Consider the following 45,299-nt stretch of genomic DNA (forward strand, 5'->3'; position numbering starts at 1 on the left):
AATGCTAAAATATCTACATAGCCCTACAATGGTTGCATGTTTAAGCTCGCTACTAATCGTAGGCTGTGGTGGTAGTTCAAGTTCTTCGGAAGAAAAAACGCCCGCACCACTCTCTGTTAATGCGGGTTCTGATATATCACTTGATGAAAAATTAAGGTTTTCTTTAAATGCTGTCGCCAGCCCTGAAGGGGGAACTTTCACTTGGCGCCAATTAAGTGGCCCTATTATTGAGGGGTTTCCTTTAGAGGGCGCAACGCAAGAAGTAACCGCACCTGACATCAAGCAAGACCAAGTTTTAGAACTTGCCGTTGAGTATGTTGCACCAGATAACCGCACGGTAACAGACTCTGTTTTAGTTACGGTCAAATCAGTTAATTTATTGCCTGTAGTATCAATTAAACAGACTTCACCTACTACATTACCTTCGCAATATGGTGACAGTATTGTGCTGTCGAGCGCGGATTCATTCGACCCTGATGAAAATGGCAAACTCGTAAGTTATCTATGGCAACAAATTGCAGGCACAAACATTTCAATTGCGGATACTTCGTCTGCAAATTTAACATTTACACATCCATTACTTACACAAAATGAAGACGTTACTTTTAAGCTGACTATCACAGATGATGAAGGTGGGGTACAGAGCAACTCTCTTGCGCTGACATTACAGCAAAGTAATCAGCTGTTGTATGCCAATGCGGGTGCAAATCAGAATGCTTTCGAGTTTTCAACCGTGACATTAGATGCGACAAGTTCCATTAGTGTTGAGTCGAGCTTTTCATGTTTATGGGATCAGCAGTCGGGGATTGCCGTAACAATTAATAACCCTGATCTTTGCCAAACTCAATTTATTGTGCCGGATGTTGATGCGCCAGAAGCACTGATATTTGAAGTCACAGTTACTGACAGTGCAAACCGAACAGATAGCGCTCAAATACAAGTACTTGCAGAGCCAAAAGCCCTTGGTTTAATTAATGATACTGGCATGAATCGCTGCTTTGATAACAGTGCAGTACTGAGCAATTGTGTATCGACTGAATTTCCAGCTCAAGATGCGTCAAGGGGGCGAGATGTGCATGCTAGTTTGCTTGACAAAGTAGGTAGTGGTCCTGGAGCATTTGATTTTACCAAGTTGGATCAATTTGCGGGTGAACTTCCTGACAGTAGTACAACATTTAGCTGTGTGAGAGACAATATTTCGGGACTGATTTGGGAAGTCAAACAAGTAAGTAATGGTACCTTACCTAACACTCAGCTACGCGAGGCGCAAAATAGTTACACCTGGTTTTTAAACTCTGTCAATAATGGGGGCGAATCAGGAGTTGAAGCCGCTGCACAAACATCTTGTCCGAGTACTGTGAATTGTGGCTTAGAGCAGTACATTACAGAAGTGAATGAAGCTAATTATTGCGGTGGTAATAATTGGCGAGTGCCATCGCATAGCGAATTAAGCTCTTTGTTGTATTTTGCACAAGAGGGTTCAGGAAGTGTAATAATTAATGACTTTTTCCCAAATACGGCAACTCAGTTAATAAATGATGTGGTGCCTTATTGGACAATGCAAACGAGCGTTGAAGGTGGTGAAAGTGCATTTGCTTGGGCGATTGATATGATTTCTGGTAAAGATGTCGGTTATCCCAAACAAAACTTGGGGTATGTACGTTTGGTACGTGATACCAGCAACAACGATTAAATGGGGGCAACGATGACTACAATTAAACCTTTGCTTTTTTTAGTGGGTGTTTTTGCATTGCCTCTAACTGCGCAAACTTGTTTGACAAGTGTGCCTGAAACAACTCCCACCTCACAATTTACTATTAATACGGATGGCACCGTAACGGATAATCTGACTGGAATTATGTGGATGCGGTGTAGTATTGGTCAAAGTTGGGATACTAATAACCAAACATGTACAGGTGGAGTAGAACAATTAACCTGGCAACAAGCATTAAAATCGGCATCACAATATCAGTATGCAGGGTTTAATGATTGGCAACTACCAAATGTAAAAGAGCTAAGCACAATTGTTGATCGTCAATGTGTTGATGCTGCAATTAATCAAACGCTTTTTCCAGCAACACTTGCACAAAATTATTGGACCAGCACCAGTGGTGTAGGCAGCGCGTCACAAGCATGGGCAGTCGCTTTCTATAGTGGTAAAACTAATTTGAGAAGTAAGACTTCGGATATTCACTTGCGTTTAATGCGTTATGCGAAATGATTTTGTATACCCCCAGTTAGTTTGATAGTCTTATCAAGTTATCTTTGGGGTAGAATTGTTATGAAGTTGGTGCGATTTTGGGTCTTTTTGTTCACAACGTTCACGTTTGCAAACTCAGTAGTTGCGGATGAGTTATGTGATGTTGAGTTAGGTCATGGGTTAATCATTACTAATGACGTTATTCGTATTGTAGATAAAGGGCAAACCAGTGTGCAAATTAACAATGACTCACAGTTATTTATTAAAGGCCGCTGGGTTGAGTTAAACCAAGAAGAAGAGCTAATTCTCAAAGAGTACAGTCAAGGTTTAAGAAATACCGTTCCAGAGCTTGTTAAGCTTGCGACCGATGGTGTTAATCTTGGCCTTTCAGCCATTGAGCAAGTGGTTACTGGTTTTACAGATAAAGAACCTGAAGTGCTGAAAGATCAATTAAAGTATGTCGAAATTGCCCTTAAAGATAAGTTTAAGGTGGGTGACGACTTTTATTACATTGCCCCGCAATCCCTTTCTAAATTAGACGACTTTTTTGAAAAAGAAATTAGTCAAAAAATTCATTCAGCCGTACACGGTTCTCTAGGTGCAATTTTAGTTGCGCTCGGTGATGCTTTTGAATCAAACGAAGGTAATATTGAACAGAAAATCAGTGGAATGGGTGAGCGGATTGATATTATAGCTAGTGAAATTGATAAGTCGTTACAAAAGAAAGTTGTGCAACTTGAAGATAAAGCCAATAAGTATTGCGGCTGTTTACGCACACTAAATGAGACAGAAGATAAGTTGCAGCAAATGGTGCCAGAGCTTGCTGATTTTGACTTAGTACAAGTAAAAGGATTAAGCCTGTAATGGATAAGCATGAATTTAATAACAGTAACTTTCAAGTAGATTGTGATTGGCTAAACGCGCATCTAACTGATGACAACCTATTGGTACTTGATGCCAGTATGGATAATCCGGTTAATAAGTCTGATGTTGAAGTGGCTGGTGTTATTCCAGGGGCTCTGCGATTTGACTTTAGTAACAACGTTGTCGATAAAAGCGCCTTAAGCCCTAATATGATGCCAACTACGGCTTTATTTGAGCAAAAAATCCAGCAGCTAGGGATAAATAAAAATTCATACCTAGTTGTGTATGATAAACAAGGCTTGTTTTCTGCTGCACGGGCTTGGTTCATGTTTAAAACTATGGGTTTTGATAATGTTGCAATTTTGCGTGGTGGCTTGCCAGCATGGCATGCAAAGGGCTGCGCAACCGTTGAGCATCATAAAGAGCCTTTCGGTGGCGGTAATTTTGTTGTAACACATGACCGCCAGTTATTTGTAGATAAACACTATGTACTAAACGCCATTAGTGATGATGATATTCAAATTGTCGATGCGCGTGGTTATGGGCGTTTTAGTGGGCAAGAGCCTGAGCCAAGAGAAGGGATGCGCAGCGGTCATATTCCCAACTCTCTAAACTTACATTATGCCAGTTTGCTAAACCAAGGTGCTTTATTGGACGAGGTTGAATTAAAACGCATTTTTGATGAACTAGTGCCATCACCAAAAGAGTTTATATTTAGCTGTGGTTCAGGTGTAACAGCCTGTATTTTAGCATTAGCGGCAGAAATCGCTGGGTTTGACAATGTCAAAGTATATGACGGAAGCTGGAGCGAATGGGGTAAAGATAAATTACTGCCAATCGATACCGTGCAAAACTAAATCATCTATAAACTGTATTTTTAGATGATTTAGTTCGTTTATTTGCAGTTTAACGTGATTATTTGTCTATTCACCTTTTCGAAATATTTACACACAATTTACAACTAGCAATGATGGTACAAACAACTAGACTACTCCTAGTTATACCCCTGTATTATCATTATGAATATCACGCGAAGTTCCTTAAAAAATCCAGCCAGTGTGCTGGTGATTTTAGTGCTGATCATGCTGTTTGGCACTATCAGTATTTTTAAACTACCTATTCAATTAACCCCTGATATTGAGCAACCTCAAATCACCATAATGTCTGGTTGGCGCCAAGCTGCACCAGAAGAAATTGAGTCGGTTATCATTGAACCACTGGAAAATGCAGTAAAAAACACCCCCGGTGCGCTTGAGGTAAATACGCAAATAAACCAAGGACAAGGTTTTATTAACTTAACCTTTGCCGTTGGCAGTGACATGCAAGAGGCAATGCTAAATGTGCTTAACAGCCTAAACCAAGCGCCGCCATTACCATTAGATGCGATGGATCCAATTGTTACGGCTGGTGGCAATGCAGGGCCTGGTTCAGGCGGTCCAACCGCTGCAACATTGCTGGTTGTACCCACCGAAAGTAGCGGGCATCTTGATATGGCACGTTACCAAAAACAAATCGATGAATTAATTCAACCGCGTTTGGCTAAAATTCCTGGCGTTGCGTTTGTTAACTTAGCAAGTGAACGTCCGCGTGAGCTGCGTGTTACCTTTGACCCTCATAAAGCTGCTGCGCTTGGCGTTAGCTTAAACCAAATTAGCCAAACCTTAGCTTCTTCTACTGACACTTCAGGTGGTATCGCCGATGTTGGCCGTCGCCAATATACTGTTCGTTTCACAGGCCAATATGACGTTGATAACATGGCGCAAATGCGCATTGGCTATTCAGGTGAGCGCGCTATTTTCTTGGGCGATGTGGCACAAATCGAAAACACGGTAACCGATCGCCGAGCTATGACGCTGCGAAATGGTAAACCGGCGTATTACATTACGCTTACGCGGGCTAATGAATCTAATACCGTTGCGGTGCTTGATGAACTTAATGCCACCATAAAAGAACTAAATGAGGGCATATTAGCTCAAGAAGGGCTTGCGATTGAATTAAGTTACGATGCCTCAGTACATATTCGTAATGCGTTACAGCTGGTAAAAAGTAACCTAGGCTTAGGGGTATTGTTAGCCTGTGGTATTTTATGGCTGTTTTTTAGAGGTTGGCGCACAACGTTAATTATTGCATCGACAATTCCTGTATCGTTAATGGTCGCATTTTTAGCACTCAGCATTTTTAATCGCAGTCTAAACGTGGTGTCTCTCGCTGGTCTTGCTTTTGCTGTTGGCTTAGTGCTCGATGCCGCGATTATTGTACAAGAAAATATCACGCGACTAATGCAAGAAGGCATGGCCCGAAAACAAGCTGTTTTAAAAGGTGCAGTACAGGTTAGTGGTGCACTATTTGCCTCAACAGCAACAAGTGTAGCGATTTTCTTGCCGATTTTATTTATGGCTGGCATTGAAGGTCAGCTCTTTTCAGATTTAGCGCTAACGCTTTCTATTGCAGTAATTGCCTCATTAATTAGTGCTATCAGCATTATTCCAATCGCGACTAAATACCTGTTAGGTAATGAAGATAATGATGATAAGTTTCATGCCTATTGGCGCCGCTTAACCAATTTTATTATGCGACTGACCAGTACTCGTGCTAAGCAAGTATCTTGGGTTGTGGGGTTACTTGGTGGTGCTGTGATTGTGACATTTACATTAGTACCGCAAACAGACTTTATGCCGCGTGCGCCAACGGATGGCTTCTTTTATAGTTTAGTAACACCAGCTGGTGCCAATATTGACTATATGGAAGACGAGCTTGCTGAAAAAGTAAAACAGCGTTTAATGCCTTATTACTTAGGTGAAAAAACACCGGCTATTAAAGATTTTAATTTTTATGTGTTTGGCTCAAATGCGGGTGGTTTTATTTACTCTGCAGACGCTCAACGCGTAGAAGAATTGATGCAGGTTGCACGTGAAGAAATCTTCGCAGAATTACCAGATACCCAAGTCTTTTTATTTCGAGGCTCAATGATCCAAGTGGCAAATGGTGGCAATGGTCGTACATTAAGTATTGATTTACAGGGTTCCGATATGGAGCAACTAATGTCGACAGCCCAATTGGCACTGGATGAAGTGAAAAAAGCCATGCCTGAAGCAATGGCACAACCGCAACCTTCTTTAAATATGGCCGAGCCAGAGCTGAGACTGACACCAAATGATAGGCGCATTACACAAGCGGGTTTAACCCGCCGCGAAGTCGCAAGTGCAGTGCAAGCCTTTACCAGCGGCATGTTCATCAGTGAATATTTTGATGGTAATGAACGCATGAATGTTATTTTGCGCTCAACACCCTGGCTAAGCCCTGAAGAATTGGCAAATTTACCAATTACTACGCCTCTTGCTGGCGTACAAACCTTGGGTGAGTTGGCAACAATTGAACGTACCGTGGGGCCATCGCAATTACGTCGCGTTAATGGCTATCGTACGGTGAGTATTCAAATTACACCGCCAAATGATATGAGTTTACAGCAAGCGCAAAAAATACTGACTGAGCAAGTGATGCCAGTTGTGCGCGAAAATTTACCCCGTTCGGCAAATGCAATTTTGGCGGGTAATGCACAAAAAATGAAATCAGCAATAGAAGAGATGGCATATAACTTCGTACTTGCGTTGTTTATTTTATTTTTATTAATGACCGCATTATTTAAATCAGCACGCGATAGCTTGCTGGTATTGTTGGTTATGCCTTTGGCTGTCGCTGGGGGAATTTTGGCCTTGGCAGCGCTTAATTTAGTGAGCTTCCAATCGCTTGATTTACTCACCATGATTGGCTTTATTATTTTGCTGGGCTTAGTCGTCAACAATGCAATTTTGTTGGTTGACCAAACACGTCAAGGTGAGCGTGAGGGGTTAACACGCCGTGAAGCCGTTGAAAATGCGGTGCTCATCCGTGCTCGCCCTGTGTATTTAAGTACCTTAACAAGTTTATTTGGCATGTTGCCACTGATGATTATGCCTGGGGTGGGTTCGGAAATTTACCGCGGACTTGCTACGGTAATTGTTGGCGGTATGGCGATTAGTGCCTTATTTACTTTGATTTTGATGCCAAGTTTATTGTTGCTTGGCAAACAAACGCCACCGAAATTACAACAGGCAAATACTAAAAATAACAAAACATCATTAGATCTGGTTGCAAATAAGTAGGGGACACCAAGATGAATAAACCATTTAATACACTGTTAGTTGCTTCATCGCTTTTTGTTGCGCCTCTTTATGCGGTACCTACGGTTGCTGTTAATGTAGTGGAGCAAGCGCCATTGGTTCAAACCTTAGCGCTAAACGGCACATTACGTGGCAAAGGTGATGTGGATTTAACGATGGGCACTGCAGGTAAATTAGCATTTGTTGCAGAGCCAGGGTCGATAGTTAAACAAGGTGATGCCATTGCACGCATTGAAATGTTGCCACTAGAGCTTGAAGCTGCAGAGCAGCGCATCATGATTAAACGTGCTGAGGTTAACTTAACTTACCAAAGTCAAGAGCTTGAAAGGCTTAAAAAATTAGCTAAAACAAGCAGTGCAGCTGCGAATCAAGTTGATTTAGTACAAAGCCAGCATGACTTAGCGCTGACTGATATTGAACTGGCAAAAGTAAAACTTAAACAAATTGAAGATCGCATGGCACGCGCGACCGTTGTTGCGCCATTTGATGGTATTGTTAGCAAGCGATTTTTACTTGCGGGTAGTGATGCAAGTCGTGCAGATAAACTAGTTCACTTCATAGATATTAATAACTTAGAGGTGCGTTTTTATGTGCCTGTTAAATATTTAGCCTATGCAGAGCTTGGTCAAAAAGTAACGTTAAGTAGTGGCAGTTTTGATAATTTACAGTCAGCTGAGGCGACTGTCACTGCAGTCATTCCAGCCACCGATTCTCGTTCTCAAACGTTTGAAGTAAGAGCAAAGCTGCACAGCGAGAAAAATAAAGGGTGGGCGAGCGGTCAATTAGTTGATGTTGACTTCAATATTGAAAAAACGACCCCGAGTTTGCTGGTGGAGCGCGATGCCTTAATTTTACGTAAAGCGGGCGTACACGTTGTAAAAATTCAAGCGGATAATAAAGCGCTGCAGGTGGCCGTTGCTGTAGGGCAAGGGCAAGGTTCAAAAGTTGAAGTGCGACCTGTTGAGCAAAACATGCTTAAACAGGGTGACAAAGTTGCCACAAGAGGCGCTGAAAGATTAACGTCTGGGCAAGAAGTATTAGTGCAAGAGTAGAGTTAATTTAAATTTTTGGCACACAGTAAGAAAATTTATTGTTACTTTGTGTCTTTATTGATGAAATTAGTTGGCTAATTTAGTTCTATTTGTAAAAAGAAAACTCGAAAAAACAGGCTGTTTTATTTAATTCGCAGAAATAGTGAAAATAAACGCAAGTTTTGCTTTCCCTTAGGGCAAGAGATCTCTATAATTGGCCGCTATCAAATTTACACATGAGCTGAACTAAAGATCGGGTTTCTTGATCTTAGCCTGTATTTGCTGTATAAAGAGCGCCCTTTGATTATTTCCGGGGCAGAAACGTACACAAAACCTCGGAAGAAAAGATTTAGCTCGAGCGAAGTTATTGGAGATATATAGACATGTCTAAAGTCTGTCAAGTTACAGGTAAGCGTCCAGCGGTAGGTAACCACCGTTCACACGCTCGCAATGCGACTAAGCGTCGTTTTTTACCTAACCTACAAACACACCGTTTTTGGGTTGAAAGCGAAAAGCGTTTCGTTACATTACGCACTACTACTAAAGGTATGCGTATTATCGATAAGAAAGGCATCGACGCGGTATTAGTTGATATCCGTGCTCGCGGCGAAAAAGTTTAAGGAGCTTGAGTCATGCGTGATAAGATCCGTTTAGTTTCTACTGCTGGTACTGGTTATTTCTACACTACCGACAAAAACAAGCGTAACATGCCTGAAAAAATGGAAATCAAAAAGTACGATCCAAAAGTACGTAAACACGTGATTTTCAAAGAAGCAAAAATCAAGTAATTGTGATTTGCTGAAAGAATTAAAAAAACCCGAGTTATCTCGGGTTTTTTATTGCCTAAAATTTAGTTCTATTCAATACCATGAATTGTTTTGCTGGCAATCAACTCGTAGTTATTAATTACATTTGCAAGAGGAATTGAGTGTAAGTCTAATAACTCGCCTTGGTTTCGGCCTGCATTTTTCGCTTTATACAACGCCTGATCAGCAAGCTCCAGAGCGATATCTAATGACTTCTCATCATAAATAGACACATTTGAAGCAACACCGACCGACATTGAAATGGTTAAATTGTGTCGTTCAAATTCAAGCGGTTTACTCTTAATCAATAATAGTAATTTTTTAAGTAACATAGCATCGCTTGCAAAACTGCTGTTTTCAATCACTAATAAAAACTCCTCACCCCCCATACGAATTAAATTGTCATGTTGACGAATTGAATTACGAATGCGCTGACAAAATTCTTTAAGTACATAATCACCACAGGCATGACCATAGGTATCATTGATTGATTTAAAGTGATCGATATCGAGGACAAATAAACTAAAACTCACCTCTGAACTGGTTAAGATACGCTCGCGTTGTTGTACTTCAAAAAATCGGCGATTTAAACTTTCGGTAAGCGGGTCAATAAAGCGTTCTTCGTTAAGCTTTGTATTGTATCTTGTCAGGGTTTGATTTGAGCTTTTCAGTTTGCGATAAAAAATCGACAGCATAACAAATGCTAACAATGCTATCACTGCGCTTAATAACCAAATCTTTTGCTCCAATGATTTATTTTCTATTTCGATATTCTTTCGCTGATTCTCAAACGCTAACTTTTCAATTTCTTGGTCTTTTTGGGTTGCTTGAAAAAGCTCTTTAATGCGTAACATGCGACTTTCACGCTCAGTATTAAAAATCTTATCACTTAGCGATTTGTAGCGCAGATGAGCTGTGTATGCAGCTTCATAATGCTTGATACTGGCCATTGCTTCAGACCAAGATTTAAAATTATCAGCTAGTTGGCTAACCATTTTGTACTCTTCAAAATAACTGTTGCCTCGCTCAAAATAGTCTTCGGCAATTTCTAGCTTGTTTAAGTAAACATAATTAATCGCCATAATGGAGTAAGCATGAGCTGCGAGACTGGTGTAATCACTTTCTAAAGCGTAGGCTAAGGTTTTTTCCGCGTAGTCATTTGAGAGTTCAAGTTCGCCTTCGCTAAAGGCTATAGCAGCTAAATTACTGTAAATTTCATGAATGGCATCTTGATGATTTAGTTGTTTTGCTTGTTCAATGGCATCCAGATAAATCGCCTTTGCCTCATTGGTATTACCCTGAGTATTAAGAATAAAGCCTCGGTTTTGATACAAGCGAAGTGTTGCACTGGTATTGTTTATACTATTGTACCAATCTATAGCGAGTTGGTTGTTTGCCAGCGCATCGTCATAAAAGCCAAGCTCAGCTTCTGAAACAGCCATAATTGCCCAACTGGTAGCTGCTCGGTAATTATCTTTATTGGTGCTAGCAATCGCCAGTGCTAATTTAGCTGCTTCAATTGACGCTGAATGTCTTCCGGTATCTTGCGCCATCATGGAAAAGGTTGTGGCAATCCAATATTTTAAAACGGATGATTGGCTATTTAAGATATAGTTAAATGCTTGTTCGATAAAAAAGTCATACTGCTGTGTGTTTTTATCGAAATAATGAAACCACGCCTGACAAAAATTAGCAGCAGCCATTATTGCGGGATTAGATGCCGTGGATAGTGTTAGCTCAGTTAAAGCGTTTTTAGTTTTTTTATAATTGTCTTGGTTGTTTGTTACAAGCTCTAAATAGCAACGGTAACCTAGTAAATAGGCAAGGTCATCATTTGACTTAGGTGGGGTTTCATTTGCAAACGTGTTTAATGCGGATAAGGTTTCTGCATTATCTTGGCTATATTTTACCGATAACGCTTCTATGTTTTGCTCGAACTTTGAAAAAATTAAGCTATTTTGTTTTTCAATTTGCGAACTAATCTTTTGTTGCGTGGCTTGATCTGTTTCAGCTGTCGAAGCAAAAGGCAGCAACGTTGTTAGCAGTAAAAATAAATACCTAATAGATAACATCTTAAGCTTAATAAACATACTTTAGATAAGCATAGAGGGTTATGAGTTGCTTGCAAAGGCTTTGAGCTCTTTGATTATTAAACAGATCAAAAAAGGCGCTAAAAGCGCCTTTTTGATTTCAAGCTTAATTAAGCAAATGCATCTTGTAGAGGTGGTACAACTTGCTTTTTACGGCTTAGTACACCATCTAACCAAACGCGGCTTTGCTCTGGTGCAACACCGTAAGCACGCTCAACAATGCCTTCGTCATCAGACGCGATTAGCATTTGTGAACCTTCTTTCATGATGTCTGTAAGTAGTAAGAATACAGAATGACGGCCGCCTTCTTCTTTAAGCTTTGCAATGTCAGCTTCAAGGTCAGCTTTAATATCATCAAATACAGCTAGGTCGATAACTTCTAACTGACCGATACCTACTAGGTTACCGTTCATATTGAAGTCTTTAAAGTCACGCATAACTAGGTCGCGAGCTGGTGTGCCTTCAACTGCAGACTTAACTTTAAACATTTCCATACCGAATGCTTTGTAGTCTTCGATACCTGCGATTTCAGCAAGTACTTCAACACACTTGATGTCAGCCGTTGTACATGTTGGTGACTTGAAGATAACCGTGTCAGATAGGATTGCACCTAACATAAGACCCGCGATGTTCTTTGGAATTTCAACACCGTAGAAGTCATACATCATCTTGATAATGGTGTTTGAACAGCCTACAGGGCGGATCCAACACTCAAGCGGTGTAGACGTTGTTAAATCGCCCAGTTTGTGGTGGTCAACAACACCAACAACCGTTGCTTCATCAATGTCATCTGGTGCTTGTGTTTTTTCAGTGTGGTCTACAATGTAAACCTCTTCACCTGCATAGCTAAGTTTTAGCTCTGGTGCCTCAAAACCAAATGTATCAAGGATAAACTGTGTTTCAGGTGATATATCGCCTAAACGTGTTGCGATTGCTTCTTCACCAATTTGATTCTTTAAATATGCAAGTGCAATTGCACCGCAGATAGAATCTGAATCAGGGATCTTATGACCCACTACATACATTGCCATGGACGGAACTCCTTAAATTTTGGCGCATAGTTTAGCAAAAAAATAGCCTTTTAACAGCGACAGAAGTTACTCATTTGGTATTACTTATACACTAGAGCGTGTTGAACTTTGTGGTTTAAATTCTGTTCAAATCCAAAGCGTGTTGATCGCGGCGTTGCTTTGTAGGCCTAGTGGGCTAAGTCAAGAAGCAACAACAAAGAACAAAACGCTTTGGGTTGAACCTGTTAGGCAGCGCTTGTTTGGCGTTTATACTGCGTTGCCCTGCATGGACGTAGGGTAAGGTGACTTTGCAGGAGCACAAAGTCTTTATCGTTCATTTATGTAGAGTAACTACACTACAATCACTCTGCCTTGTCTAAATGCCAAACAAACTGCTGCAGAAATATACAACAAAGATCAACACGCTCTAGCTGAACAGGTGCTAAAACTGCTTGTTTCATATAGACTTACTAATACTGTAATACGCGTGTTTTGGATCGAAATGATTAGGCTTGGACGAACTGGTTGGAATAACGTCATTATTTTTGCCATGTTAATCATGATTTTTTTGTTTAATGGATTACATCATAAGATTATTTCGTCTTCTGATGATGAGACTACTCAATCATTGTTGCCAGCTAATAGCGCGGTACTGACCTATCAGTACAGTGATTTTAAAATTGAACGTATTGGCACGAGTTGGCGCACTAATAAGCCGCTAAATCTTGATATTGAATTGCTTGATTTAAATTGGCGACAAGCAATGGGTGATGTGATTCCAGTAGTTGATGAAAAGTCCTCGGCGCTTGCAAGCGTGGAACTTTACATTGCAGGTTATGATCGCAGTTTGGTGTTTGACGTATTTACTACGCCAGACGGTTGTTTTGTTGATGATAATCAAGCGCGTCGTTTAAAATTAGATAAACAAACCTGTAATCAGTTATTTCCTACCACGGAGTTTTAGAGTTTTTTATGCCTGAATTACCAGAAGTTGAAGTGAGCCGTTTAGGCATTACGCCACATATGCTAAAGCAAACGGTTAAACAAGTGCGTGTTCATCAAGCGCAATTGCGTTGGCCGGTGCCAGATGACGTTTATCAACTTGAAGGTAAAACCATTACAGACATTAGCCGCCGTGCGAAATACTTGATGATTAGTGTGGATACCGGCAGTGTTATTTTACATTTAGGCATGTCGGGGAATCTGCGGGTGGTCGATAATTCTGTGCCACTCAAAAAACATGATCACATCGAAATAGAGCTCGAAAATGGCAAAGTGCTACGTCTAAATGATCCGCGTCGCTTTGGTGCCTGTTTGTGGCAAGCCGCGGGGGAAGTTCATAGCAGCTTACTAAATTTGGGCCCTGAGCCTTTAACAGACGAATTTGATGCTGACTATTTGTATGAAAAATCACGACAAAAGCAAACTGCAATAAAACAGTTTTTGATGGATAACAGCGTGGTTGTTGGCGTGGGTAATATTTACGCTAATGAATCTTTATTTAAAGCGGGTATTCACCCTAAACGCGCGGCAGGTAAGATTTCTAAAAAGCGTTACCAACAATTAGTGCCTATCGTAAAGCAAACGTTAGCGGATGCTATTGAACAGGGTGGCACAACACTCAAAGACTTTGCCCAAACCGATGGCAAGCCAGGTTATTTTGCACAGAAGTTACTTGTGTATGGTCGCAAGGGCGAGCCGTGTGTAACCTGTAAAGAGCCGCTGCTCGAAATTCGCCAAGGACAACGCAGTACAGTGTATTGTAAAAATTGTCAGACCTAGTCTCTTTATAGTCAATTTTACAATAAGCGGAACTCACGCGTTATTACCTGTCTCAATAAAAAATACTCACTGTTGATAGGTAAATGCAACAATATAAAAGGATTTAACTTGTTTAAACACATTACTACTTTGTTGATATTTGTATTATCGTTCGCTGCGCATGGTCAGTCGATCATCGCTCTAAAAAAACAGGCATGTGATAAACAGGTTGTCTATTTGGGTGAGGAAGCGTCACATAACAATGCCAAAGCTCTCACTCTAAGAACTGAAATAACACATTATTTAGTTGAAAACTGCGGTTTTAATGGGGTGTTCTTTGAAGCGCAAACATATGATTTCGTTTACCTCAACAAGGAATTAGAGCAAGGGGAGTTGAATAAGCTCGCTTTAGAGGGCGCATTGGGTGGATTTGTCAGTGGTAGTCAAGAAGTTCAGCCTTTAGTTAACCTTATTTATGATAAAGCGCTATCGGGCAGCATTTATTTAGCTGGTCTGGATATGCAAACAGGTGGTAGAACAAATCAGTATACACAACAGTATTTAGCAAAAGATATTGCTAGTTTGTTGGGCGCTGAGCAATCGGTAGCTTGTTACCGCTTGATTAATCGGCATTTGAATTGGTTGTACGATAAGCAAAACCCTTATTCGGAAAAAGTAAAAGACAACATTGCTGAATGTGCTAAACGGGCATTTGAAGCTTCAAAAACGCAGACTGATAGCAGGTTAGCTTACTTAGCTGAGCGCTATTCTACTTTTAATCTCTTTTCTCGTAATAATATGTTCTCTTTGCGTAGTGAAGGTATGTACGATAGTTTTGTGTGGCATATGCAACAACTACCGCAAGATAGTAAGGTTATTGTTTGGGGCGCGAGTATTCATGGTGCTAAACGTTTCAATCTAGTTAACAATAAGCTTTCGACATTGGGAAAGCGTTTATATCAAAATTACGGCAACGAGTATGCAAGCTATGCTTTAGTAGGGCTCAACAAACAACAACCTTCTTCAGAACTACAGGTTATTGTTGAGTCATTAAAGAAACAAGAAAAAGCTCTGTATCTAGCATTAGGTCAATCTATTACCCCTAATAAATTTGCTGCAAATATTATTTCTTACCAGCAGATAATTAATACAGAATGGTTTGAGCAGTTTGATGGTATTTTGATAACTGAGAGAGAGTCGCCGTTTACAAAGCGTTTAGGGCTTTAATTTATTGGATAAAAAGTAAATTCTCAATTTGCTAATTAAATAATTTAAAAGGCGCCGTAGCGCCTTTTTTGTTTAGGTGTATTTAAAGATCAAATGGCGCAACGCCTATGCCTTCGATGCGATAACCAACTTTTGCTAGTTCACCTTCCCAGCTTTCGGTTTTCATTTTACCTGTAACAGAAATGGCATCGTAAAGGCTTTCGATTGGTACACCATCTTTAAAAGTTACGTGCACAATCTGATTTGGTGGCGGAGGTGGTACATGAATACAGGCGCCGAAATACGGTACTAATAAAAATTCGGTGATAACTTCATCATTACCTTCAAGTGGCACTACAAAGCCAGGTAATGTCACCATGGTATTATTTAGCTCTTTTACAATAGGTGCGTTTAAATCGGGTTGTACCCAATTGGCCTCAGAGTTTTCATTGTGCGCGGCTTGTCCTTCAACAGGTGATGATGAATAGCCTTTAGGAATGAGATCTTCCCAGTAAAGCTCTTTTGCTTTTCCATTGGCAAACAGCTGATTACTTAATAGCGTTATTAAGGCGAAAAAAGTAAACAATAGCGAATGTCGTTTCATATAATTCTCAAACTTTTATGGTTAAGCCATCGCTCAATGCGTAACGATATGCTTTGTAAGCAGGTAAACAACCAAATAAGGTACCAAGCAAAATAATACCAGCCAATAAGCTCATTTGATATTGGCTAAGTGCCGTAAGTTGCAAGTGAATACCGCTGATACTGCCAAGCATGTTAGCAAGCAATACAATAACAAGGTAATAAAATGCGATGGCCAGCAGGGTAGCACACACTGTGATTAATAGTGCTTCTAACCCGAGCAAAGTAAATATGGTACGTGGCGAAGCGCCCACTGAGCGTAAAATTGCAAGCTCACGACGGCGCTGGCTTAAACTTGCCAATAAATTAGTCAACATGCCAAGTAAAGCAATAACGACCACAGCACCCGAAATGACCAATAACGCTTTTTCAAATACACCGACCACTTCCCATAACTGGCGTAGGGTGAATTTGGGCATAATCGCCAGCAGTGGCTCTTGCTTATACTGGCTGATATTACGTTGTAGTTGCAGTGCAAAAATTGGACTTTTTAGGCCTAATAAAAATGCACTAATTTGTTTTGGTTGGCCTGTGAGTTCCGCATTTGATAGGGCAGGCAGCTTGATATGTTCATCACTTTGTTCGTTGTGGTGTTGATGGTTTTCATCATCATGATTATGTCCATGATGCTCATCTGCCTGATGTTTCTGGCTAATACTGGGCGTTGCTGAGCCATGAATGTTATCAATTGCAACTAGTGGCACATGCACACTGTTATCTACCGCTGTGCCGGTTGCCGCTAAAATACCGACTACTTTAAATGGGTGATCGTCATGATGGTGAAAACTGGTATTGCCAGCGCCATGTGACAGTACAATCGAGTCACCTAAATGGTAATGCAGCTTTTTAGCGACATTACTGCCAAGCACCACATGATTTACTTGTTCAAAAGCGTGTCCTTTTGTGAATGCAAGGTTTTGCTTATTGGCATAACGGTAATGTGCAAAGTAGTCATTATTGGTGCCAATAACGCTAAAACCTTTGTGGCTATCACCAAGCGAAAGTGGAATAGCCCATTTTACTGAGCGCTTGCTAGTAATATCTTGATAGCTTGCGAAGCTTAAATTGTTAGTTGGGTGACCGATACGAAATACCGAAAAAAGTAATAATTCGGTGCTGCCAGTGCGAGCACCAACAATTAAATCGGTACCTGATACTGTATTATGAAAACTCGCTTTGGCATCAACACGGGCACGTTCAATAAGTAGTAACAAGGTAATACTCAGAGCAATCGCAATGGTCGTTATCGCAATGCTTGAAAAACGGTTAAGTAAGCTTTTGCGAGAGAGGGTTAATAAGCTCATAGTGCTTTCTCCTGCATAAAGCTTGCAAGCGCCACTTGCCTATCAAATAAATTTGCGAGCGTTTGGTCATGGCTGACAAACAAAATACTGGTTTGATTATTGTTAGCTTGCTCAAAAAGTTGGTTAATAAATTCTTCTCGGGCGTCGTTATCAAGAGCAGACGTTGGTTCATCGGCAATGATGAGCTCTGGTTCACCAAGTAATGCTCTGGCAGCGGCAACGCGTTGTTGTTGGCCTATGCTTAGTTGATTGACTGGCTTAGCAATATTTTGTTTGCTTAAACCAAGCGCCATTAATAACTTATTCGCACCTTTTTCAACACTGCCGTATTTGGTTATGGCTTTTTCAGTACGTATTTTTGAGAACTCACACCCCAGCGCAACGTTTTCAGTTGCAGATAAAAAAGGGATTAAATTAAATTGCTGAAAAATATAGCCAATATGATCTGCGCGAAAGCGGTCTTTTTGTTTTTGTGAAAGAGTCGAAAAAGCGGTGTCTAAAATCGAGATTGAACCACTGTTATGTTGCTGCACCCCGGTAATTAGCGAGAGCAAAGTTGATTTACCACTGCCACTTGGACCGTAAATAAATACATGTTCGCCTTTTGCTAAGGCAAAGTCATGCAGCACAAATTGGCTGCGAGCCCCTAGGTAAGAAAAAGTGAGATTATTAATCGCTAACATGAGTGCACAAAATAAATTTAAATTGGTGTGATACTATAACAACAATACCTTGAAACCAATCTTTTGCGATAGCGATTCATGCGCTTGCTTTTTTTGTTCAATTATTGAGTTTAGAGTGACTTTTCACTAAAATTGGCGCACCCCAATTTAGAGTGCATAAAGCACTTTTCTAGTATCAAAAATATCTTTTGGAGTTTCCATGAGTTCATATAAGGTTTTGGACGTAAATGACGATTTACCGATCCGTACCAAAGGTAAGGTTCACAGCGGTAAAGTTCGCAGTGTTTATTGGTTAACCGAGCAAGACAGCGTTCGTTTAATCGAAGAAAAGGGATATAACATTCCAAAAGATACACCACTTGCACTTATGGTTATTTCAGACCGTATTTCAGCGTTTGACTGTATTTGGCAAGGTGAAAACGGCTTGAACGGTGTGCCGGGCAAAGGTATTGCGCTTAATTCAGTGGCGTCTCACTGGTTTAAATTATTTGACGAAGCAGGCCTTGCGGGTAATCACATTGTTGATATTCCACACCCTTATGTATGGATTGTACGTAAAGCTGAAACTGTTCGCGTTGAAGCAATTGCACGCCAATACATTACGGGTAGTATGTGGCGCGATTACGCAAAAGGCGTTCGCAACTTCTGTGGTATTGATTTACCAGAAGGTTTAGAAGCTCACCAAAAATTAGACAATGTATTAATTACACCATCGACTAAAGGTATTATTACTGGCGTAGCAGAAGTGCCAGAAGTAGATGATGTAAACATCACACGTCAAAACATCGAAAACAATTTAGCGGCGTTTAACTTTAAGTCGGCAAGTGATATCGGTTTATACGAAAAGCTATTAACTGAAGGCTTTAAGTTAATTAGCGAACAGCTTGCAGAGCTTGACCAAATTTTTGTCGATACGAAATTTGAGTTTGGTTATGTAGAAGAAGTAGATGGTTCGCATAAGCTTATTTATATCGATGAAGTTGGTACACCAGATTCATCACGTATTTGGGATGGGCCAGCTTACCGCGATGGTAAGATTGTTGAAAACTCAAAAGAGGGTTTCCGTCAGTTATTAATTAATAACGTACCTGATAGCGATGTATTACTTAATAAAGATCGCATGGATGAACGTGAAGAACTTGCCAAAGGTTACAAACTACCGGTCGATGTGATGATGCAAGTGTCAGACACTTATGTTGGTATTGCGAGCAAAATTGTTGGTAAACAACTAGAGATCCCAAGCGATCCGCGTCAAGAAGTGATCGACATTCTTGATAAAGAGTATGGTTTAATCGACTAAGCTTTAATGCGCCTTAGGTAATCTTTATTTAGGGCGCTTTCTTTACTACACCTTTTCTTTATTAGCTCTTATCTATCCATCCCACTATTTCTTATTTTCTATTTATCTTAGCGCTTAAGTCTGAAAATAAGGCTTCTCTCCAGCGTATTTTTGATGTGTTTGTTACGTTTTTATGTGATTTTAACTTTGTTTACAAAGCTAATGTAAACAATTGTAACGAGTGTTTTTTGGTTATGAAAAACGCAATACCAAATGAAACTGATTTGTATTTCATTGGTGGTGGGCAGGTCGGATGAGTTTTAGGGGGTTAATTGGAAATATTATCCCTTTTTTTCGATTAATTAGGTTGTTTATTGCAATAATGCTTTTGGCTGTTTAGCTCTGAAGCTGTTTAGATGTCTGCTTATGTTTTTATTTTAAACAAAATGTTAATAATGGAATATGTGATTTTTGTTGTTGAAATGTTAAAACTTGGTTAACGTTATTCCCGAATACAGATACGGCTTACATTGCATGTGTCTAATTTAATAAAATCTGGGAAAGCTATATGAAATTAAAAACATTAACTACATCAGTACTACTTGCACTAAGCACAGTAGCTACTGCGCAAGCAGCAGATGAAAACCGTTTTATCATCCAAGTTGATAACAACAACAAAGGCGTAGTAAAAGCGCTAGCAAAAAAACTTGGTGGCGATATTAAACTAGATTCAGATGGATTTTTTGCTGCAAGCTTCTCAGGGAAAGATTTATCAGAAGTTAAAGGACTTCTAAACAATCCGCATATCAAACTTATTGAGCAAGATTTTGTACGTAAGCCAATGTCACTTTACAGTGATGATATTGGTGATGCGATGACACAGCAATTAACACCTTATGCTGTATACCAATCACAAGCGGATCAACTGGCGTTTGATGCATCTTCAGATATGAAAGTATGTGTAATCGATTCAGGTCTTGATCAATCTAACCCTGATTTTGTTTGGGGTAACATCACTGGTGATAACGATTCTGGTACAGGTAACTGGAATGAGCACGGCGGTCCGCACGGTACGCACGTAGCTGGTACAATTGGTGCAGCTGATAACGGTGTTGGTGTAGTTGGTATGGCACCTGGTGTACCAATGCACATTATTAAAGTATTTAATGCTGAAGGTTGGGGTTACTCATCAGATTTAGCGCACGCAGCAAACCTTTGTAGCCAAGCAGGTGCAAACATTATTAGCATGAGCTTAGGTGGCGGTGGTTCTAACAGCACTGAATCAAACGCATTTGCTAACTTTACAGCAGCAGGTGGTTTAGTTGTAGCGGCAGCGGGTAACGATGGCAACAATGTTCGTTCATACCCTGCGGGTTACCCATCAGTTATGATGATTGGTGCAAACGACAACAATGATCAAATTGCAGACTTCTCACAATTCCCTAGTTGTACAACAGGTCGTGGTAAGCAAGTAACTGAAGATGAGACTATCTGTGTTGAAGTAACTGCTGGTGGTGTAGACACACTTTCTACTTACCCTGCAGATATGGCAACAAGTGCATCACTTTCTGCAGATGGCGTTGCGATGAATACGTCATCAATGGAAAATGCGGGCGAAGTAACAGCGTCTACTTTCTTTATGGGTACTGCTGAAGCGGTTAACTCTGCAGCTGCAGGTAAAATCTGTGTTATCGACCGTGGTAATATTTCATTCCACGATAAAGTACTTAACTGTGAAAATTCAGGCGGTGTGGGTGCGGTTATCGTAAACAATGAAGCAGGCATGCTTTACGGTACTTTAGGTGATACAAACGCAACATCAATTCCTGCAGTAGGTGCAGCACTTGAAGACCGTGCAACGCTTCTTAACGCAGCATCAATGACAGTTAAAATTGGTACAAGCGATTACGGCTTTATGAGCGGTACATCAATGGCAACACCAGCTGTTTCAGGTATTGCAGCACTAGTTTGGTCTAACCACCCAACATGTACTGGTACTGAAATCCGTAATGCGCTTAAAGCAACAGCGCAAGATGCAGGTGCAGCAGGTAAAGATGTTTACTTCGGTTACGGTATTGTTAAAGCAAAAGCGGCTGATGATTACCTAACAGCTAACGGTTGTGCTGGCGGTGATAATGGTGGCGGTGACAACGGTGGTGGTGAAGGTGATATCACATTATCAGCACAAGGTTACAAAGTGAAAGGTACTAAACGTGTAGACCTAACATGGTCAGGTACAAGTGTATCTTCAATGGACGTTTTCCGTAACGGTTCAATGGTTGCTACAGTATCAAATACAGGTAGCTACACAGATGCAATCGGCGGAAAAGGTGCAGGTAGTTATACTTACCAAGTATGTGAAGCGGGTACTTCAACATGTTCTGCTGAGAAAACAGTTGTTTTCTAACTAAATAATAAATCAACCCAAAAAAATCAAAGCCGCACTAGCGGCTTTTTTTGTGCCTGAAATCATGGTTGTTACTGGCGATCTGCTTAAAATTTACTATTCTAAAGACTGCAACAATTATATTTGGGGCAGTAACCAATGAAACTCTCTTCTCTTACTGTATGCATTGCATTATCTTTTACTGCAAGCGTATACGCCGAAATCGATAATCATCGTTTTATTATTCAAGTCGATAATGGCCAAAAAGGTGTAGTGAAAGCTCTTGCAAAGCAATTAGGGGGCGATATTAAACTTGATAGCGATGGCTTTTTTGCCGCGTCGTTTACTGGAAAGGATCTTCACACCCTAAGAGGGCTATTAAATAGCCCTCATATTAAATTGATTGAACAAGATCATGCTCGCAAAGCATTTAACCTGTTTAGCGATGATATTGGCGATGCAATGTCACAGCAATTAACGCCTTATGCTGTATATCAATCACAAGCAAACCAAGTGTTGTTTGATGGAAATACCGGTATAAAAGTATGCGTGATTGATTCGGGCTTAGATCAATCAAACAATGATTTTGTTTGGGGCAATATAAATGGTACTAACGATTCTGGTACTGGTAACTGGAATGAACAAGGTGGTCCCCATGGCACTCATGTAGCTGGCACTATTGGTGCTGCAGATAACAGTTTTGGTGTTGTGGGTATGGCACCCGGCGTACAAATGCATATTGTAAAAGTATTTAATGCTAATGGTTGGGGGTATTCATCAAGCCTTGCCCATGCCGCTAATGTATGCGCAGCAGCAGGCGCAAATATTATTAATATGAGTTTAGGTGGCGGTGGTGCAAGCTCTACTGAGTCTGCCGCATTTGAAAATTTTGCCAGCGCTGGTGGCCTTTCTGTAGCTGCTGCTGGTAATGATGGTAATAGTGTTCGCAGTTACCCTGCAGGTTATTCGTCGGTGATGATGATTGGCGCCAACGATGCCAATAACCAAATCGCCAGCTTTTCGCAATTTCCAAGTTGTGAATCAGGGCGCGGTAAAAAAAGCAAACAAGATGAAACGATTTGTGTTGAAGTCACCGCTGGCGGTGTAAATACTTTATCAACCTATCCTGATGGAATGGCAAGTAATTCAGCCGTGTTAACAGACGGTAATGGCGTTGCGTCTAGTGCGATGGAAAATACAGGGGATGAAACCGCTTCGCCTTATTTTATGGGGCTTGGGGGTTCTGTAGATAGTGGTGCAAATGGCAAGGTGTGTGTGATTGATAGAGGTAGTATCAGTTTTCATGATAAAGCGCTTAACTGCCAAAACTCTGGCGGTGTTGCTGCGGTTATAGTGAATAATGAGGCCGGGTTATTTAGTGGCACATTGGGTTCGCCTAATAACACCAGTATTCCAACAGTAGGAGTTGCTTTAGAAGACAGAAACCAAGTGCTAAATGCGTTATCTATCCGCGTTAAAGTGGGAGCTAGCGATTATGGCTATATGAGTGGCACATCGATGGCAACTCCAGCCGTTGCAGGTGTAGCAGCGTTGGTTTGGTCAAATCATCCAGATTGTAGCGGCGAAGATATTCGTAATGCATTAAAAGCAAGCGCGCTAGATGGCGGAGCCGCTGGTAAAGATGTGTACTTTGGTTATGGCATAGTGCAAGCAAAAGCCGCAGATGATTACTTAATTGCTAACCCATGTGGTGGTGATGGCGGTGGTGATAACTCCGGTGATACCAGCCTTTCTCTTACAGCCTACAAAGTCAGGGGGCTGCAGCATGTTGATTTAAGCTGGTCTGGTGTTTTGGGCAGTTTGGTCGACATTTACCGTAATGGCAATGTTGTTAACTCAGTAAGTAATAACGGTGAATACACAGATAACATCGGTGTGAAAGGCGCTGGTAGCTACAGCTATAAAGTATGTGAAGCTGGCACCAATCAATGTACCCCAGAGCAATCAGTGGTGTTTTAAATAAGCTGCGATAAGGAAGTCGCATACCAAATACTAGCTGTAGTCCTATGTTTGACTTAAGCCTAAGTTAAAATTCATGTAACATACAACAAAAAATTGTTGGAAATAACATGAAGAAGAAAGTTGCCGCAATTACTAGTTCTCGTGCTGATTACAGCCATTTATATTGGCCGCTAAAGTTACTGGAAGCCGATGCAGAGATTGAATTAACCATAGTTGCAATGGCGGCTCATATGTCGCCAGAGTATGGTAATACTTGGCAAGAAATTGCAGCTGAAAACTTCTCTCATATCGAAACAATAGAATGTCTTTTAAGCTCAGATACAGATCTGGGGATGGCAAAATCTCTAGGTTTAGCTACGTTGAGTCTTGCGGATAAACTCGCCCAATTAAAACCTGACTTAGTATTAATAATTGCAGATCGCTATGAGATGTTAGCGCCTGCCAATGTAGCACTAACATTACGTATTCCAATTTTGCATATTGAAGGTGGTGATATTAGCGAAGGTGCAATTGATGATGCTGTACGTAATGCATTAACTAAAATGAGCCATATTCATTTCACTCCTACAGAAAAAGCAAAGCAACGTGTTTTAGCTATGGGCGAAGAAGGTTGGCGAGTGCATTTTAGCGGTGCCCCATCACTTGATCATATTGCAAAGTCAGCAATAAAAAATAAGCAAGAAGTCATTCAGCAATTAGATCTACAGAATAATTTACCAATAGTTGTTGTTGCACTTCATTCAGTTACTTTACTTAAAGATACAACGATTGAAGTTGATTCGTTATTTTCAGCATTAAGTGAACACGCTGTTCAATATGTTTTTTGTTTTCCTAATGCAGACTCTGGTTCTCATATTATTATGCAAAATGCACAACAATTTTGTGACAGACATGCTAATTCACAGCTATGTGTTAATTTAGATCCTGTGAGTTATTTTAGCCTGTTGGCAAGTGCAGATTGTATGATTGGAAATTCATCAAGCGGCATAATGGAAACCCCAAGTTTTTGTTTACCCACAATTAATATAGGTTTACGCCAAAAAGGACGAGAACAAGCGAAGAATATTATCGATGTAAAAGCGGATAAAAAAGCCATCTCGACTGCGATTACACAAGCGCTTAGCACTGAATTTAGAGAATCAATTAAAGATACAATTAATCCATATGGCAATGGTGATGCCTCTGTAATTATCAGAGATGTGATCAAATCATTACCAGAACGAGATGTCTTGCTCTTTAAGAAAAACCAATTATAGGGAAAGTAATGAGTAAACACTCTAATATTCAAAAAAAGGGCATGAAGCTCACATTATCTATGCTGCTTTTGCCATGTATGGCGATTGCGAGTAATTCTGTATTTGAAGATATCACTCAGAAAAGCGGTGTAAAATTCAATCATTTTAATGGCATGACAGGAAAGTTTTATTTTCCAGAAATGACAGGCTCTGGCGGAGCCTTATTCGATTATGATAATGATGGTGACCTTGATTTATACATAGTGCAAGGTGCTTTGCTTGGTAAAAACGACACCTTAAAAGATACGCTTAATAAACCCCAGCAGCCAATCAGCGATAAGTTGTATCGCAATGATTATATTCTAAATGGCAAAGTACAAGGAAAAATTAGCTTTACAGATGTAACTGAGCAAAGCAAATTAGCGGTTACTGATTACGGTATGGGCGTTGCTGTTGGTGATTATAATAATGACGGATGGCGCGATCTTGTCGTAACAAATTATGGCTTTAATCGTCTTTTAAAAAATAATGGTGACGGCACATTCTCAGATCAAAGTGATGTATTAAAACAATCGCAACATCGTTGGGGTACAAGTGCGAGTTTTTTTGATTATAACAATGATGGCTGGCTTGATTTATATATCACTAACTATGTTGATTATGATGTTAATAATCTTAAAAAGTGCTATGCCCGCAATAGCCGCCTAGATTATTGTGGTCCAGCTGCATTTGCACCTCAAGCTGATACTCTCTACCTAAATAATGGTGATGGCAGCTTTTCTGATGTGACATTTAAAACGCTATCAGACTATCAAGCTGGGCCTGGGCTTGGCGTGATTGCTGATGATTTTAATAATGATGGTTGGCTTGACTTATTTGTTGCCAATGATGGTGCGGCTAACCAACTGTGGTTAAATCAACAAGGTAAAGGGTTTGTTGATGATGCACTTTTTTCTGGTACTGCTTTTAACTTAGATGGTCAAGCTGAAGCTAGTATGGGCGTAGATGCTGCAGATTTTGATAATGATGGTGACAGTGATTTGTTTATGACTCACCTTATGGGTGAAACAAATACATTATATAAAAATGACGGAACCGGCTTATTTACCGATGTGAGTCAAAAAATGGGACTTGGTTTATCAAGCTTGCCATACACTGCTTTTGGAACTGCTTGGTTGGATTTTGATAACGATACTTTTTTGGATTTAGTAGTTTTAAATGGCGCTGTTACCTCTATAGAATCCCAATTGCAGGCAGGTGAAATCTATCCATTAAAGCAACCTAATCAATTATTTAAAAATATTTCAGGTGGAAGTTTTAAAGAGTTAAAGGGAGAAAGTGTTAGTTCTTTAAACCACAGTTATGTATCACGTGGTGCAGCTGTTGGTGATTTGGACAATGATGGTGATACAGATTTAGTTATTTTTAATAACAATGGACCAGTACGCATTTTGCAAAATACCTATACACAAAAACCTAACTGGGTGGGTTTCTCATTGAATTCGAAACAATTTAAACGTACCAGCTATGGTGCGAAAATTGAGATTAAATTGACTTCTGGAAAGTCTATATGGCGCCGCGTTAGGGCCGATGGTAGTTATTGTTCAGCAAACGATGATCGGATCTTGGTGGGTTTAGGAAGTAACACAAAAATTAATCAAGTAGTGATCCATCAGCCTAGTAAAAAACCGCACATATTAAATTCGTTTAAGCTAAAACATTATAATTCGATAACACTATAGCTTGCTAAATAAGAGTTAACTAAATGCATATCTGTATTAAAAAGTTCCTAACGTGTGGGCTATTACTTGTATCAAGCCAAGTATTTTCATCAGAATTATCAGAAAAGCTTAAAACAATGTCGTTTGATAGTTTGGAGCCCTTAGTTACTGAACATATTCAACAGCAAATAATTGAGTTAGATGAGACAAATACAGAAGCGTTGTTTAAGCTTGGTAAAACATTACAGGCTTATGAATTTTTTGAACAAGCCATAAACTGTTATTTAAAGGTTATTGAGTTATCTCCGCAAAAATTTGATGCGCAGTATTTATTAGCAAAAAGTTACCTACAAGCGAATATGCTAGAAAATGCCATTGACGCTTTTGAAACTGCGCTAAAAATAGATTCAACTTACTTACCTGCACATACTAGTCTAATTGAGTCTGCTCTTAATCTTGAACAACTCGGATTTGCTCAAACCAAATTATCAAGCTTACCAGAGAGTTTGCTTAATACTCCTACTGTATTGATGCTGCAAGGTGATATATATCAGTTGCAAAAGCAGCATCAAAAAGCAATTGAGTTTTATTACCAAGCCCTGTCATTACAACCGCAAGCGAGTCGTTTGTACTATAAAATTGCCATGAGCCAGCGAGCGCTTGATTTGAGAAATGAAGCGCGAGAAAGCCTAAAGCTCAGTGGAAAAATAGGTGTAAAACCAATTGACCCCATTTTCAATGAAATTGCTGATTTGGCCAAAGGCGAGCGTATTAACTTACTAAAAGGTAAGTCTGCATTTTCAATGGGGCAGTATCAAAAAGCACAGCAGTATTTCGCCGATGCTATTAAGAGCGAACCTAAAAGTGCAAGAGCGAGAGTAAACTTGAGTGCAACGCTAGTTCAATTAGGTCAAATGGATGAAGCTAAAAATGTGCTTTTAGAGGCATTAACGTTAGACCCAAATAACACAACGGCCCACTATAATCTTGCTGAGTTACTATATTTTAGTCAAAACTTTGAGTTGGCAAAGGCACATTATCTTCTGGTTTTAAAAGATGCCCCAAATGATTTACCCGCAAATTTTGCATTAGCAAAGACTTTCATACAATTAAATGAAATTTCGCAAGGTGAACAATATATTGAAAAGGCCAATATATTTTCTCCGTTAAAAACGTCTCTTTTATTTGAATTAGTTGAGCTGTTTTACACTAAAAGAGCGTATAAACAAGCAGTAGCGTTAATGGAAAGAGCGTTAGTTATCGCTCCTGAAAATGCCATTGTGGCATTAAATTATGCAAATCTTTTACAAGCATTGTCTGGAGGCTTTTATGCCGATGATGATAAGGCAATAATGCTGTATGAGCGCATTATGAAAAGCAATCCTAGTTTTGATATTGCTAGTCGTTTAACTCAAGCTTATCTCAATGGATATTATTGCCAAAAGGCCGCTGATTTGATGATGCAACTTGATAATTTGGCACAGCAACAAAAAGCCGATATTTCACAATATAAACAATCCACGCTAGCACAGCTAAATCAATTGCAGCAATTTGCAGTGTGTAAATAATAGAAGCCAATATGTTTCACAGTATTAAATTTAGTTTACTTATTCTTGCTACTTTTTTGGTTGGTTGCGGACCTAATGTTACTAATCAATTTAAGATAAACGAACAAATGGCCCAGCAAAATAACTTGGGTGTTGGTCAAATGGGGCAATTTGATTATGCACTGGCATATACAACATTTGATGAGCTCGTAACAAAATATCCAGAATGGCAACAAGTAAAAATAAATCGAATTATTGCACTGTTAAATCGCAACCTTGAAGGTGATACAGAGCAAGCTTTAGCCGCTATTGAGCGGGTAATTCAAGCTAACCCCAAAAATATACAAGCACGTTATATTCGAGGTTTACTAAAACAGCACGCTGGTGATATTGCAAGTGCTGCAATTGATTTTAAGTTTGTTCTAGATACACAACAGAGTGATGCATATGCCGCATACTTTTTAGCGCAGGGCTTTGCACAACAGCAGCAATATCAGCAAGCACTAGATTGGTATCAAAAAGCGATCAATTACGACCCATATTTACGCAGTGTTTATTATGGTGCATTTAAAGCTTCACAACAGCTACGTGATAGAGCGAAAGCAAAAGATTATTTGCAGACTTTTCAAAAGTTAAAAACCAATCCGAGAGCGCAACTTGCTGAAATTAAATACACGCGAATGGGCCCACTTGCTGAAGTTAAAACCGTTGATGCTACTCGTACTAATAAAGAAACAATATCTAAATCGCCACTTTTTAAGCAGCCTAGTACTTACCATATTAGTCATAAAAGTGTTGGGTTTGCCGCAAACTATCAAACAAATCAAACCCTATTAGCAACGTTTTCATCTGAACCTAAATTATTGAATTATAAAAGTAGTGGCTTCAATGAATCTTCCGCGCCTTGGTCGACAGTAGATAAAGTAAATGCCATAGCCTGGGCTGATGTGAATAATGATGGCTATACCGACGCATACTTAATGCGCCAGGGCGCAAATCAGCTTTGGCTACAAGATTCGCTTGGCCAATTCACACATTCATTATTTGAAGGCATTGAGGGGGATGGAAGTAATACTTTAAATGGCGCATTTTTTGATGCAGATCACGATGGTGATCTGGACCTGTTGGTGGTAAATAAACAGGGTAATATTTCACTGCTAAACAACAACTTAAACGACTCATTTAGTAATATTTCTGATAAATTCCCTGAAAAAGTTAACTCATTAAATATCAGAGGTTTTATCGCTCAGGATTTTGACAATGACCGTGATACCGATATCTTATTATTAACTGCTAATAACCAGCACCTCTTACTCGATAATTATTTGCTATGGCATTACCAAATAGGCGACCTTGGAGACTCTTTAACCAATTCATCAATCGAGAATGCAATTGCCGCAGACATTAATAGTGATGGGTATATTGAGCTTTATGCTGTCAATGAAAATGGTCAACTATTAAGTTGGCATCGCCTAGCGCAAGGTGGTTATCAACAAACTCAAATAAAATTGCCAATAACGCTAGCGACTGATGCCAACTTACATTTAGCTGTTGCAGATGTTGTTGGTAATGGAGAGTTAGCACTGTTAGTAACGACCTCCCCAGGCTGGGCTGCATTAACGATTAAAGATGATACAGCGACTGTGATATTTGAAGCTAAATCGTTAGCACCTATTGTTAATTTCCAGCCTCTTGCTTTATCAGCTTTCCATGGTCCAACGATTGCTGCGTTAACGTCTCAGAATGATCTTGTACTTTGGCATTCAAATGAAAGTGTCAATCGGTTTGTTACCTTGAGTGTTTCTGGCCTTGAGCAAGATGCAGATGGTATGCGTTCGAATGCATCTGGTATCGGTACCAAGATTGCGCTGCGAACTGGTTCTCGTTGGACCTTAACTAACACTTTCAAACAAAGTTCATCAGCGGGTCAAAGTTTGCAGCCAGTTATAATTGGTATAGGAAATAAAAGTTCTGCTGATTTTGTTGCCTTAGAATGGAGTGATGGTGTTTACCAAACGGAACTTAATTTGCAACCGGGGATTCATCACATTACAGAAACTCAGCGCCAGTTAGCGAGTTGCCCGGTGCTATTTGTATGGAATGGCGAAAAGTTTGAATATGTTAGCGATATTCTTGGTGTTGCTGGTATTGGTTTTGCTATAGGGCCAGGGCAGTATGCAGAGCCTCGCCCTTGGGAAAACTTTATGTTGCCAAATAACTTATTGAAAAGTAAAAATGGCGTATATGAGTTATTGCTAACAGAGCCAATGGAAGAGGTTATGTACCTAGATAATGCCCGTTTAGAGGTCTATGACTTACCTCCAGGATGGCATTTAGCACTCGACGAGAGAATGGGTATCAATGCCCCATTCCCAACGGGTGAAGCATTTGTATATCAAGACTTTATTTCTCCACTAAAAGCATTTAATGGTGAGCACCAAGATGTTACTAACAGCATTTTGCTTAGAGATAATATTGCCGCACCAATACCAGAGGCGGATAAACGTTTCTTAGGTTTAACGAAAGAAGCGCATCAACTAACAGTGACTTTTTCTGAGCCAATTAATGAGACTTATAATCCTCATCTATTAATAGATGGATGGGTGGAATATCCTTATTCTCAAACCAGCTTTTCAGCTTGGCAAGCAGGTGAGGTATATAAGCCTGCAAGTCTTGAAGTAAGAACGCCGGATGGACAATGGCATATGCTCTACAAGGATTTTGGTTACCCAGCAGGTATGCCAAGGCAAATGAGTTTACCCCTAATCAATCTACCAAATGGAGTAGATGCAATTCGCTTATCAGCCAGAATGGAGATTTTTTGGGACCGTATTGGTTTAGTCTACGGTCAGTCGCTAGAGCAACAAAGTAGCACAGCAGATTCGGCTATTAAACGTGAAGCGCCTCTTTTAGCTGCAAGTGCAGAAGACTTTGGTTTTGCTAAACGTTCGACTCTAGCACAGAAAAGACCGCATTATGATTTTGAACAATCTCAACCAATTTGGGACACGAGATACCCAACAGGTTACTACTCTCAACTTGGTGATGTAACTGAGCTGGTTAAAGAACATGACAGTGCACTTGCGATTATTGGTCCAGGTGAAGGGATTCGCCTTCAATTTGCCGCAACACAAGCTCCGCTTAAAGCAGGGTGGCAACGTGTTTATGTTTTATCTTCAAAAGGTTGGGTGAAAGATATGGATATGTATACTGAAGACACCAGCACGGTATGGCCACTCCCAGGTGAGGAAACTAAAGCGCGTAATAAACTTCACAGCAAATATAATACGCGCTTTGAGTAATCGGTTGTAAATTTTACATGTACTTCGTTAGCGGCTTATCACGTGTAACTTATTGAGTGCTAAGTTATTATCAATAGTTTGTTTTACACCGTCAGGCCAAGTAATGGTAATAGCGTCTATTTTTGGCGAAGGCCCTAAACCAAAATAGGCAATTGCTGGCACTTGTGATAAATAACTGCGACTCGGCATGATATCTCTGGTAAGTACCTCACCAGAGGAAAGTGATAGTGTTACTTTGGCTCCAATCGCATCACGGTTAAGCCCTGCTTGAGATAGCTTGATTTGTAACCATTGATGATTGCTATTTTGTTGGTTTATTAACAGTCGAGCAGGGCCTGCAATTTGTGTAATTGCAAGATCGAGATCCCCATCATTATCAATGTCTGCAAAACTAGCACCACGGCCTACCATTGGACTTGCTAAGGGGTTGTCAGCAGCTAATTCCAAGTTAATAAAGGGCTTGTTACAACTTGGACCGCAGTTCCAAAATAACTGACTTGCTTGTTTATATTGCTGGCTTGACTGAACACGATTAATTTCACTTTCTACATGTCCATTAGCTTGAAATAAATCGGTATATCCATCCAGATCAAAATCAAAAAACAGCACCCCAAAGGTCAATGCTTTACGGCTAGCAGGGCCAATACCATCAATAATCGCTTGGTCGCTAAAATAAGATGATTCAGTTTCGCCAACATAAAATGATGTCATCTCGTTTGCAAAGTTACCGATGGCAAAACCTAAGGTTTCATCATTTAAATACCAAGCAGCATCGATTCCCATGGCTCCCGTTGCATGACCATTTCTATCAAAAGCAAGCCCTATTATTTCGGCCACCTCACTAAAGTGACCATTGCCTTTATTTTCAAATACAAAGTTTTGCACAGTGTCATTAGCAACAACTAAATCGATTAACTGATCGTTATTGATATCGATAGGGCGAATGGCTAGTGATTTTCCGATAGCTTTCTTGAGTTCAGGGCTGGTAATCTGAATGCCACTTTGTGCAGAGTAATCGATAAATCTTCCATCGCCTTGGTTCAAATAAAAACGTGCAAACTGCCCTGCAAAGTTGGTTGGTGGTCCGTATGCTCGCCCTATGCCAGTCAGTTGATAATCTACCTCAAAATCAATGTCACGATTCCAGTTTACGTAATTAGCTACAAATAAATCCAAATCACCATCATTATCAGCATCAAAAAATGCCGCACTTGTGCTCCATTCATTTTTTCCACCTTCAACAGCTGCGCTTTTTGTTACATCGGTAAAATAGCTATTGTCGTTTCTCAGTAGTAAATTATGACCTACAGCAGTGATAAAAATGTCACCATCACCATCACCATCGTAATCTGCAATTGCCACCCCCATGCCGTAAAACTGTTGAGTTAATCCAAGCTCGTTAGATACATCGACAAAGTGTTTGCCATTTTGGTTTTTGTATAAGGTGATTGAGGACTTAGGGCTATCTGAGTTTTCGTTCCAGTCGTTGCTATTGATAAGCAATAAGTCTTGAAATCCATCATTATTGTAATCAAAAAATGCAACACCCCCTCCCATAGTTTCTGGTAGAAGTTTATCTCCGGTTGCACCGTTATTATGGATAAACTTAATTCCAGCACCGTCGCTTATATCTTCGAACGTTGCGTTAGGCGGGACGCGCGTCGTATCTATAGAGACAGTTTTTGGGGTTTCAACAGCAATGTTATTTGTCACTGTATTTACTTCGCTCGAGTCGCGAGTAAACAGCCAAATTAGCAGGGCACAGACCCCGATAACTGCAAATGCGATGATGGAGCCTTTAAATGCTTTTGCAATTATTTCATCATCTTGAATGTCGAGTTGCTCGTCTTGTTTCATTTATTTTTCTTCTAAAGGCTTAAGAGTAGTGATTTGCTCGGTGTATATTGTTGGCCTATTTAAATCATAAATAACCACTGGCGCAGCAGCGTGATCTGCAGCTGGATTTTTTACCCGGTGTGCGCTTATTGCAGTATCTTTTGCATTATTATCTGGACGATACTTTTCATGCAAATTACGATACTTTTCAGCACTTTTATGGTCCTGAGTTAATTTGGCAATAACATATAAATTGTAATAAGCCTGATGGTTTTCAACATCATATTTTAATGCTGTATAAAGCGCTTCCTTTGCTTTGGTAAAATCAGCTTGCTTTGCCGTTTCAGCTTGTTGGCTGCGATGTGTTTTAGCTCTTTCAATATAAGTTTGAGCCAATTCTACCCATACGCGATAGTCCTCTGAAAAATCAAAATCACGCGCTTTTGCATCATTAAAATCAGTATTTAATAAGCGTTCGAAATTATTAATTGCTTCATCAAAATAACCATTTTGTTTGTCTATCAGTGCACTAAACCAGGTTACAGTCCAAGGCCAAGCAGGATATTCATTTTTTGCTGCTCTTGCTAATGCATCAGATGCTTGCTCTAGTCGACCTTCTTGATAGTAAATTCGCGCAAGGTTGAGTTCAGCAAGTCCTTTACCTTTACCTGAAACTTGTTTAAATGCATGTTCAGCTTGCTTAAATTGGGACTTTTTAGGTTTGCGCAGTAAACCTATACCGTAATCATTCCAACGCATCCAATTTGGTCGTTTAGTTTGGTTTTGCTTTTCAATGGCTTTGCTTTCAGAGGTAGAAATAACAACAGCATCTTTTGCAAGCTCTACTACGGGTAAATCATTGGTAGTGAATTTGTCATTCATAAATAAGCGCATGTATGGCGTGTTGAATTTGCGGTAATTTAGTCTCGCAGTCAGCTTGAAATCGCCTTCTAGAGACTCAGGAAGCGTTATTTTGTAATTAATTACATCTGCTGCTCCCGGCGGGATCTGGTTGTTATATAAGGGAACGAATATATCTTCTGCATTGCGTCGGTCAATTTTATTACCATTGCGGTCAAGTACATAGGCATTAATAAAATGTGACCAAGGATCAACTGCTTTTTCGTTCCCTTCAATACCACCAGAGCGGCCAATCACTTTATTACCGTTGCTAGCAACTAACTCTAGCCACACTTGATTAGAATCAGCAGTGCCTTGAGTAAATAAGTGCCCCATTTTTAATGTTCTTACCACAACTTGAAACAGATAGGTTTTCCCTGCTTCTAACTTTAAAGTTTGTTTTTCAAGTGGTGCCAAAAGAGGCCCGTCAATTTCACCACCTTCACGTACACCAAAAATATCAACCTCCATTACATCTTGTAAAAACTGGCGGTGTTTTTCGTTAGTTAGTGGGGGTAACCCTTTTAAGTGAGGTAGTGCAGTATTAGCTGATGGGAACATATGATCATGCACTTTTAGTTGATTGCTATCATCTAAAAATTTAGCGCCAAAGTCATTCGATGCAACCGCTGGCATGTGACACCCGTTACAGTTGTTATCCGCTTTCGGTGGATAGTAAAAACTGGTAACACCGTGACCTGATACACCGCTCAAATGGTAGCTATCAAAGTGATTTTGGCCTCTAAGCCATTTATATTTGTTTAACTCTTTTGGTAAATGAACTTTATGACAACCAGCACAAAACTCAGGCGTTTTATGTAACGGTTTAAGAAATGTCTTTTTGTGCATTTCTGGTTTGGCTTTTATGAGTTGCGCATTCACCCAGCGCAGAATTTGATTATTAGAGTAAACAAATGGGTAGTGTATAGGCTCTTCTATGGTGTAATCGGCATTTCCTTTACTGCTATTTACATGCGTAATCGCATGGCAACTAGTGCATGTAATACCTTGTTGTGCCGTTGGGTGGTTTACATCGTCAAAATCAGGGTCATCAAATGCACCGCTAAAAAACGGAACAGGGTCGTGGCAGCCTGCACAAAAACGTGCAGCTTGAACATCGCCATCTCGTTGAATGGCCATCTCACGGGTGTTGCGCACTGAAAATAAGTAAGCTGGATTGTTAAACGAGCTCATTTTATGTGCGCTATTTTGCCATTGCTCATGAATATCGCTATGACATGACAAGCAGTATTGGTCCTGCATCAGTGCTTTTGCTGGAATAAAATCTCCGGTGCTGGTGCGTGATAGGGAAGGGAAAAAGTACTGTTCACCAGATTCAGGGCCGACGCGATTCCATTGACGTGGATCTTGTGTTTGCCAAACAGCTACAATAAAAGAGATAACAATTGCAGCAATAGATACTAACCCACCGATTCGCCATTTGATCTTTGGACCAACTAAACGGTGTAATACAAATAGCCATATACAAACAAAAGGCAGTACCACGTGAAGCCAATAACTAACGCTTCTTACACCAGGGTGCTTAATTGAGAAGAAATCAAAACGAATTAATAATAATCCAGATAAGGCCATTAGTATTAATGCAGCAAAAAGAAATATGCCAACATAAATGGCGCGTTTATTTTTTCGTTGAAAAGTATTTTTAAAATGTAAACTTCCAAATAATAGCAAAGGAATAATGCAAATTAATCCAAGAGTTATGTGCCCTAAAAACATTAATTGATAGAAATAATCTTGGTAGACTGTTTGATTTAGCCATTCAAAAAAAGTCACACTGCCAAGAAAAACAGAGTTAATCATTAGTAGTGAAAACGCAACCAGAAGCGCTATGAGTAACACTTTTAGCTTGGGACCAACAGCATCAATTCTTTTGCGCTTTGGTGGGGATGAGTTCATTTTATTCTTCTTATTATAAGTATTCTGTATTTATTTTTTGATAAATGGCGACACGCTTTGTGCTTTTGCGATAGAACTGCTTAGGCTGTCATAGTTAATATCTTGCGCTGGGCTGTGTTTAGGATAAATAGGTTGTTTTTGTGCTTGGTATAACTCTGTTCTTAGGTGAGTAGGCATACTATGGCCAGCTCTTCGTTTTCTTTCACTTCTCAGAGCCGCGATATTAATTGGCGCAACAACAATACGTTCACCTGGCCCAGGTGATGCCTCCGCTAAAATTCGACCATCATAGTCAACTACCATAGAGCCACCAGGCCACGTAAAGGGAGGGTAATCTTTAGCTCCTTGATTGGCTGCAATGACATAACTCATATTTTCAATTGCTCGACAGCGATTAATAACAGTCCACCAATCCATAGGTTGTGTTGCACCCCAAGGATCCATATAAGCTGAAATGCGAATAAGGACTTCGGCACCTTTGAGTGTTAACTCTCGTGTGACCTCTGGAAACATCCAATCATAGCAAGTCGCTACTGCTAAATTACCTATTTCAGTTTCAACAACAGGTAATGGATCATCGGGGTAATTTTCAATGTCATGAGGACTTGAGTGAACTTCAAATGGGATCCAAGGGTTTACTTTTCGATACTTTGAGAGGATTTCACCTTCAGGACTAATTAAACAAGTAGTATTAAAAACACGGTCAGGCCAGCGCTCATCTACTTCCAGAAAACTACCTGTTTGTACATAAACGCCAAGTGCTTTTGCTTTTTCTGCTATTTTGTCTGTGTGTTCATTGGGAATTGGCACAGCTAACTTATCAAGAATTTCTTCAGCGCTCTCATAGACAGGAACAGCATGAGCAAATTCAGGAAAAACAATCAACTTAATATCATGGAATGGTTTGTATCCGTTTACCGCTTGTTCCATTAGCTCTAGCACGCGTTGCGTATTTCTATGCATTTCATCCCGATTAAGCGGGTTTTTTTGGTCTACTTGGCACGCGGCAACGTAATATAAATCCATTGATTGAAACTCATTCTTTATTGATAGCTTTACATTGTAACGGTAATTGCAATGCGGGTTAAGTTTTAAGGTAGCTTCGTAAAAATTTAATCTAAGTTTCATGGCATGATTAAGCGACCACTCTAAACTTTTATTTAGGGGGTACACCTATTGAAACTCGATCCTACCCGTTGGGCACCTAAGCATTATTACAAGCGCATTTTGATTTGCGAATTTGTATTTTTATTCTTTTGTTTGCCGATATTTTTGTATTTTGTACGCGATGTGATTGCGCCTTACCTACTGTTATTTTTGGTATCGGTAGTAGGGTGGTGCGTTTTACTGTTGTTAAGTGATCCTCGCTTTAAGCGTTTTCGTCTTTGGAATCCAGCACAGCTCAAGCTCTCTCTTGATAGGGTTGTAATAACATTTGTGGTAGCCGCGGTTTTTATGGTGATTGCCAGTTGGTATTTTACCCCGCAGTGGTTTTTTACTTTGCCAACCCAACAAACCAAGTGGTGGTTTCTGTTATTAATACTTTACCCCATTTTTTCAGCGTGGCCGCAGGAAGTTATTTTTCGTACCTTTATGTTTCATCGCTATAAACGCGTATTTAAAAGTAAGCATTTACGCGCATACTTAAGTGCCACAAGTTTTGCCTTAGCGCATTTATTATTTGCAAATTGGATTGCTGTAGTGGGTGCTTTTATTGCGGGTTTAGTATTCTCATTTACCTATATTCATTCGCGCAGCACTCTATTAGTAGCAGTTGAGCACAGTTTGTGGGGGTGTTGGTTATTTACCGCAGGGCTCGGCATGTATTTTGACAGCACAATGCGTTTATACGGCGATTAAATGGCTACATATTAAAGTAATAGCGGTAGCCAATTTGATATTGAGTTTCTTTTTTATCAATTGCTTGGCTTAAATACCAACGCGAAGGGCGGTGAGAGTCGATATAGTTAAACTCGGTTAATAAAAATGATTGCTTAGAGAGCTTATAACGGTAAGCGAATGAAAAGGCATTACCTTGCTCGTTGTTATTATCACCCCAAAGGTCATCTAAATCGTCTACATTAAAATGTTCGAAACGAGCGGCAATATGATGGTTTGACCAAAAATGACGTAACATTACAAATGCGTTGTCGAAATCATTATCGACAACTTTTTCTTTGTATGGTGATGTCATGTAGGTATTGCCTTGCATATATTGCGCAATGACTTCCCATTCTTTTGCAAAGCGATATTTTAAAGCCGAATGAATAAACTCTGTCGTCCATGTGTATTGGCCGTTTTCTACCACACCTTCTTTGGCAAAATTATCATAAAAGCCAAAATTTAATTTAAGTTTATTGTCGTATTTCCAATTAGCTGAAATATGCAAACCAAAGCGGTCATCAAGCTCTAAAAATGGGTCGGATTCGGCTGCTTGAAATTTGAGTTTAGCATTGCGTGCAGGGAAATCTTGTACAATTAACTTTTCGTGTAACAAGGTTTGCCTGCTACCAATAGTCCAGCCATGCCATGCAAGCATTGCTCCTGCGGGGTCATTATTTTTAAACAATGAAACATCAGCTGAAAAGTCATGCTTAGAGTTTGAGAATTTACCTAACTTCTCAAGTGACAGATTAATACCGGTATTTCGTAATTCTTCGCCAACCCAATTGTTTAAACTGCTAGAGGTTAATGAATAGGGTGTTGACCAAGCAGTAGCTACATTTTCAAAACTAATCGTGGGGTAGAAAACACCGAGTTTTGATTTTATTCGCCAACCGCTGCTTGTTGGCAGGCTTTTATAATTCAAATAGCCTTCGGTTATGCCAATGGCACTATTGCCTTTATTGGCAAATGCATTAGCAACTACTGTAGCTGACCAGGTTGAATTAAATTCTAAATCGAGATGGGCACCTAATTGACCTAAAGCTAAACCGCTACCATCGTTAAAGCGATATTTTCCATAGTTGCCAGCTAAATAGCTTTCGCTATCATCACTTGCAACATGGTAGGCTCTCAAATCAACTATTCCCTTAAGGTTGGCGTCTAATGCAAAGCTGTTAGCATGTATGCCAAATAAGGAAAATACTATTAATACGTTAGTTAACCGTTTTTGCATTTGCTGTAATCTGCTGTTGGTAGTCTGACTGTAATAACCATGCTTCAAAGTCATGTGCTGGTAAAGGTTTACTAATAAAATACCCTTGTGCTAACTCGCACCCTTGCGACTTAAGCCAAAGTAATGTTTGTTCATCTTCAATACCTTCGGCAACCAAAGTTAACCCCATATTATGGGCGAGCTCAATTGTTGATTTAACAATGATTTTGTCGTTCTCATTATCAAGCAAGTGCTGCACAAAAGAGCGGTCAATTTTCAGCTCTTGCACTGGTAACTGTTTTAATTGCGCCAGTGACGAATAGCCGGTGCCATAATCGTCAATGGAAAGTTTAAATCCATTTTGGTTTAGGTAATTTAACACTTCAGTTGCTTTGCTTGGGTCGTCTACCACGGCATCTTCAGTTACTTCAAGTGTAATGGCGCAATCCCCAAGTTTATGTTTGTTTTTAAGTGCTATTACAAAATTTGGGTAAGATTTATCTAAAATATTTTCAGCTGAGATATTTATCGCGATATTTATTTTAATTCCTTTATCCAACCATTCTAAATATTGGTTAATTGCGGTTTGAGTTACCCAGCGCGTTAGCGAATCCATTTGCCCTGTTTTTTCGGCAATGCTAATAAAGCTATCTGGTGGAATGAGTCCTTTTTCTGGGTGCTGCCATCTAACTAGCGCCTCAACATGGCTTATTTCCATGGTTTTTAAAGATAGTTTTGGTTGATAAAACAGTATCAGCTGATTTTCTTCAATAGCTGTTCGTAGATTATTAGTTAAGAACAGTCGCTCAATGGCATTTTGGTCAAAAATTGGGTCGTATATTTGAAAAGTGAGCTTATCATTTTTTGCACGTTGAATTGCTACATTAGATTTTTGTAATAACTCTGCAACTGAGCAGTTCGGATGTTGAGAAGAACGCACCACACCAAAGGTAAACTGAAGATGCAATTGTATATTTTGAAAATGGCATTGCATTGTTAATGCTTGTTGTAACTTGCTGATTAAATTTTCAATATTTTGTTCTTCTGCGATTAGTACAAAATATTCTGCACCAAGGTGGTAACTGTCAAAACCGTGCTCTGTTTGTACAAGTTGACTTGCAACTTCATTTATTACGTAGTCACTCGCTTGATAGCCAAGGGTATCGGCGATGTCTTCTGCGCGTAAAATGCATAATTGAATGATTAAAAAATCATTTTGCGATTGTTGGCGTCGTTCAATTGCTGCAATTAATGCATTACGATTGGGCAGATGAGTAAGTTGATCGTGAAATGCTTGAAAGCTGATGGTTTCTTCTCTAGAAATAATCGCTTTTGTCATTACATTAAACTCGCTCGAAAGCTGTTTTAACTCTCGGCTGCCAGTGACATCAACAATGCCATCGTAATTACCTTTGGTAAGAGACTTAACTTGGCTAACTAAGTTTTTTATCGGTCGAGTAATGTCTCTGGCAATCGCAATTGCCCCAAAAGTGGATAACACAACCGTAATTAAAACTAATAAGAACAATTGGCTCCATTGAATATCAATGCTTTTTAGAAGATCAGCGCGTGATTCAAAAAGCACTGCTGATATATAGCCGCTATTCGTGTTACCGAGCTCTAATCGGCTGTATAAATATTGTTGCTCTGTATTTGCGATGATACGTTTAAATACATCGGCTTTTATTGGGTAGTTTTGTTCATCTGAGCTGGCAATTACGCTGTAATTTTTACCATCAAAACTCGCAAAGCCAACATTAACATCTGTCAAAGCAGCTAACTCATTTGCCAGTGCATTATTTATTAAATAACCAAAGCCTATCCAACCAACAATTCTTGCACCGCTTTTTATGGGAGCGAAACTTAACTGGTATAATGCATTATCGATAAATACTAGTTGTGCGGTTTGTTGTTGTAATACGGTGGTAGACAAATTAAACGGTTTGCCTTGTTCATTGCCAATACGTACTTTTTTGTTGCCCTGATTATCAATAAAGGTAACCAGCTGCGCAAAAACAATACCCTCATTGTTTATTGCCATAGCAAGGTCGCTATCAATGCGTTTTCGATGATTATTTAGAGCTACTAAAAAGCTTTTGGTATCTTCTTCTAGTACAGATTTAAGGCCGTAATCTTTAGCGGCTGTTTCGGCAAAAGCCGAAAGGTAATAGCGCCGGTTGTTGAATTGTGTTTGAAAAATATCAGAGGCATTACTTAAGCGATTATTAAGCTGGGTACTCTCTAATTTTATATTTGCGTGATAAGTAAAATAAAAACTTACCAGTTGCACGAGTAGTAGTAAAAATAGAAATAAAATTAGTATTTTACTTTGTAAACTGCGCACTTTGAAAAGTCTCATAATGAATTAGTACTCTTCTAAAAAATCGAATTCTTGTTGTCCAACTTGCTTTGGAATAGGCAGTAGCGGTTTTGCTAAAGTTAATGTGATTGTCTGTTTTTCGTTATTTAGCGAATGAGTCTCAGTAATTTTATGAGACGGTGTATCGAGCTGAGGATGCCAAACTGAAATTTCATATTCACCGCTGTTTTTAAGTGAAATACTCGATAGTCCGTTTGTGTTTGTTTTAGCAAAGTAAGGGGTATCAACCACTAGAATAAAGCCACTCATCCAGTCGTGAATGTTACACCCCATGGCAACTTCTTCTGTCGTACTAATGTTTTCAATTTGTTTGGACGAGCCTGCTTTTAACTTAAATTCAAAGCGGTTTTTACCGGATACCGAGTAAATATGATGCGTAATATCGTCTTTATTTGAGAAAACAATACCTTGTCCTTTTTGCATTATCGTAATGTACGGCGCAAATTTTTTATCTTGCTGATCGATCACAAGAGGCTGGTTATTGGTGGGTAAATCGGATGTGCCAGACTTTGGTGTTAGATAAACGACAATGTCGTTGATTGGGGTGTTATTTTTATCAACTACCTTAATAGCGATGTCTAGCGCATGCGCGTTAGCAATCATTATTAATGTTGAAAGTGAAAAAAGTATATTCTTCAAGCGCATTTCCCCTGCATGCTTAGCTCAATCAATTTAGCTTTCATTATTAAAATGAGTGAGTAGAGCTAAAAATAAGTTTAGACCTGTTTATAGCTAGAGCGAGGTTTTACAGAAAAAATTGCACGATTTATGAAGAATATAAAAAAGCCAATCATTTTTAGATTGGCTTTTTCGATACAGTAAATACAAAAAGAGCTTATTCTATATTCTGAATTTGCTCACGCATTTGCTCAATCAATACTTTAAGTTCAACTGCAGCGTTAGTTACTTCGGTATTAATTGATTTAGATGCTAGCGTATTTGCTTCACGGTTAAACTCTTGCATCATAAAATCTAAACGACGACCACATGCGCCACCTTTTTTAAGAATTTTGCGTGTTTCTTTAACGTGCGACTGAAGGCGGTCAAGCTCTTCTGCTACGTCTTGCTTTTGTGCAAGATAAATCAGTTCTTGCTCAAGGCGATTTTGGTCAATCTCTGCTTTTAACTCTTCTAAACGGTTAGTGAGTTTTTCACGCTGCCATTTCATTACTTCAGGCATTTGTCCGTTTACAATTTCAACTTGATCAATAATTGCGGTTAAGCGGGTATCAATCATAGTTTCTAGGTTTGCACCTTCCGAGCCACGCGCATCAATAAAATCAGAAACAGTTTTATCAAAACCACTTAGTAATTCTGTTTGCACTGAATCCATATCCATTTCTTCAGCTTCCATTACGCCAGGCCAGCGCAGAATGTCCATTGGGTTGATATCGCCTTTTACTTGGTCTTGTAACCAAGTCGCATTATTCATAAGTTGCTTAGCAAGGGTTTCATTAATTTTCATTTCGCCCACATGCGCTGGGTTAGCATTAAATTTTAGTGCCACCTCAACTTTACCGCGTTGCAATTGTTTGCGCAGTTTTTCACGGATAACAGGCTCTAGTGCTCTAAATTGTTCTGGAAGACGAATGAAGGTTTCTAAGTATCTTTGGTTAACAGAGCGAATTTCCCAAACGCCGTTACCCCAGTCACCTTTAACTTCATGGCGAGCGTAGGCTGTCATACTATGGATCATGTGCGGTTTCCTAAGTTTTTAGAAATGATAATTTGTGCTTGGTCGCATTATAGCGGAAGTTGTTTAGCAGCTTACAGTAAATTTTGTTTGATAAAAATATAAAGAGACTGCCTTTTATTACTTTTCCCGTAGCGAATAAAGGAATTACTTCTTATAATATGCCAAATCTTGAATAGTGAGGATATCTAATGCGTCCTAGTGAACGAACGCCTAACCAAATTCGCCCAGTCTCTTTTACCCGTAATTATACAATGCATGCTGAAGGCTCAGTATTAGTTGAGTTTGGCAATACTAAGGTATTGTGTACTGCAACAGTTGAAGCTGGTGTGCCGCGTTTTATGAAAGGGCAAGGTAAAGGTTGGATCACTGCCGAATACGGTATGTTGCCGCGTTCTACTCATAGCCGCTGTGGTCGTGAAGCTGCAAAAGGCAAGCAAGGTGGTCGCACTATGGAAATCCAACGCCTTATTGCACGCTCGTTACGTGCAGCGGTTGATTTAGCCGCACTTGGCGAAAATACAATCACAATTGATTGTGATGTTATTCAAGCTGATGGCGGTACTCGTACTGCTTCAATTAGTGGTGCATGTGTAGCATTAGTAGATGCACTTACCTATATGCGTACTAAAGGTATGATCAACGCAAATCCATTAAAGCATATGATTGCTGCAATCTCGGTGGGAATTTATAACGGTGAAGCGGTAACGGATCTTGAATATTTAGAAGATTCAGAAGCTGAAACGGATATGAATGTGATTATGACTGAGACCGGTAAGTTTATTGAAGTGCAAGGTACAGCAGAAGGCGAACCGTTCTCATATGACGAATTAACCGACTTACTTGAGTTGGCTAAGCATTCAATTCGCGAAATCATCGATATGCAAAAGCAAGCATTAGCGTAATAGGGTACAACATGAAAGATTATCAAAAAGAGTTTATTGAATTTGCACTAGAAAAGCAGGTGCTTAAGTTTGGTGAGTTTACACTAAAATCTGGCCGTACTAGCCCATACTTCTTTAATGCGGGTTTATTTAATACCGGTCGTGACCTTGCGCGCTTAGGTCGTTTTTATGCAGCAGCATTACAAGATTCTGGTATTGATTTCGATGTGTTATTTGGCCCTGCTTATAAAGGTATTCCAATTGCAACAACAACTGCGGTTGCACTAGCAGACCATCACGAGCGTGATGTACCTTATTGCTTTAACCGTAAAGAGAAAAAAGATCACGGTGAAGGTGGTACATTAGTAGGCTCTGCACTTGAAGGTAAAATCATGCTGGTGGATGATGTTATCACGGCTGGCACGGCAATTCGCGAATCAATGGAAATCATCGCTGCAAATGGTGCAGATCTTTCAGGTGTTCTAATTGCGCTTGATCGCCAAGAAAAGGGTAAAGCTGAACTTTCTGCTATCCAAGAAGTAGAACGTGACTTTAATACACGGGTAATTTCAATTGTTAAGTTAGCTGACCTTATTACTTACCTTGAGCAAAAAGGTGATATGTCAGAGCACTTAGCATCAGTTAAAGCGTATCGCGACCAATACGGTGTAGCTTAATTACATAAAAGTTTGATATAAAACCCCGATTATCGGGGTTTTTTTATGGATAAATAAAATGAGCGAAATTAATAAACCAAATGGCGGCGGACTACAGCGTGTATTTAAAGCCAGCTATTGTTCTTATTTAGGTATAAAAGCGGCAATAAAAGAAGAGGCAGCATTTCGCCAAGAATTGTTTCTAGTATTAATTATGTTTCCGGCTTCATTTTGGTTGGCTCAAGATTTGATTCACTGGGCAGTGTTAGTTTCAGTGCTGCTATTAGTACTAATTGTAGAATTATTAAATTCAGCAATTGAAGCGTTAACTGATCGCGTAAGCACAGAAAGACATGTTTTATCTGGTCGCGCAAAAGATATGGGTTCAGCTGCGGTTACTTTTTCTCTATTAATCGTCGGTATCGTTTGGGGTGTAAGTCTTTATATAAAGATCTTTGCTTAATTTACGTTGGTGTAAAAATAGTCACTTCTTAAGTTATCCAGCTTTAAAAGTGACAAATATGTAACGAAAGTTGCAAATTATGGCGGTTTTGTACATATTTCACCCGAACGATCCAAAAAACTAAAAAAAGTTTGAAATAGGGGTTGATCCAAATTCGGATCTCTCTATAATGCGCCTCCACCAACACGGGGAACGACGCAGCATAGCAGCGAATCACGAGTTGGTTGAGTCAAGTAAAACTCAGTTTTGAAAGTTTTTAAAAA

General features: G+C 39.7%; 34 protein-coding genes. 22 read left to right on the forward strand and 12 right to left on the reverse strand.

Annotated elements, in window-relative coordinates; all coding sequences use genetic code 11:
* The first annotated feature begins 1 nt into the window (after position 1).
* The 8 genes from AAEU29_RS18740 (at position 2) to rpmG (ending at position 9,043) form a co-directional block, all read left to right on the forward strand.
* Positions 2-1,693, forward strand: coding sequence for an Lcl C-terminal domain-containing protein (locus AAEU29_RS18740; protein WP_421974740.1), 1,692 nt, complete (start codon positions 2-4; stop codon positions 1,691-1,693).
* A gap of 12 nt (positions 1,694-1,705) precedes the next feature.
* Positions 1,706-2,221 carry an Lcl C-terminal domain-containing protein gene (locus AAEU29_RS18745; RefSeq protein WP_421974741.1) on the forward strand — a complete coding sequence of 172 codons (516 nt, stop codon included), beginning with the start codon at positions 1,706-1,708 and terminating at the stop codon, positions 2,219-2,221.
* A 60-nt stretch (positions 2,222-2,281) separates the two neighbouring features.
* Positions 2,282-3,064, forward strand: coding sequence for a YggN family protein (locus AAEU29_RS18750; protein WP_421974742.1), 783 nt, complete (start codon positions 2,282-2,284; stop codon positions 3,062-3,064).
* Complete coding sequence (locus tag AAEU29_RS18755) at positions 3,064-3,921, forward strand: sulfurtransferase (protein WP_421974743.1); 858 nt, start codon at positions 3,064-3,066, stop codon at positions 3,919-3,921. The genes AAEU29_RS18750 and AAEU29_RS18755 overlap by 1 nt, the downstream gene beginning before the upstream one ends.
* Before the next feature lie 162 nt (positions 3,922-4,083).
* Positions 4,084-7,206: an efflux RND transporter permease subunit gene (locus AAEU29_RS18760; RefSeq protein WP_421974744.1), complete on the forward strand. Its 3,123-nt coding sequence runs from the start codon at positions 4,084-4,086 to the stop codon at positions 7,204-7,206.
* A gap of 11 nt (positions 7,207-7,217) precedes the next feature.
* Complete coding sequence (locus AAEU29_RS18765; RefSeq protein ID WP_421974745.1) at positions 7,218-8,276, forward strand: efflux RND transporter periplasmic adaptor subunit; 1,059 nt, start codon at positions 7,218-7,220, stop codon at positions 8,274-8,276.
* Between the two features lie 362 nt (positions 8,277-8,638).
* Positions 8,639-8,875 carry a 50S ribosomal protein L28 gene (gene rpmB / locus AAEU29_RS18770; protein ID WP_010562023.1) on the forward strand — a complete coding sequence of 79 codons (237 nt, stop codon included), beginning with the start codon at positions 8,639-8,641 and terminating at the stop codon, positions 8,873-8,875.
* Between the two features lie 12 nt (positions 8,876-8,887).
* Entirely contained in the window at positions 8,888-9,043 is a 156-nt protein-coding gene (rpmG, locus tag AAEU29_RS18775) for a 50S ribosomal protein L33 (RefSeq protein WP_005493124.1), read from the forward strand.
* Between the two features lie 68 nt (positions 9,044-9,111).
* Here rpmG and AAEU29_RS18780 read toward each other — a convergent pair whose 3' ends face one another.
* Positions 9,112-11,133 (reverse strand): diguanylate cyclase, encoded by a 2,022-nt coding sequence (locus tag AAEU29_RS18780; RefSeq protein ID WP_421974746.1) that lies wholly within the window; start codon positions 11,131-11,133, stop codon positions 9,112-9,114.
* Between the two features lie 128 nt (positions 11,134-11,261).
* Positions 11,262-12,182 (reverse strand): manganese-dependent inorganic pyrophosphatase, encoded by a 921-nt coding sequence (locus AAEU29_RS18785; RefSeq protein WP_421974747.1) that lies wholly within the window; start codon positions 12,180-12,182, stop codon positions 11,262-11,264.
* Positions 12,183-12,663: 481 nt separating this feature from the next.
* Between AAEU29_RS18785 and AAEU29_RS18790 the strand changes: the two genes are divergently transcribed.
* The 3 genes from AAEU29_RS18790 (at position 12,664) to AAEU29_RS18800 (ending at position 15,149) form a co-directional block, all read left to right on the forward strand.
* A complete protein-coding gene (locus tag AAEU29_RS18790) occupies positions 12,664-13,125 on the forward strand; it encodes a hypothetical protein (protein WP_421974748.1) in 462 nt (153 codons plus the stop codon).
* An 8-nt stretch (positions 13,126-13,133) separates the two neighbouring features.
* Complete coding sequence (gene mutM / locus AAEU29_RS18795; RefSeq protein WP_421974749.1) at positions 13,134-13,943, forward strand: bifunctional DNA-formamidopyrimidine glycosylase/DNA-(apurinic or apyrimidinic site) lyase; 810 nt, start codon at positions 13,134-13,136, stop codon at positions 13,941-13,943.
* Positions 13,944-14,051: 108 nt separating this feature from the next.
* The gene (locus tag AAEU29_RS18800; RefSeq protein ID WP_421974750.1) at positions 14,052-15,149 is read left to right on the forward strand and encodes an erythromycin esterase family protein; all 1,098 of its coding nucleotides are present in this window, start codon (positions 14,052-14,054) and stop codon (positions 15,147-15,149) included.
* Between the two features lie 82 nt (positions 15,150-15,231).
* Here the strand turns inward: AAEU29_RS18800 and AAEU29_RS18805 are convergent, their stop codons facing one another.
* From AAEU29_RS18805 to AAEU29_RS18815, 3 genes are read right to left on the reverse strand one after another with little or no spacing between them, the layout of a single operon-like run.
* Positions 15,232-15,732: a DUF3299 domain-containing protein gene (locus AAEU29_RS18805; RefSeq protein ID WP_421974751.1), complete on the reverse strand. Its 501-nt coding sequence runs from the start codon at positions 15,730-15,732 to the stop codon at positions 15,232-15,234.
* 7 nt (positions 15,733-15,739) lie between these two features.
* Positions 15,740-17,074, reverse strand: coding sequence for an ABC transporter permease (locus AAEU29_RS18810; protein ID WP_421974752.1), 1,335 nt, complete (start codon positions 17,072-17,074; stop codon positions 15,740-15,742).
* Entirely contained in the window at positions 17,071-17,757 is a 687-nt protein-coding gene (locus AAEU29_RS18815; protein ID WP_421974753.1) for an ABC transporter ATP-binding protein, read from the reverse strand. The genes AAEU29_RS18810 and AAEU29_RS18815 overlap by 4 nt, the downstream gene beginning before the upstream one ends.
* 199 nt (positions 17,758-17,956) lie before the next feature.
* On the opposite strand from AAEU29_RS18815, the gene AAEU29_RS18820 reads away from it, so the two are divergent.
* From AAEU29_RS18820 to AAEU29_RS18850, 7 genes are all read left to right on the forward strand, one after another.
* Positions 17,957-19,057: a phosphoribosylaminoimidazolesuccinocarboxamide synthase gene (locus tag AAEU29_RS18820; RefSeq protein ID WP_421974754.1), complete on the forward strand. Its 1,101-nt coding sequence runs from the start codon at positions 17,957-17,959 to the stop codon at positions 19,055-19,057.
* 547 nt (positions 19,058-19,604) lie between these two features.
* Entirely contained in the window at positions 19,605-21,443 is a 1,839-nt protein-coding gene (locus AAEU29_RS18825; RefSeq protein WP_421974755.1) for a S8 family serine peptidase, read from the forward strand.
* A 138-nt stretch (positions 21,444-21,581) separates the two neighbouring features.
* Complete coding sequence (locus AAEU29_RS18830) at positions 21,582-23,402, forward strand: S8 family serine peptidase (RefSeq protein ID WP_421974756.1); 1,821 nt, start codon at positions 21,582-21,584, stop codon at positions 23,400-23,402.
* A gap of 110 nt (positions 23,403-23,512) precedes the next feature.
* Positions 23,513-24,661 carry a UDP-N-acetylglucosamine 2-epimerase gene (neuC, locus tag AAEU29_RS18835; protein WP_421974757.1) on the forward strand — a complete coding sequence of 383 codons (1,149 nt, stop codon included), beginning with the start codon at positions 23,513-23,515 and terminating at the stop codon, positions 24,659-24,661.
* Between the two features lie 8 nt (positions 24,662-24,669).
* Positions 24,670-26,382, forward strand: a complete 1,713-nt coding sequence (locus tag AAEU29_RS18840) for an FG-GAP repeat domain-containing protein (protein WP_421974758.1) — start codon at positions 24,670-24,672, stop codon at positions 26,380-26,382.
* A 23-nt stretch (positions 26,383-26,405) separates the two neighbouring features.
* Complete coding sequence (locus AAEU29_RS18845) at positions 26,406-27,929, forward strand: tetratricopeptide repeat protein (protein ID WP_421974759.1); 1,524 nt, start codon at positions 26,406-26,408, stop codon at positions 27,927-27,929.
* 11 nt (positions 27,930-27,940) lie between these two features.
* Positions 27,941-31,210, forward strand: coding sequence for an FG-GAP-like repeat-containing protein (locus AAEU29_RS18850; protein WP_421974760.1), 3,270 nt, complete (start codon positions 27,941-27,943; stop codon positions 31,208-31,210).
* 27 nt (positions 31,211-31,237) lie between these two features.
* Here AAEU29_RS18850 and AAEU29_RS18855 read toward each other — a convergent pair whose 3' ends face one another.
* Genes AAEU29_RS18855 through AAEU29_RS18865 form a run of 3 tightly spaced genes read right to left on the reverse strand, consistent with a single transcriptional unit; the run spans position 31,238 to position 36,889 of the window.
* Positions 31,238-33,067: a CRTAC1 family protein gene (locus tag AAEU29_RS18855; protein ID WP_421974761.1), complete on the reverse strand. Its 1,830-nt coding sequence runs from the start codon at positions 33,065-33,067 to the stop codon at positions 31,238-31,240.
* Entirely contained in the window at positions 33,068-35,863 is a 2,796-nt protein-coding gene (locus tag AAEU29_RS18860) for a multiheme c-type cytochrome (RefSeq protein WP_421974762.1), read from the reverse strand.
* 30 nt (positions 35,864-35,893) lie between these two features.
* Complete coding sequence (locus AAEU29_RS18865) at positions 35,894-36,889, reverse strand: nitrilase-related carbon-nitrogen hydrolase (RefSeq protein ID WP_421974763.1); 996 nt, start codon at positions 36,887-36,889, stop codon at positions 35,894-35,896.
* Between the two features lie 150 nt (positions 36,890-37,039).
* Between AAEU29_RS18865 and AAEU29_RS18870 the strand changes: the two genes are divergently transcribed.
* Entirely contained in the window at positions 37,040-37,723 is a 684-nt protein-coding gene (locus tag AAEU29_RS18870) for a CPBP family intramembrane glutamic endopeptidase (RefSeq protein WP_421974764.1), read from the forward strand.
* 4 nt (positions 37,724-37,727) lie between these two features.
* Here AAEU29_RS18870 and AAEU29_RS18875 read toward each other — a convergent pair whose 3' ends face one another.
* From AAEU29_RS18875 to AAEU29_RS18890, 4 genes are all read right to left on the reverse strand, one after another.
* The gene (locus AAEU29_RS18875; RefSeq protein ID WP_421974765.1) at positions 37,728-38,981 is read right to left on the reverse strand and encodes a hypothetical protein; all 1,254 of its coding nucleotides are present in this window, start codon (positions 38,979-38,981) and stop codon (positions 37,728-37,730) included.
* Positions 38,962-41,319, reverse strand: a complete 2,358-nt coding sequence (locus tag AAEU29_RS18880) for a bifunctional diguanylate cyclase/phosphodiesterase (protein ID WP_421974766.1) — start codon at positions 41,317-41,319, stop codon at positions 38,962-38,964. Before AAEU29_RS18880 ends, AAEU29_RS18875 begins: the two co-directional genes overlap by 20 nt.
* 6 nt (positions 41,320-41,325) lie before the next feature.
* Positions 41,326-41,979 (reverse strand): cupredoxin domain-containing protein, encoded by a 654-nt coding sequence (locus AAEU29_RS18885; RefSeq protein ID WP_421974767.1) that lies wholly within the window; start codon positions 41,977-41,979, stop codon positions 41,326-41,328.
* Positions 41,980-42,175: 196 nt separating this feature from the next.
* Entirely contained in the window at positions 42,176-43,036 is an 861-nt protein-coding gene (locus AAEU29_RS18890; RefSeq protein WP_421974768.1) for a YicC/YloC family endoribonuclease, read from the reverse strand.
* 188 nt (positions 43,037-43,224) lie between these two features.
* Between AAEU29_RS18890 and rph the strand changes: the two genes are divergently transcribed.
* The 3 genes from rph to AAEU29_RS18905 are packed head-to-tail and all read left to right on the forward strand — an operon-like array spanning position 43,225 to position 45,036.
* Positions 43,225-43,938 (forward strand): ribonuclease PH, encoded by a 714-nt coding sequence (gene rph, locus AAEU29_RS18895; protein WP_010561976.1) that lies wholly within the window; start codon positions 43,225-43,227, stop codon positions 43,936-43,938.
* Between the two features lie 11 nt (positions 43,939-43,949).
* Positions 43,950-44,594, forward strand: a complete 645-nt coding sequence (gene pyrE, locus AAEU29_RS18900; RefSeq protein WP_421974769.1) for an orotate phosphoribosyltransferase — start codon at positions 43,950-43,952, stop codon at positions 44,592-44,594.
* Positions 44,595-44,652: 58 nt separating this feature from the next.
* On the forward strand, positions 44,653-45,036 hold the full coding sequence (locus AAEU29_RS18905; protein ID WP_038637438.1) for a diacylglycerol kinase: 384 nt from the start codon (positions 44,653-44,655) through the stop codon (positions 45,034-45,036).
* The last annotated feature ends 263 nt before the right edge of the window (positions 45,037-45,299 follow it).

It is taken from the genome of Pseudoalteromonas aquimarina (genome assembly GCF_049257255.1).
Taxonomy (GTDB): Bacteria; Pseudomonadota; Gammaproteobacteria; order Enterobacterales; family Alteromonadaceae; genus Pseudoalteromonas.

Bases quoted from the DNA above. Each gene is read 5' to 3' on its own strand.
- AAEU29_RS18810 (WP_421974752.1), bottom strand. From the start codon at position 17,074: ATGAGCTTATTAACCCTCTCTCGCAAAAGCTTACTTAACCGTTTTTCA.
- AAEU29_RS18785 (WP_421974747.1), bottom strand. From the start codon at position 12,182: ATGGCAATGTATGTAGTGGGTCATAAGATCCCTGATTCAGATTCTATC.
- AAEU29_RS18820 (WP_421974754.1), top strand. From the start codon at position 17,957: ATGAGTTCATATAAGGTTTTGGACGTAAATGACGATTTACCGATCCGT.
- AAEU29_RS18815 (WP_421974753.1), bottom strand. From the start codon at position 17,757: ATGTTAGCGATTAATAATCTCACTTTTTCTTACCTAGGGGCTCGCAGC.
- pyrE (WP_421974769.1), top strand. From the start codon at position 43,950: ATGAAAGATTATCAAAAAGAGTTTATTGAATTTGCACTAGAAAAGCAG.
- AAEU29_RS18865 (WP_421974763.1), bottom strand. From the start codon at position 36,889: ATGGATTTATATTACGTTGCCGCGTGCCAAGTAGACCAAAAAAACCCG.
- rpmG (WP_005493124.1), top strand. From the start codon at position 8,888: ATGCGTGATAAGATCCGTTTAGTTTCTACTGCTGGTACTGGTTATTTC.
- AAEU29_RS18780 (WP_421974746.1), bottom strand. From the start codon at position 11,133: ATGTTATCTATTAGGTATTTATTTTTACTGCTAACAACGTTGCTGCCT.
- mutM (WP_421974749.1), top strand. From the start codon at position 13,134: ATGCCTGAATTACCAGAAGTTGAAGTGAGCCGTTTAGGCATTACGCCA.
- rph (WP_010561976.1), top strand. From the start codon at position 43,225: ATGCGTCCTAGTGAACGAACGCCTAACCAAATTCGCCCAGTCTCTTTT.
- AAEU29_RS18850 (WP_421974760.1), top strand. From the start codon at position 27,941: ATGTTTCACAGTATTAAATTTAGTTTACTTATTCTTGCTACTTTTTTG.
- AAEU29_RS18755 (WP_421974743.1), top strand. From the start codon at position 3,064: ATGGATAAGCATGAATTTAATAACAGTAACTTTCAAGTAGATTGTGAT.
- AAEU29_RS18790 (WP_421974748.1), top strand. From the start codon at position 12,664: ATGATTAGGCTTGGACGAACTGGTTGGAATAACGTCATTATTTTTGCC.
- AAEU29_RS18740 (WP_421974740.1), top strand. From the start codon at position 2: ATGCTAAAATATCTACATAGCCCTACAATGGTTGCATGTTTAAGCTCG.
- rpmB (WP_010562023.1), top strand. From the start codon at position 8,639: ATGTCTAAAGTCTGTCAAGTTACAGGTAAGCGTCCAGCGGTAGGTAAC.
- AAEU29_RS18905 (WP_038637438.1), top strand. From the start codon at position 44,653: ATGAGCGAAATTAATAAACCAAATGGCGGCGGACTACAGCGTGTATTT.
- AAEU29_RS18750 (WP_421974742.1), top strand. From the start codon at position 2,282: ATGAAGTTGGTGCGATTTTGGGTCTTTTTGTTCACAACGTTCACGTTT.
- AAEU29_RS18875 (WP_421974765.1), bottom strand. From the start codon at position 38,981: ATGCAAAAACGGTTAACTAACGTATTAATAGTATTTTCCTTATTTGGC.
- AAEU29_RS18855 (WP_421974761.1), bottom strand. From the start codon at position 33,067: ATGAAACAAGACGAGCAACTCGACATTCAAGATGATGAAATAATTGCA.
- AAEU29_RS18765 (WP_421974745.1), top strand. From the start codon at position 7,218: ATGAATAAACCATTTAATACACTGTTAGTTGCTTCATCGCTTTTTGTT.
- AAEU29_RS18805 (WP_421974751.1), bottom strand. From the start codon at position 15,732: ATGAAACGACATTCGCTATTGTTTACTTTTTTCGCCTTAATAACGCTA.
- AAEU29_RS18760 (WP_421974744.1), top strand. From the start codon at position 4,084: ATGAATATCACGCGAAGTTCCTTAAAAAATCCAGCCAGTGTGCTGGTG.
- AAEU29_RS18890 (WP_421974768.1), bottom strand. From the start codon at position 43,036: ATGATCCATAGTATGACAGCCTACGCTCGCCATGAAGTTAAAGGTGAC.
- AAEU29_RS18860 (WP_421974762.1), bottom strand. From the start codon at position 35,863: ATGAACTCATCCCCACCAAAGCGCAAAAGAATTGATGCTGTTGGTCCC.
- AAEU29_RS18840 (WP_421974758.1), top strand. From the start codon at position 24,670: ATGAGTAAACACTCTAATATTCAAAAAAAGGGCATGAAGCTCACATTA.
- AAEU29_RS18880 (WP_421974766.1), bottom strand. From the start codon at position 41,319: ATGAGACTTTTCAAAGTGCGCAGTTTACAAAGTAAAATACTAATTTTA.
- AAEU29_RS18845 (WP_421974759.1), top strand. From the start codon at position 26,406: ATGCATATCTGTATTAAAAAGTTCCTAACGTGTGGGCTATTACTTGTA.
- AAEU29_RS18830 (WP_421974756.1), top strand. From the start codon at position 21,582: ATGAAACTCTCTTCTCTTACTGTATGCATTGCATTATCTTTTACTGCA.
- neuC (WP_421974757.1), top strand. From the start codon at position 23,513: ATGAAGAAGAAAGTTGCCGCAATTACTAGTTCTCGTGCTGATTACAGC.
- AAEU29_RS18745 (WP_421974741.1), top strand. From the start codon at position 1,706: ATGACTACAATTAAACCTTTGCTTTTTTTAGTGGGTGTTTTTGCATTG.
- AAEU29_RS18825 (WP_421974755.1), top strand. From the start codon at position 19,605: ATGAAATTAAAAACATTAACTACATCAGTACTACTTGCACTAAGCACA.